The sequence below is a fragment of the Ruminococcus sp. genome (genome assembly GCF_024691275.1).
GTDB lineage: Bacteria > Bacillota > Clostridia > Oscillospirales > Ruminococcaceae > Ruminococcus.
The window spans coordinates 1-57671 of sequence record NZ_JAILNU010000075.1 but is presented as its reverse complement, the minus strand read 5'-3'; the positions used below and the strand labels follow the sequence as shown (position 1 = coordinate 57671).

Here is a 57671-nt window from a genome sequence, read left to right as displayed (position 1 = left end):
GGAGACCGCACTGATACATCTTGAGCTCAGGTCCAACGACGATAACAGAACGTCCCGAGTAGTCAACACGCTTACCGAGAAGGTTCTGACGGAAACGTCCCTGCTTACCTTTAAGCATATCGGAAAGAGATTTGAGGGCACGGTTGCTCGGACCTGTAACAGGTCTGCCGTGTCTGCCGTTATCTATGAGAGCGTCAACAGCTTCCTGAAGCATACGCTTCTCGTTTCTTACGATGATGTCAGGAGCGTCGAGCTCTAACATTCTCTTGAGACGGTTGTTTCTGTTGATAACTCTTCTGTAGAGGTCGTTAAGGTCTGAAGTTGCGTAACGTCCGCCGTCGAGCATTATCATAGGACGGATATCAGGCGGAATAACAGGTACTACGCTGAGTATCATCCACTCAGGCTTGTTGCCTGAAAGACGGAATGCCTCGATGATCTGGAGCCTCTTGAGGAGCTTGACCTTCTTCTGACCGCTTGGGAGACCAACAAGCTCAGCCTTGAGATCGTCAGCAACGAGTTCAAGGTTGTTCTTCCAGTCGATATCTTCCAGCTCTCTGAACTTCTGGCACTCCTCACACTCACACTCAGTCGGCTTGTTGAAGCACTCGATCTTCTTGCCGCCGAGAGATACCTTGCCCATTTCGACAAGTCTCTGCTTCTGAGCGTCATATCTTGCGGGATCGTACTCGTTAAGGAGCTTTCTTATAGCCTCAGCTCCCATCTCAGCCTTGAAGTCGTCGCCGTACTTTTCGAGGTATGAGAGGTACTCCTTCTCTGAGAGGAGCTGCTTCTTTATAAGCTCTGTGTTACCGGGATCGGTAACGATATATTTTGTGAAGTAAAGGACTTCCTCAAGTCTCTTCTGTGAAACTTCGAGGACCTGACCGATACGTGAAGGTGTACCCTTGAAGTACCAGATGTGAGAAACAGGAGCTGCGAGCTCGATGTGACCCATTCTCTCACGTCTTACTCTTGCTCTTGTGACCTCAACGCCGCAGCGGTCACAGACCTTGCCCTTGAAGCGTATCTTCTTGAATTTTCCGCAGTGGCACTCCCAGTCCTTTGTAGGTCCGAAGATCCTCTCACAGAAAAGACCGTCACGCTCAGGCTTCTGTGTTCTGTAATTTATAGTTTCAGGTCTTTCAACAGCGCCGTAAGACCAGCTTCTGATCTGCTCAGGCGAAGCAAGACCTATCTTTATTGATTCAAAAGTTGTAAATTCCATGCTACCTCCTGCAAATTTACATTATACCGCGCCGCACCGCGGTCATACCGACCGTCGGGTGCGAAGCGTATCTGAATTACTGATTATATATTAGTCCTCATCTGAAGGATCGTCGATATCGAGACTATTATAGAAGTCTCCGTCCTCCTCGTCATCGTCGAAGCTGAAGTCATCCTCCTCGCCGTCGTCGAAGCTGAACTCATCGTCCTTGTCAACGCCATCGAAGGAATCTCCGTCTTCTCCGTCCTCTTCGTCGAAGGAGAAGCCTGCGTCACCGATATCGCTGTCGGAGTAGCTTGTGCTGTCGGCAGTATCCTCATCAGCGAAGGATTCGCGTGAAGGCATCGGATCGTCGTCGTCGAAGTTCTGCTTGAGGTCGATCTCTTCCTGATTGATGTCGAGAACCTTGACATCGAGACAGAGTGACTGCATTTCCTTGATAAGTACCTTGAATGATTCAGGAATACCAGGTGTAGGAACGTTCTGACCCTTTACGATAGCCTCATAAGTGTTTACACGGCCGATAGTATCATCAGACTTGACAGTAAGGATCTCCTGAAGGGTGTAAGCTGCACCGTAAGCTTCAAGAGCCCAAACTTCCATCTCTCCGAAACGCTGACCGCCGAACTGAGCTTTACCGCCCAGAGGCTGCTGAGTAACGAGAGCGTAAGGACCAACGGAACGTGCGTGGATCTTATCATCAACGAGGTGGTGGAGCTTGAGGTAGTACATATAGCCCACAGTTACGCGGTTATCGAACTTTTCACCTGTACGTCCGTCGTAGAGAGTAAACTTACAATCCTCTGTGAATTCCAGAGCATTAGGATTAATTACCTTGTCCATAGCCTTGAGCTCGAACATATCGTCCTTGTGCTCCTGAGCGTGTTCATTAGCCATCTTGAAGCACTCACGGATATCGCCTTCGTGTGCGCCGTCGAATACAGGAGTCATGATATGCCAGCCAAGAGCCTTACAAGCCATACCGAGGTGTACTTCAAGTACCTGACCGATATTCATTCGTGAAGGAACGCCGAGAGGATTCAGCACAATATCGAGCGGAGTACCGTCAGGAAGGAACGGCATATCCTCCTCAGGGAGTATACGTGAAACGACACCCTTGTTACCGTGACGACCGGCCATCTTATCGCCGACAGTGATCTTACGCTTCTGAGCGATATAGCAGACAACGCGCATATTAACGCCTGCTGAGAGCTCGTCGCAGTTATCACGTGTGAACACCTTAACGTCAACAATGACACCTGATTCACCGTGAGGTACTTTAAGTGAATTATCACGTACTTCTCTTGCCTTCTCACCGAAGATAGCGCGGAGGAGTCTTTCCTCAGCGGTGAGCTCTGTTTCGCCCTTAGGAGTTACCTTACCAACGAGGATATCGCCTGAATTTACCTCAGAACCGATACGGATGATACCGTTTTCGTCGAGGTTTGCGAGAGCGTCATCGCCCACGTTCGGGATATCTCTTGTGATCTCTTCGGGTCCGAGCTTTGTATCACGGCACTCGATCTCGTATTCTTCTATATGAACAGATGTGAATACATCTTCTCTTACAAGGCGCTCGTTAAGGAGAACAGCGTCCTCGTAGTTGTAACCTTCCCAAGTCATGAAGCCGATGAGGGCATTCTTACCGAGGGATATCTCACCGTCAGCAGTTGCAGGGCCGTCAGCCAGTACCTGACCCTTCTTTACTTCCTCGCCTGCTGTAACGATAGGTCTCTGATTTACACAAGTGCCCTGGTTGGAGCGCTTGAACTTGATAAGCTCATACTTATGCTCAACGCCGTCTGTATCCACCATAGTGATCTTGTCAGCGTCAACATAAGTGATCTTGCCGTCGTAAGCAGATACAACGCATACGCCCGAGTCAACGGCAGCCTTGTATTCCATACCTGTACCAACGAAAGGACGCTCTGTCTTGAGGAGCGGAACTGCCTGACGCTGCATGTTTGAACCCATGAGGGCACGGTTAGCATCATCGTTTTCGAGGAACGGGATCATTGATGTAGCTACAGAAACGACCATCTTAGGAGATACGTCCATGTAGTCTACCTTTTCGCGTTCACATTCAAGGATCTGCTCGCGGTGACGTGCGTTTACACGAGGTCTTGCGAACTTGCCATCTTCTGTAAGAGGCTCGTTAGCCTGAGCAACAACGAAGTTATCCTCCATATCAGCAGTCATGTAAACTACGTCCTTGGTAACAACGCCTGTAGCCTTGTCGACCTTTCTGTAAGGAGCCTCGATGAAGCCGTACTCATTTATTCTTGCGAAAGTAGCCAGATAGGAGATAAGTCCGATGTTAGGACCTTCAGGAGTCTCGATAGGACACATTCTTCCGTAGTGGCTGTAGTGAACGTCACGAACCTCAAATCCGGCACGGTCTCTTGAAAGACCACCTGGTCCGAGGGCTGAAAGACGTCTCTTATGAGTAAGCTCGGCAAGAGGGTTGTTCTGATCCATGAACTGTGAAAGTGGTGAGGAGCAGAAGAACTCCTTCATAGCTGAAGAAATAGGTCTTATGTTAATAAGTGTCTGAGGAGTGAGGGTATTCACGTCCTGAGTCTGGAGGTTCATTCTCTCGCGGATACCGCGCTCCATACGTGTATAACCGATACGGAACTGGTTCTGGAGGAGCTCTCCGACACTTCTGATACGTCTGTTTCCGAGGTGGTCGATATCATCAACAGTACCGACACCCTCGCAGAGGTTGAGGAAGTAGCTGATAGAAGCCTTGATATCATCAAGAGTGATGTACTTAGGAGAAAGCTCGTCTGCCTTCTTCTTAACTGTCTCTTCGAGTTCATCAGCGTCAGCAGCGCTGTCCATGATCTCCTTGAGGACATTGAAGGATACCTTCTCGTTGATGCCGTACTTTTCAGCATCGAAATCGACATAGCCCTTGATATCTACCATGCCGTTACCGATGACCTTTACTACCTTCTCAACCATGCGGATAGAGGTCTCACCGCGGTCGTCAGTGTAGTATTCCTTTGCTTCAACAGTTACGAAAGCGCTGTATACGCCTGCCTGCTCGATCTCACAAGCCTTGTCGTAGGAGATAGTCTCACCTGCATCGGCGAGTATCTCACCTGTCATCTCATTTATTATAGGCTCAGCAAGGGTTCTGCCTGCAAGACGTGAAGCGATGCCGAGCTTCTTGTTGTACTTGTATCTACCGAAGCGGCAGAGGTCATATCTCTTAGCCTCGAAGAAGAGGTTGTTGAGGTGGCTGACTGCGCTCTCGACCGTAGGAGGTTCGCCCGGACGGAGCTTCTTGTATACGTCGATAAGAGCGTCCGAACGGTTCTTGGTCTGATCCTTCTGGAGGATAGTCTGCTTGAGGCGGTCATCGTCGCCGAAGATCTCGTAGATCTCCTCATCAGTACCCTCCTCGCCCAGAGCTCTTATAAAGGTAGTGAGCGGGATCTTTCTGTTTTTATCAATACGAACGTAAACAACGTCGTTGGAATCCTGTTCATACTCGAGCCATGCACCACGGTTAGGGATTATCTGCGAGCTGAAGAGATCCTTACCTGTTTTATCTTTAGTGAATGAGTAGTAAACACCCGGGGAACGAACGAGCTGAGAAACGATAACACGCTCAGCACCGTTGATAACGAAAGTACCGCTGTCTGTCATGAGCGGGAAGTCACCCATATATATCTCGCTCTCACTTACCGCACCTGTTTCCTTGTTTGCAAGTGTAGCGGTAGCTCTCATAGCGACCTGATAGGTAGCTCCTCTTGATTTACATTCTGCGAGAGAATATTTGGGAGTGTCATCAAAGCGATAGTCCTTGAAGTTGAGGACGAGATTGCCGTTATAATCAGTGATAGCGGTCATTTCGCGGAATACTTCACGAAGACCCTCCTCCTTGAACCACTTATACGAGTTCTTCTGCACCTCGATAAGGTTCGGCATCTCCAGAGGCTCGGTAATCTTACCGAAGCTCATTCTGACATTCTTTCCCAGCTGCTTAGGTGTAACATTCACCATAGGCGGAACCTCCTTGTATTTTTTTGCTGCCCTGCTGCCGCACACAGTGCAGACAGAGCAGTTCTTGTTTGTTGCTATCGTATCATGAATTTTTTTGCAGAAAACTATTGACAAGTCAGTGCAATGTATGCTATAATATCTTGCAAAATAGCGATACTATTCCATATTGATACATTATAACATTATAATACAGATTTTGTCCCATGTCAAGGGGCTCCGTGAAGATTTATAAAAAAGCGCCGAATTTAAAAACCATTCGGCGCTTTTTTTGTTCGATTTAGTAATATATGGTATAAATGGTTATTTATCCACTCTCTCGATCTTGTAGCCCTCAGCCGCAAGAATATCGTCAACGCCCTTCTCACCCGAAAAGCTTGTAACGTTCACGATAATGAACGGACTTTCGCCGCCGGCAAGAAAATCCCTGACCTTTGCGGCTATATTGTCGTTTTTCGCATAAAGAGTAGCCTCAAGATAAGCCTCGTAATCGTCATCAAGGTCTGACGAGCGATCCAGCCAGTAGTACTCCTCAGCAAGGGGCTCGACGTCGCCTCTTGCCCATTGGTTGTACTGCTCGGCAAGAGTTTTTGTGAATAAGCCTATATCCTCTGCACGTCTGATAGTATCGCTTATCATAAAATCAGACAGCTCATCGGTACCTGCGTCCATAGCCCTGAGCTGAGAATCCGCGTCTGCAAGGCTGACTACCTTTTTGTTCTCCATTTTTGCCATAGTGACAAATCTCGAATCAAGAGTCTCCATGAGAATATTCTTCACGTTTCCAACAGCCACGGCATTTACCTGTGAAGCCCAGAAGCTTGCGGAATAGCCGTCCATCATATTATTGTAGAAGAAATACTTTGACAGATATTCCTTCGCCTTGTTATAGGTCTCCTCGGAGATATGATCGGTTATGCTTGTGCCGTCGGTATAGACCATATGGCTGTAGAATTCCTGCATCTGCTCCATATCCTGTGACATATTGCTCATATCGTACTCAACAGCTATGGTATCGCTGTTTTTATAAGCGTCCATAACATAGTCGGGCAGCGGAAGGGTATAATCCGTCATAAAATACACCATACCCAGCACATAAAGCCCGTTTCCGCTATTTGTGTCTGTGATCCTCCACAGTGCAGGCTTTGATTCCTTCACTGTGATATATGAGTTTATATCGTTGGCCATTGTATTTGTATCAGCCGACTGAGTTCCCTTTTCCCCTTCTGCCGCGGTTGTTTCCTGTACGCTCGATTTAGGTCTTTCATCGACATGGAGCTCATTATCACAGGAAGCAGCGCTAAAAGCAAACAGTACCGCCATAAGAGCGGCAAAGAAACCCTTTTTCCTCATAAAATCCCTTTCTTTAGCCGAAGCTCTCGTCTATTATGTTATAGTGTGCATCAATGGCGCGGAAGCAGAATTCGATGTCGCCCGTGATTATTCCCTGTACTATTTTCTCATGGGCGTCCTGAAGTCTCATGCGCACATCGTGGTCGGCAGTAGTCAGGAAATCGTCTATCCAGCGCATATACACCTCGGATACAGCGTTCATGAAGGTTATCCAGAAGCCGTTTTCCGTAGCGTTTATAAGCGAATAGTGGAAGTCTCTGTCTGCCACAGTCTGCTCTTCAGTGCCCTCGGAATCCTTGAGCCTGTTGAGAGCGGCGACTATTTTAAGTTTGTTTTCCGAGCTGCAGCCCTTAGCGATAAGATAGCTGCACACGGTCTTTTCCATGCTTCTCCTGAAAGAACATATCTCTTCCTTTGAAGTTCTGTTCATCAGAAGCATGATGTCCATCGCCGAAGCGATAGAATCCGAGATATTATCAGTAAGATAATTTCCCGAGCCCTGTTTTCCATTGACAATACCGAGAATCTCAAGTCCCCTGAGCGCTTCGCGGACAGTATTTCGGCTTATGCCGAGCTTTTCCGATATACTGCGCTCTGTCGGAAGCTTGTCCCCTACCTGCAGCATTCCGCTTCTGATAAGGTCGAGTATATAATCAATAGTCTTGCGGTATTCACTGTTTCCCATAGCTTCCTCCTTAACATAAAAAATCAGTTGACTGCAAAGCCCGAAGTGAGCATTTTTCAAGTAAATATATTAAATATATGACCTGAACATTTATTGGCTGCACCGTTTTTTGAACACAAACGGTATATGCGGGTTTCTCAGCCGTAAGAAATTATAAAATAATATAAATAATTTATATACAGAAAAATTATAGCATATTTTTCACTTCAAGTCAACAGTAATAATGTGTAAAAATGTCGTTATAATATTCAAAATTTGCTGTTTTCTACAAAAGCCGCCGCTGTAAGCTTTAATTCCTACCGAATTCCGCCGCTCTAAGAAAGGGCGTTTCTGCGAGAAAAAGCGCAATATTTGATGATTTTAGTAACTTTTTGCTGTTTTTATCCAAAAAATATGAAAAAATCAGCATTTTTGCATTGAAATTTCCTGTGCAATGTGATATAATAATTGTAAATTGTAAATCAATGTACACAAAAAGGGGGGACACCATGAAGGAGCTGCTTGAAACTCTGTGTGATAAGTATCTGCTCAATCTGGGGCTGTTTACCGATTTCTGTCCGCTGGAAAGGGATATTCTTTACCCTGTATGTGCAAACGTTATTTGCACCGCGGATTCGGATTTTGACCTTTCAAAATTCAAAAACAGCATGGCTCTTATCAAGGATAACAACAAAATGCTGTCAAGCTTCCGCAGTACTATAAGACCGCTGATAGCGTCATGGCTGTCAATAAGCGACGATCCAAAGGGTGAAATGGAGCGCTGCCTTGAATGCTACGACCTGCTTAGGAAGTATTTTACCAATTCCGAGCACCTTGCATTAATGGCGGTGCTGCTCCAGAGGATAACGGACAAGAATACCGCCGAAAGCTATATAAAACGCGGCAGACAGATATACGACCGCATGAAAAAGGAGCACCGCATCCTCACCACAAAGGAGGACGTGGCTTTTGCGGTAATGCTTGCATTCTCCGAAAAGACCGACGATGAGCTCATAGAGGATATGGAGGCGAGCTATAAGCTTCTCAAGCACAGCGCCGACAAGAACAGTATCCAGACTGTGTCTCATGTTCTTTCTATGGCAGGCGGAAAGCCCGAGGACAAGTGCGCAAAGTTCATGGAGCTGTACGACAGTATGCTCAAAAAGGGACACAAGTATGGCAAGCACTATGAGCTTGCAATGCTTGCCGCACTGGCTATGACAAAGTTCGGAAGTGCCGAGATACTGGGCGATATAAGCGACGTTGAGGCTTTTCTCTCAGAGCATAATTCCATTGCGGACTTATCCGAATTCGGCAGGAGCGAGCCTGTAAGCCACGCATTCATGCTTCTGATCACCGCTTATGCCAGCGACGAAAATGTTGGCGACGAACAGGAAAGACGAGCTCTCCTTGCGGCAAGACAGACTGCACTGTATTCCGTTATGGTCTACAGCATGATGACGGTAGCGCCTGTGCTCTCAGAGTAGCTCGATTTCGTTTCTCGCAATGCAAATAACACTGTACTATTGGAGGTATCAAAGGTGAAGGCTGATAAATACATCATCGAAGCAAACAAGAAAACAGATATACGAAAACTCCCTACAAACAGCAAGGAGGATAACGTCGAAAAGGATGACATCATTGCTAAATATGAGGCAAACAAGCAGGAGCTCATTGCTCTCCAGGACAAGTTCTACGCCGATGGCAGAGAAGGACTTATCGTTGTGATACAAGCGCTTGACGCTTCCGGAAAGGACTCTGCGATCAAGTACGTTTTCAGCGGAATGAATCCTATGGGCGTAAAGGTACACTATTATAAAGCTCCTACCGCTGATGAACTGGCTCACGATTATCTCTGGCGCATACATCAGAATATCCCGCGCAGAGGCGAGATTGCCGTTTTCAACCGCAGTCACTATGAGGACTTAGTCACAGTTCAGGCTGAGGATATATGGAAGAATTATCATATGTCTGACCGTATTCTCGATGACGGCAAAAAGAAATTCTTCGAGAAGCGCTATAAGCAGGTCAATAATTTTGAGGAATATCTCCGGGAAAACAGCTTCCGCATGGTGAAGATATTCCTGCACGTCTCAAAGGAGGAGCAGACAGAACAGCTTCTTGAGCGTATACAGCTCCCCGAAAAGAACTGGAAATTCCGCGCAGACGATCTTAAAGTCCGCGATAAATACGATTCATATCTCAAATGCTTCAACGAGGTCATAAACATGACCTCCACCAAGCACTGCCCGTGGTATGTGCTTCCGGGAGACCAGAGGTGGTATACAAGGTATCTGATCACAGAGATACTTCTTAACGAGCTGAAAGCCTGCAAGCCCGAATATCCTGCACTTCCTCCCGAGGAAGCCGAAAAGCTCCCCGAGTGCAGAAAGGTGCTTGAAGAAGCTATGGCAGAGTATGAGAGCGGAAAGGCTGATAAATCAGAGAAAAAAGCAGACGAGCCCAAGAAAAAGGCGAAAAAGAAGTCAAAAAAGTAATATTCCAAATGTATAAAAAGAAGATCTCCCTATCAGAGGAGATCTTCTTTTTATATTTAGAGGGGTATAGTTGTCAGGTCTTTGATACTCCGAGAATAAAGCGAGTAAGAATGATAAGGTCGCCAACGTCGATCTTTCCGTTTCCATTCATATCTCCTGCCTCTGTATCATAGGGGCTGTTTTCAGGATTGAGGAGCACTTTTCGGCAAGCTATTACATCAAAGTTGTCAACAGCTCTGTCACCGTTAAAGTCACCCTTTATACTGCCCTCATTTGCTGCCAGATTAAACTTGCAGATATTGAGGCTGAAATTGCCGCTTGGGCTGTTGGTCTCAAAGAATACCTCACAGCTGTCAACAGGGGCTATAGGGAACCCTGCGCTGTCCCATGCCATGATATGCTTAGACCAGTCTATTCTGCCGTTCAGGTGACATTTCTTACCCATAGTATTACCTGCGTTCTGCTTTATGCTCAGGCAGCGGTAGATATCATATCCGCCGAGACCGCCCTCCCCTGCCTTATAGCGCAGATAGTACAGATCGTATCTGTCGCCGTTGATTATAGCGGAATTCTTCTTGATGACCGCATGATCCTTGAGGAAGGAATAGGGCTCAGCATTTGTGCCGTCCTTTCCGCTGGTATTCGTCTTGACCGAGCTTGCACCATAGCCTTCAAAAACATAGTATTCAAAATTAGACTGAGCAGACTTGCAGGCTGCGCACAGTGACCATTCCGTACCAGAAACCGATTTTGCATTCACATCTGCATCATAGTCCACTGAAAACTCGTCCATATTTATTTCGCCGTCAACTTCAAGCTTCTTTGAGAATGACTTGTACTCGCCCTCGCTCCAGCTGCTTGAAAAGCCGCCTGCTCCATTGGGATCTATAGTACTGTTTGCGTCTGTGGCATTACCCTTAGAGGAGAACGTGACCTTGCCGCCCTCATCGTTATCGCTGCCAAGTTGCAGATCGAAGTCATTCACCTTTGCACTGCCCTCGCCGCCCATAGTAAACAGGTCAAGGGATATTTCACTGATATTGCTTACTCTTTCAAGCGCAGAAGCCTGCTCCATGAATTTTTCAAGGTGCTTTCGGATATTGAGCCTTCCGCTTAGCTTAGGAGCACTGATATTATCCATAGCGCAGTCCTCGGCAACGCTCCAATAGGTATATCTTGCATGAGGAGGAGCCTCGGACAAGCCCAAAGCAGTATAGTTATGCATAGGGATAGAACGGTAAAGCGTGAATTTTCTGCCGTTATCCACAAGGGTGCCCAGCTCTATTACATTTTCATTATTCTGGAAATCCTTGTAATTGCTTGGGAAATAATAATTTTTTCTGCCGAGGATTATATTGAATTCGTCCTTCCAGTCGCTGCCCTCACCGATATCGAGCCAGCCGTGAACGCCTATGTCGATAACGCCGTTATCGCCGTACTTGACAGGTGTTACACTGATATCATAGTCTGCTATGATACATTCCTCGCTGCTATAGTTTACGGGAGCCTGGGCAAAGCTTCTTCCCTTGCGGAATGTGACACTGGAATAGCTGTCCCACTTTGCCTCAAAGCCGCCCTCGCCGAGGGGCTTCATTTCGTAATCGCCGCCGTTTGCAGCAGGCTCTGTGAAATAGAAACAGCCGTCCTCGGTGAAGGCTTCCCTTTCCCTTTCGGTAATTTCAATATCGCAGCTGTTGAGCTTTGCGCTGCCGCTTGACATCCACGCACGGACGTCCAGCATGGTACTGTAGATATTGCTCTTTTCCATGCCGAGCTTCTGCCACTCTTCCATGTGTCTGGTAAGGTCGATAGAGCTTTTAAGGTTTACCAGAGCACCGCTGCCGATATTGTTGTCGCGTCTGAAGCTGAAATACTTCTCAACGCTTGCGTCAAATGAAAAGCCGTTTGCATCGGCTTTTTTGTTGTACAGATCATAGGTCATGCCGTCCAGCTCATAGCTGCCTATGTTCTGTAATCCAAGGATACTTGCATAGTTTTCCGTGTCGAAATTGCACTGATAATCAATTACTGCATATTCAATGTTGTATCTTGCACTTTTTGGCACCAGCCAGCCGTATATCCCCACTCGGGAGCTGCCGTCGGTGACCTCCTCGCTGTCAGTGAGAGGACTAAACTCAAGGTCGTAATTTATTATAACGCTTTCGGGATCATTAGGCAATTCATTGCCGTATATGCCCTTGTCGAACTGGCACTCCCTGATACCTGACCATTCAGCGTAGAATCCGCCCTCATTATCGGGTTCAAAGGAGCACTCTCCGATATTGCTCATGTTATAAAACTCATAGTGATAGCCGTCAATATAGAATTGTTCATTTTGATCTGAAGCTGCATTAGAACTGAGATTAGACGTAAAGTTAAGCGATACAGCCATAACGCACATGGCTGCTGCGGTAATTCCCGCAATTAACTGCTTTGAGCCTTTAAAAATCATGGTTTTAAACTCCCCCTTTTCTGTATAATCAACTAAAAACATGAGCCGATCGGGGATTTATAACTAAATTATATAATAAATTCACAAAAAATACAAGCTAAAAATTGTGAATAAAAGTTTAATGTAAACCAAAAATTGCGATTTTATTCAAAAATTGTTATTATTTTATTCAAATAGTATTCAAAAATTGACATCTTTATATATTATGGTTATAATAGAATCACAATATTTGATATGTGCATTTTAAATTGGTATGACCAAAAGTCACACAAAAAACTCCGCAAGGACACACAAAGGATACACCTCAGAGCTATAATAAGCTCAGAACATTAAGGGAGCACGTGCTATGGATAAGATTCTTCTCGTTGAGGACGACCTCGATATATGTGAGGTCATTCGTAACTATTTTGAAAATAAGGGTACATCGATGACTGTTGTGAACAGCGGCGGCGAAGCATCTGACATCATCAGAAGCGGCTTAGACAGCTATGCATTGGTGCTCTTAGACATAATGCTGCCCGGGACCGACGGCTTTACCCTGTGCAGACAGCTGCGCACGAGAAGCGACATTCCCGTTATATTCATCACTGCCCGCGGCTGCGAGGAGGACATACTCAGCGGCTATGATCTTGGCTGTGACGACTATATCGTAAAGCCCTTTCTGCTCTCGGTGCTGTACAGCAAGTGTGAAGCCTTAGTGCGCCGTGCTGTCAGCTCCGACATAAAGCACACCCTCACCTGCGGTAAGATAAGCCTTGACACAAGGACTCTCCGCTGCTTTGCAGACGGTGCGGAGATCGAGCTTCCCCCGAAGGAGTTCGCTATCCTGCGCTATCTCTTAGAGCATGAGAACTGGGCTGTAACACGTGACACCCTCCTTGATAAAGTGTGGGGCTACGACTACTTCGGAAGCGACCGCGTGGTGGATAACCATATAAAGAAACTGAGAAAAGCCCTCGGCAGCGCAGGAAGCCAGATAAAAACGCTTGTGGGACGAGGGTATAAGCTGACAAAGGAGTGAGCAGAATGAAAGATAAATTATTCAGACACAAGCCAAAACGCACCACCTTTTTAAAATTATTTGCCAAAGCAATGATACTGCCGATATTTATCACGGCATTCGTAGGTTTCAACATATTCCCCCTCGGTCACAGCTATATACAGTCACGTACCGAAGCACAGAATAACACGGATTTCAACAATTTAGTCAACTGGGTAGAAAAGGGTGACACTCCCGAAAAGGCATGGAACAGACCTATTGAGTTCCCAATGTGTGTAAGCGCATCAAGAGTCATCTCCACAGACGGAATATTCTTCAACACAGGCGCAGGACAGTACGTCATGGGTACTACCTATGACGATCCCAAAAGCGCAAGCGCAAAATGGGTATTTGACAGCGACGGAAATATCATTATGTCAAACAGAGCTAAAATGTGGGTGATCCTCAGATACAGCGCCGAAGATGACGGAAGGCGCTACTGTAAATTCGATCCCGAGGAGTTTGATATTCCCGAGCTGAATGAGCTGTTTGCAGAATACTTCAAGGACACGAAAGAAAACAATATCAGCTATGAATTTCATCTGAAAAGCCTTTATCTCAACGAGGAGACCAACCAGATGATCCCCCATGAGTTCGAAATAATAAAGGATAAATACAGTGTTTTCATGCCAAATAGTATTTACGAAACAGAACACGATTCCATAGGAACTAAGAATATCGTCATAAACACCGATGAGGAGGGCTTTAAGCTCATAGAATTAGCTGACAGAAATTCACCTGACGATTATCCCAGTGCCAACTTTTTCTCAATATGGGGCGTTGATCCTGTAACCTTCGACGAAATAAGCCGTCAATACGACGAGGTCGTAAAAACCGAAAAATACACATCAGGAATGAAGGGAAATGGTGATAACACCAATGATTTCTACCACAAAGAAGACCTCGCTGAAAATAAATACGGCGCAAGCGGCTGTATCAGCATTACCCGTATCAACCTTATGAACAGACACGCTGTAAGAAAATACATTCTCATAACAGCCATAGTATTTATCATTTCCACACTTATCGCTCTGGTTCTCTCAATTATCAGAAACGCCAAAAACAAGGCTCAGTACGCCTTCGAGGACTACCAGAGAGCTCTCACCAACAACCTCGCCCACGACCTGAAAACTCCACTTGCGGTCATAGGCGGCTATGCGGAAAATCTCATGGAAATGCGAAAGGACTGCGGCGATGAGAAGGAGCTTAAATACCTCGCCTCAATAATGCAGAATGTCTCATACACCGATGACATGATCGCTAAAACGCTGAAGCTGAGCGAAACAGAACAGATAAAGAAACTGAACAGAAAGAAAGTCGATATAAAGTCTCTTGCCGAGAGGTCCGCAGAGAAATACCGTACCATCCTTGAGGAGAGGAGCATAAACCTTAAAATAGAGGGCGGAGCTGAAATTACTGCCGACGAGGATACTCTTATGGCTGCTGTCGAGAACCTCATCTCCAACGCTGTAAAATACACCCGTGACGGCGGAGAAATAAGAATAACCGCCGATAAAAAGCATTTTACCGTTGTCAATGATGCCGCTGAGAACGTTGATACAAATGACCTGCTCATGCCATTCGTCAAGGGCGACAAGGCAAGAAGCGACAAGACCAGCAGCGGTCTGGGGCTCGCAATAGCCTCCTCAGCTGCCGCACAGAACGGCTTTAAAGTCAAGATAAACTGCAAGGATAAGAGGTTTACTGCGGCTATTGAGTTCTGACCGTAAATTTGACAAATCAGCCGTATTGATATATAATATTCTCATAATATCCGAAAAACGGAGGAATACCATGAGATACGAAATTATCAATATATTTGAAGAGGATTACGGCTGTGAGGGTATCCCCGAGGGTGAGGAGCTCATGTGTACTGTGCTTATCCGTGACGAAAGCGGCTTTGAAAAGCATATCAGGCTTGCAGACAGCTTTCTCACAGAGAATCAGCTGAAAAAAGGCAGCACACTGCTGCTTGAGGAGGTCTGATATGTCAGAAAAAGCAAATAAGGCGGTCGAGAACCACAAGCGTTTCTACAGCTGCTCTGCCGCTGTGCTCTGTGCCTTTGCAGAGGAAGCAGGCATAAGCGAGCAGGAGGCAAAAGCCGTCGCTGCGCCCTTTGCAGGCGGCAGAATGGGCAAATGCGGAGCTGTTCTTGCAGCGGAATATGTGCTCTCAAAGCGCTTTCCCGACAAAGCCGACGAAAAATGCGCTGCTTTGGAAAAGGAATTCACAGCCTTGAACCGCTCGGTATTATGCCGCGAGCTTAAAGGTGCTCTCACAGGTTCTCCCCTGCGTTCGTGCAGAGGCTGCGTAACCGACGCCGCCGAGATACTCGAAAGAATGTGCTCGGAATATTAAAAAACTCCCCCGAAAACGGTGATAATCTGCCGTGATGCTTATATATTAAGTATTACGAACCCTTATCACTGTTTTCGGGGTTTTTATTCAACGAAAGTTATAATCCGACACAAAAATTAACTGATATTTGAATTTGAAAAGAAATATAACTGTTTCGCTCTGCATTTTGAATGATTCTTATTACAAATTCAACCAATGGTTTATATTTATCTATTTTTATTCGCTTGAACTCAACTGCAAGTGGTGATACAATAGATTGTAGAAAGCACAGAGAGGGAGGTGCAACATGGACAAAAAAAGCGTTTTCAGGATAAATCTCGTCAAACGCCGTAAGGAGCTTGGACTTACTCAGGAACAGCTTGCTTCGCGTATGAATGTTTCCCCTCAGGCTGTTTCCAAGTGGGAAAATTCCAGCTACCCCGACGGCGAGCTCCTTCCACAGCTTGCTAAGGAGCTTAATACCTCTCTTGATTCCCTGTTCGGCGTAAAGATAACAGACAGCCAGCGGGACATCGAACAGCTCGTTGACGACGAGCTGCGTACAACTCCCCCTGAAAAGCGCTCGGAAAAGTTCATGCGCATCATGTACTCCTCACTTTGTGCCTGCAATCCCAACACCGATACAGTAGGCAGGTTAAGGGAAAGCTACGAGCATGAGACCTACGCAGGTCTCAAAACTGACCGTGAGTTAGCACTGTCGCGTATCAGCGAGGACCTGCGTTACTTCTGCTTTTTAGAGATACCCGAAAACGGCGTGAATTCCTACTTTGGTGACACAACGAATATGATAAGGCTTTTCAATACCCTTGCCGACGATGACGCTATCAGCATTATCAGCTACTTAGGCGCAAGCGTCAGGAACAAGATGTTCTCGGTGGCAATGATATCGGAAAAGCTGGAAATACCGTCTGCAAAGGTCCAGCACATCATCGACAGGCTCGACCGCTTCGGACTTGTATGGCGAGTTTCCGCCGATATAAACGACCTTCCCGTAATACTCTACGGCTATACCCACCAGATACCGCTGACACTGATACTTGTCCTTGCAAAGACCATTACCAACTACCTGAAGTATATGGATCCAAATGTTGAGGAGTGGTCACAGGGAGCTTTCAGACGCGAGAACGGCGAACAGGACGAGGTAGTCCCACAGGTGCCGTGGTGGAGCGAAGGCGAACTATAATCCAAGTCATACTCCGCTGTCCTGCACTGCAGCGGATAAAATAAGGAGGAAAATACATGAAAAAAACAGCAGCGTTTCTTGCAGCCTGCGTTGTTACAGGCTGTACACTCACAGCGCCCATGAACGGCATACCTCAGACAGCCGTTAATGCAGCTGACGGCTATGACATGAAGATAACCGTTGACCTCAAGGGCGAAAGAAAGGAAATATCCCCTCTCATCTATGGCGTGAACCAGTATACAACTTCCCTCAAGGACGTAAAGACCAATTCAGTCCGTCAGGGCGGAAACCGTATGACAGCATACAACTGGGAGACCAACGCTTCCAACGCAGGCTCCGACTGGAAACACAGCTCTGATACCAACCTCTCTGAATCCGATGATCCTGCTGACTGCGTACAGGTCCTCTCAAAGGACGCAGCTAAGTACAATGTAGGCTATAAGCTGACGACACTCCAGCTTGCAGGCTATGTTTCCGCTGATAAGAACGGTCCTGTCAGTGAGGAGGAAAAAGCTCCCTCAGACCGCTGGAACAAGATAGTCCTCACAAAGGGCTCAGACTTCGCTGATACTCCTGACCTCACAGACGGCGTAGTCTACATGGACGAGTACGTAAACTACATCATCAAGAAGCTTGGCGACTCAAAGTCAGCAACAGGTATACAGGGCTACAGCCTCGACAACGAGCCTGTTCTCTGGAACGACACTCACAGCAGAATGCACCCCGAGCCTGTTACTATCGAGGAGCTCAGGACAAAGTCCATCGAAATGGCTAAAAATGTCAAAAAGCTCGATCCGAATGCCGAGGTATTCGGTCCTGCACTGTACGGATATACAGCCTTTGATCACCTTGATGACGACGATCAGCACGACGAATGGGAAAAGGTAAAGGCTGAAAACAACTATCACTGGTATCTTGACAGCTACCTTGACGATATGCACAAGGCTTCTGAGGAGGCAGGCACAAGACTCCTTGATGTTCTTGATATACACTACTATTCAGAATCAGCACGTAAGGGCGCAGAGGACAGAGTTCAGTCAGTTCGTACACTCTACGAAAAGGGCTTCTCCGAGAACAGCTGGATAGGTCAGTGGTGCATGGAGAATGTGCCGATACTTCCGACTATTCAGGCATCAATAGATAAATACTACCCGGGCACAAAGCTTGGTATCTCAGAGTACAACTTCGGCGGCGGAGATGATACATCAGGTACTATCGCACAGGTCGAGGCTCTGGGCTGCTATGCTGACCACGGCGTATACTTCGCTACACTATGGGGCGGCGAGCCTTTCATCGTATCAGGTATCAACCTTTACACAAACTATGACGGAAAGGGCGGCAGCTTCGGCGATACCCTTATCCCTGCAAAGACCGAGGACGTTTCAAAGTCAAGCACATATGCTGCTGTAAACGCTAAGGACGACTCAAAGGTCACTGTTATGGTCACCAACAAGAATATGACAGAAAAGGAAAACGCTGTCATCGACCTCAAAAACGCTGAAAAGGATTACAAGTCCGCAGCTGTTTACGCTATCTTCGGCGACGACGAGCAGATAAAGCTCATCGACATCATCAATGACGTAAAGGATAACAGCGTAAGCGTTGACCTCCCTGCCTTCTCAGCAGCTATGGTAGTCGTTTCCGACAAGGCTGACGCTTTCAGCGACCTCAAGACCTATGAGGAAACAAAGACCGACCTCGTTACAAAGGAATACACAGATATCGAGAAGCTGACCAACGACAAGGGCTTCGTAGTAGTTCCTATCGAGGACGCAAAGCATCTCTCAAAGATCGTTATCAACGGCGCTGTAACATCAAGCGCAGGTTCAAGCTGGGCTACAGCAGGCTGTGCAGTCTGCATGAACGCTGTTTCAAAGGACGGCGAGGGCTTCTGGACCTACAAGGACTACTCAATGCCTCTGGGCAATAAGGTCTCCGCTACCGTAAAGTTTGACGGCATACTCACAAAGACAACAGGCGAGGGCGCCGACAAGGTCTCGGAGGACCTCGAAGCAACTATTGCCGACGGCAAGATAGAGCTTCAGAAGTGGTGGGACGCTTCCGAAAAGAGCGAGGCTGCCGCTGAGGACAAGATAGAGGTCAAGTATTCAAGCATACAGGTAGTTTATGAGTACGCACAGGGCGAAGCTCCGTCAGTTACAACAACTACCACGACTACAGCTACGACTACAGCCAGTAACAGCACCACAACAACTGCTTCTGCGACAACTACTACAGTCGGCGGCGGAGATGTTTTATTCGGCGACGCAAACGCTGACGGCGGCGTAGACCTTTCAGACGCAGTAATGATAATGCAGGAGCTGGCTAATCCAAATAAATACGGCTTGAATGGTACCGATGAGCACCATATCACCGACAAGGGACTCAAGAATGCAGACTGCTGCAACGTTGGCGACGGCGTTACAAACAACGATGCGCTGGCAATACAGCTCTATCTGCTCAAGCTTATAGACAAGCTCCCTGCTGAGATAAAGGAATAATTTCCATTTACCTCTTTATCCCAAAACGACATCTTCTATTTCTAAAGTTTAACGGGCTTCCCTTTGCGGAAGTCCGTTCGCCTTTTCACAGTGAAATAAGGGCATCAGCTGCCGCCCTGCTTTGGAAGCATATAAAAAAGGACGTGATAGTTCACGTCCTTTCATCTATATATTCTGTGTGGTTCTTGCCGTTGTTCTTGCCCCTGTAAAGGAGTTTATCGGCTGCTGTTATTACGTTGTCTATTTTGTCGACCGGTATACCCTTGCTTACACCGAAGGTCATGGTAACTCCGAATTCAACATCGTCTATCTCAAAAACATGAGAACGAAGCATTTTATGTATCTGCTCTGTAAATGAAACGCCCTTTTCTATGCTTGCATTTGGTATTACAAAGAGGAACTCCTCACCGCCCCATCTTGCGGCATAACCGCCGTCAGGGATAAAGTTTATGAACTGATTCGATACATAAACGAGCACCTTATCGCCTACATCGTGTCCGTAGGTATCGTTTATCCTCTTGAAGTTGTCAATATCTCCGATACCGATCACGTACTGGCTTTGTGGAGAACAATCCCTTCTGATATTGCGTATATGCTCAGTCATGGCACGGCGGTTGAACAGATGAGTAAGCGGATCCTTTGAAGCCTGCTCCTTGAATTCCTCACGCTGGTCCACCAGCTGGAACTCCTTATACTCACGGATAAAGATATTTGATACGCCTGCTACCATCATCACGAAAACTCCGATGACTGCGTTTGTTATCTGTATCGCCTTTATTACGTCATTATCTTCGAATACATATTTTACATCGGCATTGTAATCCATGGTGACCTTATAATACAGGAACAGTCCCATAGATACCGCCGAGATAATGAACGGGATATATATCTTCTGCGTATACGTCAGGAACGTTGCGGGGATTATCAGAATAAAGAACATCGCAAAGTCGGGCTGCCACCCAAGAAAATGCGTGGCAAATGCGGCGTGAACGATAACTTCGATATCCGCAAGATACAGCAGTGCTGCACCGCCCTTTCCTAAACGTATGACAACAAAGAGCGTAAAATAAAAAAGAACACTGAATATATTGAATATAACAAGTTCTTTGACCTGAAGTATATAGAACATTATCAGGTACGCAATATGTGTACATAAACAGGCTATATTACTGAATGAATATATAAACTTTTCATTTGATTTGCCAAATATCTGCTTGTGGCTGGCAACGAATTCTCTGAGGAAATACGTGTCATTTCGGGAACCCATGTTTATTATCACTTCCCTTCAAGTTGTATTACCATTTATTATACACCAAATACTGCAATTTTTCAATATCTAAAATGTGAACAATATTTACAAATATACTAAAAAAAGCTTTGGGTATTTACTTATTCAGACATTTCGGCGGATTTTCCGCAATGTAGCTGTCGAGTATCTCTGCTGCCGTGCGTACGAATCTTATGCATGGACGTACCTTGTAATACTGCTCGGTGCGTTTTTCGGGCTCGGGAGCAGAGGTCACGCTCAGCTCCTTTAAGAGCTCACGACAGACTATAGTGCCGTGCTTTTCCCTGAAACAGTCAGCAAGCTCCTGTATGCGCTTGTAATGCTCAGTCTTTTCCTCGTGAGAATAATTCTCGCCAAGACCGTAGAGTATCCCCGCCACCATGAACATAGCCGAGCAGGTACCGCAGACCTCTCTCATTCTGCCCATTCCGCCGCCGAAAGAGGAGGAAAGGCGCAGTGCAAGCTCATAGTCCATGCCTGTAACGTCGGAAAAAGCGGCAAATACAGACTGAGCGCAGTTAAGTCCGCCTGCGAAAAGACCGCAGGCTTTATCAGCGTGGTCATATTTCATTATAATTAACACTTCCTAAAATAAATCAAAATTTAACGCCTTTGGCGTCCCGAAAAATTGGTATTGTAGGGGCGAACATTGTTCGCCCGTGTCAAAATTGATGTGTATGTTTGCGGGCGCACATTGTGCGCCCCTACAAATGTAAATTATGATTTATATTATACCGTATAATAAATAAAAAATCAAGCGGCAACGGAATGTTATTTTTTTAACACGAGAAACTGCGGAAATTAGTGTATTTTGCATTAAAAGCTCAAAAGAGACAAAGTTTTTTAAAAAAAGACTTGATTTTATACCGAAAAAGTCGTATTATTATATACAGGTATGTTCTGCACTCGCTATGATATTTTCGCACAATATCCGTGCAGAGCGCCCGTAAGGACAGTATTGCCGCGTTTTCGCGCAATAATGGGCTTCCTAAAAACCGAAAGGAGTATTTATAATGATTTATTCGCACGAAGTTGAAACAATGTGCCCAATCGCACAGGGCGTTGCTCACGGCGCTGCTCCCATTCCTGAGGAGGCAAAGTGGGTAAAGGCTAAGGAGATCAAGGATATTTCCGGATTTACACACGGTATCGGTTGGTGTGCACCTCAGCAGGGTACCTGCAAGCTCACACTCAACGTTAAGGAAGGCGTTATCCAGGAGGCTCTCGTTGAGACTATCGGCTGCTCTGGTATGACTCACTCTGCTGCTATGGCTGCTGAAATCCTCCCCGGCAGAACAATTCTTGAAGCTCTTAACACAGACCTCGTTTGTGACGCTATAAACACAGCTATGAGAGAGCTCTTCCTCCAGATCGTTTACGGTCGTTCACAGTCTGCTTTCTCAGAGGGCGGTCTCGTTATCGGTGCAGGTCTTGAGGATCTCGGTAAGGGACTCCGTTCACAGATCGGTACTACATACGGTACTCTCAAGAAGGGACCACGTTACCTCGAACTCACAGACGGCTATATCACAGGTCTCGCTCTTAACGAGGACGACGAGATCATCGGCTATAAGTTTATCAACTTTGGTAAGATGATGGACTTCATCAAGGCAGGCGACGACGCAAATACTGCTTTTGAGAAGGCTCAGGGACAGTACGGCAGAGTTGCTGACGCTGTTAAGATCGTTGATCCGAGAAAAGAATAAGGAGGACTTGTAAAATGGCTTTATTTGAATCATATGAGAGACGCGAGAAGCAGATCCTCGCTGTTCTTAAAGAATACGGCATCAGCTCTATCGAGGAGTGTGCTGAGGTTTGCAAGGCTAAGGGACTTGACATCTACAAAATGGTAGAGGGTATCCAGCCTATCTGTTTTGAAAACGCTAAGTGGGCTTACACTGTAGGCTGCGCTATCGCTATAAAGAAGGGCTGCAAGAGAGCTGCTGACGCTGCTGCTGCTATCGGTGAGGGCCTCCAGGCTTTCTGTATCCCAGGTTCAGTTGCTGACCAGCGTAAGGTTGGTCTCGGTCACGGTAACCTCGGCAAAATGCTCCTTGAGGAAGACACAGAGTGCTTCGCATTCCTCGCAGGCCACGAGTCATTCGCTGCTGCTGAGGGTGCTATCGGTATCGCTGAGAAGGCTAACAAGGTTCGTCAGAAGCCCCTCCGCGTTATCCTCAACGGTCTCGGCAAGGACGCTGCTCAGATCATCGCTCGTATCAACGGCTTTACATACATCGAGACTGAAATGGACTACGCTACAGGCGAAGTTAAGGAAGTATTCCGCAAGGCTTACTCAAACGGTCTCCGCGCTAAGGTAAACTGCTACGGCGCTAACGACGTAAGAGAAGGCGTTGCTATCATGTGGAAGGAGAACGTTGACGTTTCTATCACAGGTAACTCAACTAACCCGACTCGTTTCCAGCACCCTGTTGCAGGTACTTACAAGAAGGAGCGCGTTGACGCTGGCAAGAAGTACTTCTCAGTTGCTTCAGGCGGCGGTACAGGACGTACTCTCCACCCAGACAACATGGCAGCAGGTCCTGCTTCATACGGTATGACAGATACTCTCGGCCGTATGCACTCTGACGCTCAGTTCGCAGGTTCATCTTCTGTTCCTGCTCACGTTGAGATGATGGGACTCATCGGCATGGGCAACAACCCGATGGTTGGTGCTACTGTTGCTTGCGCAGTTGCTGTTGAAGAGGCTATGAAGTAATTTATTACTGGATATAATGAAAGAGGCAGTAAGTCAATCGACTTACTGCCATTTTTAGTTGTATTTAGGTCATTGTAACGTTTGTATATTTACCGCTATTTCTTGCTTCATCAGCGCATTTACTGCTCATATTCACAATTTTATGACTAAATTTAAAATTACCATCAGGATTATACCCGTCTACATATTGCAAATCATATTTATAGCATTGTTCAGTTTGTCCACACCAATAGCAATTAGTTTCACGAGGTCCAGTGTCACAAGCTACAGTAAAAAGCAAACTTATTATTCCGACCGTAAAAGATATTATCTTTCTAATTATTATTTTTTTGTTTGAATTATTATTCATATAATCACTCCTTTATTGTTGCATAGCAACATTTTCTTTGTAACTTTATTATATATAATAATCTCTAACAGGTCAACAAATACAATCACAACGTTACAATCTATTAATAATAAACGTATGAAAGCACAAAACAACCGTATTGTTTTTATTAATATTGCCTAACACATAATATTATTGTAAATAAATAATCTGTTAGATTATCGACCTAATAAATATAGTTATGTATAATTTATTATGTAGGAGGGTGATATAATGATAAAATTCGACTTGCTTGCAATCGGTCAGCGCATACAGAATCAACGTCTTTCATTAGGCTATACTCAACAATACATTTACGAAAAACTTGACATCTCACAAAATCATTACAGCCGTATTGAAAACGGTCACGCAGGCATGAGCTTTGAAATACTTCTTCAATTATCAGAGATACTTGAACTCTCCACCGATTATATCCTTATGGGCACTCCTGCTCCTACAGACAATATTGAACTTCTGAATAATTACAAACTGCTAAATCCTAAACAGAGAAAGTACATTGATGACCACATGAAGCTGTTTATAAACTCAAACCTAAAATAGAAGCTCTCCTCGCGGAGAGCTTCATTTAATTTCGCCTAAAAAAAGAACCGCTTTTTCAAGCGGTCCTTCTGTTTCAATCATCTTCTGATTCAATTAATTCTGCAAAACACGTGGGAGAGAGCACTTGAAAGCTCGAAGTACTGCTGATTGATCTCATAAGTATCAACGTACTCAGCTATCTCCTCTCTCAGATCGCGCGGCTGCTCGTCGTTGTCGATGAGAATGCTGTCAAGCGAATAGTTAAAGTCGTGATCCATTGTAAAGATGAGAACTCCGCAGTCGTTGCATTCTCTCTCCAGTACATGATTCACAAACTCCTTGCTTACAGGAAGGTACAGACAATCATAATCATCGTCATACATATAGTTGTTTCTTCCTGTCACTACGTCGTCGTAAACCTCGCCCATCATTGCAAATAATCTCATAAATAAGACCCCCTAATGTAAAATAAATTATGTACTTATAATACTCTCAAAACGGCGATTTGTAAATACCTTTTTGGGAAATGTCACATTTTGTTAATCATATTCGGTATTCTGCTACAATTTCATCTTAACCATTTGTATAATAGCTCTATCTATTACGCCATGTTCAACAAAGATTTGTGGACAAAAGTACGTACATAGGTGATTTGCAGAGGGTTTATTCTTATTTTGATTATACTATCTGGATAATATTTGTGTTTCATGCACTTCATCTCACGACACAAAAGCTTGATCCCCATATCAAAAAGCAGTCCATTCGGACCGCTTTTTGTGTTTTACTTAACTCTTTTCATAGTAGTTGAACCATTTTCATTTTTTATTGTAAGGGTATCCTCATCGACTGTGAACTCGATAGGTTTATTATCTCCTTCTGCGCCCTCGGGAACTACTACTTCAAAAGTATTGCCGTTTACCTTATATTGCAGGAACTTATTTATCCATATCTCGCTGTTCTCTCCGTCAATTTTTACAGTCATGGTCGTATCGCCTATCTCATTTTTATTGGAAAGCAAAACTATCCACAGCATACTCTTATGCAGCTCTCCGCCTGTTACCGTATATGTACCGTTATAGCCGTCACCTTTTATAACACGCTTCATCTCGAAGATGATTTTATCCTCAGTTTTCAGTGTAAGATAGTCTCCCTCAGCCGAAAGCGAACTATATGGATATACGGTATCCTGGTACTTAACGCCGTCATTGCGGAAAGAGAAGTTTTCTGACGAATCATAGAACATTGAAATATATCCGTCATCGGTAAATGCTATTCCCTCTCCTTCAGCGTCCTCATCAACAGGCAGCCAGCTGCCCACGATAGTAGGTTCCTTTTTGGGCGGAGGAGGCGGATTTTTAAGGTAATCCTCAAACTCCATAGTGCCGCTTGTCGACTTGTATGCGTAATAGGAAAGCACCTGTGATGCGTCAACTGCGTTTACAGAGCCGTTTTTGTCAACATCAGCAGCTTCTTTCTGCTCAGCTGTAAACTGAGGAGACTGATTTGTGGACACCCTTGCATATTCCGAGAGTATCTCAGAGGCGTCCACTGCGTTTATGGCAGAATCGCTGTTTATATCGCCGAGGCCTGACGCAAAAGCCGTGAATGCCGAACTTAAAAGCATGATATCAGCCATGACAAAACCTAATACTCTGCCAATTTTTCTGTTTTTCATTATCTACACCACCTGATCTGCAGCGCTTTGGCAAAATCAATATAAATTTGCACATATGCCACTATTTAATATTTATATTATACTATCGAATCATTAAAATGTCAATATCCAACTGTCAGATACTTCTGCCATATATTAAAGAAAAAATTTGAAATGCTATTTTTCGGCGTTGACAAGTCAGCAAAATCGTGATATAATCGGAGATAATGAAACATTATATGCTGACGGAGGCAGTGATGAAGAAGGATTCGGGCTATAATACCAGGCAGAAGGAAAACCTTCTGACGTATCTTATAAACAATAAAAATAAACATACAAACGTTCAGGAGATAAGCGCCTTTTTATCATCAGAAGGTACTCCTGTAGGAGTTGCCACTATTTACAGACAGCTTGACCGTCTCGTCGAGCAGGGGCTCGTGCGCAAGTACGCCTTTGACGGCAAGACCAGCGCCTGTTATCAGTATATTGAGGACGAGGAAAAGTGCCGCAGCCATTTCCACCTCAAGTGTCTGAGCTGCGGCAAGCTCATTCATCTCGACTGCGAGCACCTTGCAGAGCTTACTCAGCATATCGAGAAGGAGCACAGCTTCTCCATTGATTATTCGCAGACTGTCTTCTACGGACGCTGCTCGGATTGTAAGGACGAAGTCTGAGACTCGCTCTCTGAAACGGATGAGTCCTTTGGAATGTATATTTTTACGTCCTCGTCTGTTTTATGGGGCATGATATCACCTCCGAGAATATAATGCCCGAAAGAAAGGATTTTTATTCAGACGCATATTATGATGCGTCAAAGGTAAATAACGATGACCGATATCATTATTATAGGCGGCGGAGCAGCCGGCTGTTTTGCAGCGGTACAGGCGGCGCGCTTCGGCAAAAGGGTAGCGCTTTTTGAGAAAAACGAAAAGCTGGGCAGGAAGCTGCGTATAACAGGTAAGGGCCGCTGCAACGTGACCAACAACAGCACTGTTGAGGAACACATGAATAATATCCCTGTAAATCCTCGTTTTATGTACAGCTCCTTCTCGGCTTTCGACGCTGAGAGCACTATGAGCTTCTTTGAAGAGCTGGGAGTGCCTCTGAAGACTGAGCGCGGCAGCAGGGTATTCCCTGTAAGCGACTGCGCAAATGACATTGCCGACGCTATGGCAAAAGAGATAAAAAAGCTGGGCGTACAGGTGATAAACAAGCGCGTTACCAAAATTCTTACGGAAAACGGCGCTGTCTGCGGAGTCAAGGCAGGCAGCGAGGAGTTTTCTGCACCCTCTGTACTTATCGCCTGCGGCGGAAAATCCTACCCTGCTACAGGCTCAACAGGCGACGGCTATACCCTCGCAGAAGCACTGGGACATACTGTTACAGAGCTGAAGCCAAGCCTTGTACCTCTCACCTCTCCGGATAAATTCTGCGCAGAAATGATGGGATTGTCCCTGAGAAACGTCACATTGAAGCTCATGGACGGTGAAAAATGCATATACAGCGATATGGGCGAAATGCTGTTCACTCATTTCGGAGTTTCAGGACCTCTGGTCCTCAGCGCAAGCTCACATATCCGCAATATGCAGCCAAACCGCTACAGGCTTCTCATAGACCTGAAGCCTGCCCTCTCACCCGAACAGCTTGATGCACGTATACAGCGTGATTTCGCAGAAAACCTTAACCGTGATTTTCAGAACGGCATACGTAAGCTTCTGCCTGCAAAGCTGATACCCACAGCGGTAAAGCTGTCAGGGATAGCTCCCGAGCAGAAAATAAACAGCATAACTAAGGAACAGCGGCATAAGCTGGGTGAGCTGATAAAGGCTTTCCCTGTGAGAATATCGGGATTTCGTCCCATTGACGAGGCTATCATAACCAGCGGAGGGATCTCCACAAAAGAGATAAATCCCAAGACTATGGAATCAAAGCTGGTCAGCGGTCTGTATTTCGCAGGAGAAGTCATCGACATCGACGCCTATACAGGCGGATTCAACCTGCAAATAGCCTTTTCCACCGCGTATACAGCAGCAGTGAATATGTAAAGAGCTCTTTCGATTTGAAAGAGCTCTTTTTTTATTCACAGTATGACAGAAGCTCCTTTGTGAGCATATACCGCTCGTCATCGGTATCGCAGCCCAATACCACTGCGATATAAGTTCTTCTGTTTTTCTTGTATACAGTGATGAGATTGTTTCCAGCCAGATCGGTGGTCCCCGTTTTTACGCCGAGAACCCCCTCTGTATAATATGGACTCATAGGATCAAGCAGTGCGTTTGAGTTCTCCCATGAAAGTATCCTGCCAGAGCTTATCTCGACCTCTTTGCTGTGAACTCCCACGACCTCGCTTATTTCCGGCACTGAAAGGGCATACTCTGTCAGCAACATCAGATCAGCTGCCGTTACATACTGATCGGCATCGTCCCAGCCGTCAGGAGTTGTAAAGTGGCTGTTCTTCATGCCTAAAAACTCAGCAAAGTTATTCATCATGCCGCAGAAATACTCAACTGCTTCACTGTCGGTCATATCGGGGTTAAGACTGTGTGCACGGGCTGTAGAGACCGCTATGGTATATGCCGCATCATTGCCCGATGACATAAGCAGTCCCGCAACAAGGTCCTTTAACGTAACCTCGTCACCTACGACAAGTCCGCAGAGACTTGAGCCTCCGTGAACGAGAGCCTGCTCCGAGCCAACGGGGAATACAGCCTCGGCATTTACGTATTTCAGAGCTACAGCCGCCGTAAGCAGCTTTGTAAGGCTGGCAGGAGCGTATTTCTCATTGATCTTGTCCTCGTACAGAAACTTTTTGCCGCCCATAGAGTATAAAACTGCACTGTTACAGTATATATCATCAATATGAGCAATGGTAGTCACGGTCTCGGTGGTGGTCACAGCCTCAGTGGTGGTGACAGAAGTAGTTGCGGCCTCAGCAGTTTCAGCTTCAGTTGTAACGATCTCAGAGCTTTTGCTGCTTTGATCCGGCTTTTTTATCCTTAATGCAATGGCAATGAAAACTATGAGCATTAATGTGAAAACGGCCGTAAAAATGCCTATTGCAATAATAAGCCGTCCTTTTTTTATTTTATAAGCCATTACGCAGACAGCTCCTGCGCATTATTAAATATATATATTATCATTATTTTTCCTCTTTCTGCTCCCGTGGGAGTAATATCTGAAGCAGCGTGTCCGCATATATAATGACAGATTTTTGGAGTGCTATATTTCACTTTCCGAAAGATCTGCATATATTTAGCCGCCGAATGTGCGAAAAGAAGCTGTAATAATATCACGAACAAATCAAATATTCAAGCCTCAGCCTTTTTATTGTAACATATAACAGCCAATAAAGCAACACTACCATCAAAAAATTTTTGCCTGATGTCACATATCAGTCCGTTTTTTCGTTATATATAGTGAAAACTCAGCAATTTGCTGATCTATGTGAAAGGAACTAACAAAATGAAAAACAATATTATCCGCGCAGCAGCTCTTGCAGCGGCAGCCTGCCTGTCACTCAGCTCCTGTGCAGAAGCTAAAAAGTCCTCCGACACAGAGCAGCCAAAGCCAACTGCTGTATCCGCCGAGAATATTCCCGAGACCGCCGAGGAGCTCCTTGACGGCTCATATAAGACTATAAACTACAAGACCATATCCGAATTTGACGGTATCGGCAGATTTGTACAGCTGAATGATGGCAGCTACATCGGCACAGGCTACATCATGGCTGAAGAAAAGGAATACCTGTATTCATTCAGCAGCGATCTTTCCGAGATCAAAAAAGCAGAGCTAAAGCTCCCCGACGAGGTCAGCTCCGCAGATGACTTTACAGGCAGCTATTCCTTTGCTCCCGATGGTGACATCGCAGTACTGTACAGCATTTATGACGACGGCGGAGTCAAGCTGCCAAAGCTCAGCTACGACGAAAGCTTCGATTATGAGAGCTTCTATGCAAACCGCAAGACCTCTTACGGTGTATGCTTCTACAATAAGGACGGCTCAGCAAGGAGCTTTGCAATGCTCGATGATATTGAGGAATATGCGGAGGATACGGAAAGCTTCTACATCGGCTCATTTATGCAGATAAACGCAGACAGCGCTCTGCTCACTGTTTCTGACGGCATTATTCTGCTATGCAGAAGCGACGGCAGCCTCGAAAGGATCAGCTCACCTGTGGAAAACAGCTCAGGAACTATGGCATATATAGTCACAGCTCCCGACGGGAAGCCATTTCTCGCCTACAGCTACGCACCTAACGGCGATTACTCAAAATCAGTGTTCGAGGTCTTCCCATTTGAAGCCGAAAGGAAGTCCTTCGGTTCTCCCATACTCAGTGTGAACACAACCAATATAACAGGCTATAATGGAGTAATGAACGGCTTCGGAGACTATCCCCTGCTCTACTCCGACGACAGTGACCTGTACGGCATAAAGAGCGACGGCTCAAAGGAAAAGCTGCTGAACTGGTCTGACGCTGATACCCAGCCAATGCAGGTGGTAAGCGCAGGAAACGGCGAGTTCTACGGCTTCGGCGGCAGCTATAACGAGAACGGATGCATCATATATAAGCTGGTACGCCGTACCGAAGGAGAAGCCGCTGAAACTAAGGTGGTAACAGTTGGTATCATAAGCAACTATAATGACGATCAGATGTTCAGCAGCTTCAACAGAAGTCAGGATAAGTACAGAGTAAAGGCAGTAAACTACTATGATAAATATGTTGAGCAGAACGGCGGAAGTATCGACGAGGTCCACAACGCCAATGAAGCCCAGAAGCAGAACGATGAGATGAAAAAGCTCCTACAGCTCGACATTATGTCGGGTAATGCTCCCGATATGATAATCTCAGACAGGAATACCATTGCACTTTTAGGCAGCAAGGGCTTTTTCACAGACCTCTATGAGCTCATGGACGGCGACAGTGAGGTCAGCCGAAATACCGTAGCTCCCAACGTTCTCCGCGCTCTTGAAAGCAAGGACGGCAAGCTTTACAGCATATCACCCTCATTCGGTCTTGAAACTATAGGTATCAAGTCAAAATTCCTTGACCATGAAAACTGGACCATACAGGAAATGATGGATATCTACGACAATGCCGACGCTCCCCACAAATATGACGGCATAAACAAAAAGGAAATGCTGCGCATACTCCTTGAAGGACAGTCCGACCTTGTGGATATTGAAAACGGTCAGTGTCACTTTGATACTCCCGAGTTCATTGACCTGCTGAAATTCTGCGACCGCTTCGTTATGGAGGTGGATAAGCCCGATAAATTCAACGATACCTCAAATTTCGAGCAATACTATTATAACAAGGCGTTCTGGATAGCTAACGATGAGGACCTTGCCTCAGTCATACATTTTGAGAGCGATAATCAGATGAGCTGGGAAAAAGCTGAGGTCTTCGGCGGCGAAGACTTCATATTTGCCGGCTATCCCACAAGCAGCGGCAAGGGCGGAAAGCTCAATATATACGCTCATTTCGCTGTCAGCGCCAAAAGCAAGGTCAAAGAGGGCGCATGGGAGTTCATAAAGACCTACTTTGACATGAACAAACAGGGAAATCCGTACACCTATGGTTATCCATCACTCATAGCTGACCTTGAAAAGGAGCTCGACAAGGAAATGAAGCTCAGCACCTTCGGCGGCGCAGAGGAGGAAAGCAGGCAGACAAAGCTTGGTTTTACGCAGTATCCCCTCACTCAGAAGGAGCGCGACGATCTTGAGCGCTATATACTGAGCTGTGATACTCTCGCAAATGCTATGGATCACGATGCTCAGTCCATATGCAATGAGGAGGCTGACGCATTCTTTAACGGCGAAAGCTCCGCTGAAGAAGCCGCAAAAATGATGCAGAACCGAATATCCATAATTGTCAGCGAGAAAAACTGACAAAAAGGCGTAAAACTATGAAGCCCTTAGCCTTTAGCTCTTAGCCATTAGGAAGCGGCTTCGCCGCCCCTACAATGGGCTAACGGCTAAATTCTGGTTTATCTATACGATCGAATATAACACAATGCCCCTAAGCGATTTGTAACACTTAGGGGCAAAACTTTTATATAGATATATTTCTTATGCTGCTATCCTTTTCAAGCCTTTTTCATTATTCTAAGCCTTTAAAGGTTATCTTCTTGTACTTTTCAAGCCTCTGTGCCACTATCTTCGGCTTTTCGGGGTCCATGAAGAAGCCTCCCTGTGTATCAGCTATCTCATCACAGTGAACTCCGCGTCCTTCCTCTGTGGTACGGTCACGCTCAAGACCATTTGCGGCGATAACGAATTTCCACTTGCCGTCGGGAGTCTTTTCAAGGTCGCCGCCTGCTCCGCAGACTGCACACTCGATAGGATACTGAAGTCCGCGCCACTGCGGCTCGCCTAAGCAGAGGCAGTTGCTGTGGCAGTTAGGACACCAGCCGTAATCAGGCTCGCCCAGCCACTTGCGCTCAGCAGGCGGAGTATTCAGCGCCTTCATAACGTTTTCGCCTATCTCTCTTGCACGGGCAAGCTTTTCCTCATGGAGAAGCACCTGTGCAGGTGCAGGGACCATTGTTGCCATATACATATCAACTATCTTGAAGCTGCTTGTAACTGTAGTTATCTGCATACATTCAAGCGCCATTGACTGCCATGAACGTGTAGAGCCGCCTACTGCCATGAGAGCACCTACGCGGTCACGATGCTGGATAGCGCCGATCTTGGTGAGAAATGCTGTCTCGTATGCTAAATTTCTGTGCATGAATTTGAGGAACAGCGACGAGGGCATGAGCTCATATGTAGGAGCAGAAAAGATAACCGCGTCCTGATCGAGGAACACCTTCATTATCCTGTCCTTATCGTCTGCATTTTTCAGCGAACAGCCTGTATTCTTGCCCATAGACATACCCATAGTACAAGCTGTACAGCCATTACAGTCAAGGAGATTGAAATCTCTCAGGTTGATAAGCGACACCTCTGCGCCTTGCTCCTGACAGACAAGCAGTGCTTCCTTGAGCAATATCTCGCTGTTGCTGTCCTTTCTTCCTACTGTTACACCCATTACTTTAAATGCCATAATAGTACAACTCCTTTTTTAAATTAATGATACGAATCGCCAAGAAAAAACAGGTACTCCGACATTTGCAATACTGCAAATTACACAAAATAATACTTCTGCACAGCATAATTTTGCACCTTATATACATTATACTGTGTTTTTGAGATAAAATCAATATTAAATCCAAAGTAAATCTCACAATTATTTGCTTTAAATATTGTATATCTTGCAGCTTGAAATAATCTTAAAAAAATGGTATAATATTACTCGGTTATTTAAAAAGCCCGAAAGAAGCTCAGTCTTCTTTCGGGCTTTGTTATTCTATGGAGGTCACTTTAGTCGCCTTCTCTTTACGGAAAAATATGGTTACCGAGCATGAAATTACAGACTCGTAAATGTAACCTGCGTTCCGCCAGAGGGGGCTCCCCTTGTCAGGCTTTTACTTTATGGCTGCGAATGCACCGTCAAGAGCTGCGATAAGGTCATCAATGTGCTCTGTACCGATAGAAAGACGGATAGTATTCGGCTTGATACCCTGCTCAGCAAGCTCTGCCTCTGTGAGCTGTGAGTGTGTGGTCGAAGCAGGGTGGATAACGAGAGACTTAACGTCAGCAACATTTGCAAGGAGAGAGAATATATCAAGATTGTCGATAAATTTCTTTGCATCGTCCTCAGTACCCTTTACATCAAAGGTGAAGATGCTGCCGCCGCCGTTGGGGAAGTACTTCTTGTATATCTCATGGCTCTTTTCCGAGCTGAGTGACGGGTGATGAACTGCTTCTACCTGTGGGTGCTTTGCAAGATAGTCAACGATCTTCTTAGCATTCTCTGTGTGGCGCTCAACACGGAGTGAAAGTGTCTCAAGTCCCTGTAAGAAGATGAATGCGTGGAACGGAGAAACTGTAGCTCCTGTATCACGGAGAAGGATAGCACGGATATATGTAACGAATGCAGCTGCGCCTACTGCTGCTGTGAAGCTTACGCCGTGGTAGCTTGGATTAGGCTCTGAAACCCACGGATAGCGCTTTGACTTTGCCCAGTCGAAATTGCCGCTGTCAACGATAACACCGCCGATAGCTGTACCGTGTCCGCCGATGAACTTAGTTGCAGAGTGTACTACTATATCTGCACCGTACTCGATAGGACGAACAAGATAAGGAGTTGCAAATGTATTGTCAACTACGAGAGGGATACTGTGAGCGTGAGCTATCTTGGCGATCTTCTCAATGTCGATAGCGTTGGAATTAGGATTGCCCAGTGTCTCGATGTAGAGAGCCTTTGTGTTCTCGTCGATAAGTGATTCAAAGCTGCCCTCAACGTCAGGATCAGCAAACTTTGTTGTTATGCCGTAAAGGGGAAGCGTATGAGCAAAAAGATTGTATGTGCCGCCGTAGAGAGTCTTTGAAGCTACGATATTCTCCCCTGCCTTTGCAAGAGCCTGAATGGTGTATGTGATAGCAGCTGCGCCGGAAGCTGTTGCAAGACCTGCGATACCGCCCTCAAGAGCAGCTATTCTCTTTTCAAAAACGTCCTGTGTTGAGTTTGTAAGTCTGCCGTAGATATTGCCTGCATCCTTCAAGCCAAATCGGTCTGCGGCGTGCTGTGAATCATGGAAAACGTAAGATGTAGTCGCATAAATCGGTACTGCTCTTGCGTCTGTAGCAGGATCAGCCTGTTCCTGTCCGACATGAAGCTGAAGTGTCTCGAAATGTAATTTATTATTAGCCATTGTAATTTCCTCCTAAAAAATCCATACTTAAAATTTATATTAATAATGATCTGTTCGTGTAAAGCTTTTTATAAACATCGGCAGCCGCACATTCGGTCTGTCCCTCTTTCTACAGAACGGAGACGGTCAAGCATATTCATTTGTTTCATTTTACCTCTCCTTTCGTTTGGTATGTCTATATTATACATCGGATTAGTATATTTGTCCAATGCATAAATTTCATAGCCGGTTATAGAATTAATCTATAACTAAGACGTTGTGCCCTCGGTTTATTATATAATGTATACACAGCAGGTTTTGTTTCGTAAGGGTAACACAGCTTGCATTTCAAAAAGCCCTGTGTTATAATATACTAAGTCAATAGGAATACTTTAAATACACCGGAGGATAAATATGGAAAAACGTTTTATATACGCCGACAACGCCGCTACTACGGCTGTTTCGGAGGAAGTTCTGGAGGCTATGCTCCCCTATTTCCGCGAAGGCTATGGCAATGCTTCAAGCATATACAAGCTGGGACGCGACGCTCAGAAGGCAGTTGAGACTGCACGTGAAAAGGTAGCAAAAGCTCTCGGCGCTGAGCCCCGTGAGATATACTTCACAAGCTGCGGCTCTGAGGCTGACAACTGGGCTATCAAGGGTACTGCTGAGCTCATGGCAAAAAAAGGAAAAAAACACATCATAACTTCCGTCTTTGAGCACCATGCTGTGCTTCACACCACAGAATATCTTGAAAAGCACGGCTTTGAGGTAACTTATATACCTGTAAGCGACAAGGGACTTATTGATCCCGAGGATATAAGAAATGCGATCCATGAGGACACCGCTCTTGTTACTATAATGTATGCAAACAACGAGATAGGCACTATACAGCCCATAGAGGAAATAGCTGCCATATGCCACGAAAAGGGCGTTCTCTTCCACACCGACGCTGTTCAGGCTGTGGGACACGTTGAGATAGACGTCCACAAACAGGGCATTGATATGCTCTCCCTTTCGGGACACAAGATACACGCTCAGAAGGGTATCGGCGCTCTGTATATCCGCAAGGGACTTGTCCTCCCCAATCTTATCCACGGCGGCGGTCAGGAGCGCGGCAAGCGTGCAGGCACAGAAAATGTCCCTGCTATCGTAGGTCTGGGAGTTGCTATCGAAGCTGCAACACGCAATATCGCAGAAAAGGCAGCTGTGATAACTCCACGCAGAAACAGGCTCATCGACGGTATACTCAAGCTCCCCTACACACGTCTTAACGGCGACAGGGACAAGCGTCTTCCAGGAAATCTCAACATCTCTATCGAGGGTATCGAGGGCGAATCACTGCTGCTCATGCTGGATATGAACGGTATCTGCGCTTCATCTGGCTCAGCTTGTACATCAGGCTCACTCGATCCGTCACACGTTCTGCTCTCTCTTGGTCTGAAACACGCTGTGGCTCACGGCTCTATGCGTCTTTCAATTGAGGAGGACGTTACCGACGAGGATATCGGCTATATCCTTGAAGTTGTTCCAAAAATAGTTGATCGCCTGCGTTCAATGTCACCTGTATGGGAAAGAATGATGAAGGGCGAAGATTACGAATAATAAAGGAGAATAAATATGCTTTACAGTGAAAAGGTTCTGGATCATTTTTCAAATCCGCGCAATGTCGGCGAAATTGAGGACGCTGACGGCGTTGGCGAGATAGGCAACGCAAAATGCGGAGATATTATGAAAATGTACCTCAAAATAGACGAAAATACCATTACTGACGTCAAATTCAAGACTTTTGGCTGCGGTGCAGCAGTTGCTACATCTTCAATGGCTACAGAGCTCATCAAGGGCAAGTCTATCGACGATGCTCTTAAACTGACAAATCAGGCTGTTGTAGAGGCACTGGACGGACTTCCGGCAGTAAAGATACACTGCTCTGTGCTTGCTGAGCAGGCTGTCCGCGCAGCTCTTTCAGACTACTACACAAAGCAGGGTATTGATCCTGTTCCGATAGTAGGCGAAATAAAGGTACCCGAGGAAGAATAAGGATAGCGCTGTATCCGCATGATTTGAATACAAAAGCTTAGCCCCGAAGCGTTTTAAAGCGCCTCGGGGCATTTTTCGGTTATCTAAATCAAAATTTAATGATGTAGGGGCGCACAATGTGCGCCCGCAAACATACACATCAATTTTGACACGGGCGAACAATGTTCGCCCCTACAATACCAATTTTTCGGGACGCCAAAGGCGTTAAATTATGATTTATACCCGCACCGTTGCACTTTTATTTATTTTGTGTTAAAATAGAAAACGATGATTTTCAAAAATTATTTTGCCCTAAATGTAACATTTGAACAGCCGGCTACGATTGTTGTTTATGAAAGGTCGGCCTTACATTATAAATCGCAGGGAGGAATGAAAATGACAAGCAGAGAACTGACAGCACTGATGAAAAGCTCACCGGTCAACTGTCATAAAGCTCTCGTCAAAGAATATGGCAGATACGTTTATGCTATCGTTTATAATAAGCTAAGAGGCTGCGGCACCAGTGAAGATATAGAGGAATGTGTCAGTGACGTGTTTGCAGCACTTTTTATGCAGTGTGAATATGACTTATCATCTGAAAACGATCTGAAATACCTTATCGGAACTATCGCCAAAAGAAAGGCTATCGACTACTTCCGCAGCCTGTCTGCAAGAGGCAGCCATATTTCCGAGACTGATGAGGACGATATGAGGGAGCTTGTCTCGGACTTCAGCGTTGACGAACGCGTTGACCGCTCTGAACTCCGCCGCGTGCTCCTCGATAAGATAGATGAACTGGGCGAACCGGATTCTACTATACTTATCCAGAAATTCTATTACAACCGAAATTCCAAAGAAATAGCAGAAAGCGTTTCAATGACGGCTGCAGCAGTCAGACAGCGCTGTGCAAGAGCTATGGATAAGCTGCGCACTAAGCTTTTGGAAGTCGGAATGGGAAGATAAGGAGGGGGAGCTATTATGAAAGAGAAAAACATATTCGATGTTCTAGAAAATGCGGAGTATGATTCTATGGAAAGATTAATAGACAAATGCCCCGAGATCTCAGATGAACAGCTCGAAAAAATATTCGTGATGAGCGAAAAGAAGTTCAGAAAGCAAAGGGCAGAAAAAGAAAGAACAAAGAGAGATAATAGTATAAAAATGACTCATGGTGACGTAGTTGAAGGCGTTGAGCACAGCAAAAGACCTGCATGGCTCACTCCGCTGACAACAGCTGCATCGATACTCCTTATCGCTGGTATCGCTATCGGCAGTACAGCAATGCTCAAAAGACACACCAAGCCACACGGGGACGGCGGTATAACTCCTGCTGTTACAGTCACAACATCTACGGGAACAGGCACAAATATCGTTTCAACAGACGAAAATGGCTCAACTATCACAGGAACTGCCGTAACAACAACTACAACAACCGTAACAGCAAAAGCTTCTGACGGCAAAGACAACAATACAGAAGAAACTGCTGATACCGAATTCATCAAGCCTTTTGTGGGCACATGGAGATACGAGATGTCAAGCGTAAACAATCTTTCTATCCCGGAATCAGCTGATTATATGGGCACAGTTGAGATAACTGCTGATGCGGCATATACCATGACCGATAACAGCGGCAATGTCACACACGGTACTATCAGCAATGCCGTTGAAGAAATAGGCGGAACAAGGTTACAGTGTCTTGATTTCTCGTCAAATGAATACTCAGGAACCGCTTTCCTCACGACACGTGCCTATTATGTCGAATCAAGACCTTATGAGCTTCATTTCGGCAACAGCAATATTGCACGTCTTGTTCGTGAAGAACACGTTGAAACTATCGAAACAAACTGGAAATCTGCATACCGAAAAGAGCTTGTAAATCTAATAAATGCTGGAACAGTTTTTAATGATCCTATGTGGGACCTTCAGGATATAGACGGCGACGGCATACCAGAGCTTTTCATATCATCAGGTACTGAAAAAAGTGACTATGTACAAATATACTATTATGAAAATGGTAACGCAATAGGCATTAATAATACTGTACAGGTACTGCGATTTGGCGATTACGGTGTTACTCAAATCTCCAAAGAAGACCACTATATAGGTTATAGCTATGTTGATAACATTGGCGTCATCTATGATCTGACAAGGTTTGAAGAACATTATCCATACAATGATATGTTCATTCATTATCATCAGCTTGACGATCCCGACGATTCACCCTACGGTCTGAACGCCAGACCAATCAGTGAAGAGGAATTTAACAGCTGGGTCTCCAAATTCAATTCAAAGAACTGGATATCAGTCGGCAGACAGTATTATATCGGCGATTTCTCACCACTGTTGGATAACTGATATAACACAAAACGCTCCATATCTTGGAATAACGTTTGATTTGTTCTGTTCAGTAAATAAACACATTTCCCCTAAGTGTTTTTGATGCACTCAGGGGCAAAACTTCTGTATGGCAGCTCCAAAAAATGCTGATATATCCCGGATCACGGTTATTTTCTCTTATTTTCTGACAATTAATCAATAATTATTGTGCAGCCGTTCATATTTTTTTATTGAAATAATATTTATTATAGTGTATAATGTATTAAACCCGACTATACTCAGAACAGGGGGGGGATAATAATTGAAAAAAACAGGCAATATCTCAGCTTTGCTGAATAAAATGGGAAAAAACAGGAATACAGTGTTCCTTGTCATGTGCCTTATAGTACATATCGCCTATTTTTCCGTATTTTTTATCATGGGCGCTATCCCATTGTGCTTTATCAATGGACTGAGCTCTGTCTTCTACGTTCTTTTTCTTTTATTTTCAAAGGACAGAGAAAAATCCGAAAAGGCTACTGTCTGGGCATATTTTGAAATAATACTCTTTTCTACGCTCTGTGAGATATTTACAAGGAATACCTTCGGCTTCATTTATTATGTCATAGGCATGGTACCTGCCATCTTCTATCTTTGTCCCTCATACGGCAAAAAGCGGTTCATATTCCAGATATTTGGCGTATTATCTGCTTTAATGATACATCATACACAGATACTGATACCCCACAGCTTTTTTTCACAGGTATTTGAAGAGCTTTCTCCGTACTCAAGGATATTCAATTTTATAAATCTTATAATAACCCTGCTTACAGTGCTCTACACCTCGTTTTTCTATGAGCTTGAACTAAATATGATAAAAACCGAGCTTGATTACAGCTCAACTCACGATCCGCTTACAGGGCTCTATAACAGAAGATTTCTGTATGATGCTGTTATCAAGGGCGAAAAGGATCAGATAAGCATCGTGCTCTTTGATATTGATAATTTCAAGAAGATAAATGACCGCTTTGGCCACGATATAGGCGATGAAGTATTAAAAAAGCTTTCATCATGCATTCAGGAAGGATTGAATGGTGACAGCCTCTATCCTGTCAGGTGGGGCGGCGAGGAATTTATCCTTTATTACAAGGACATGGATATTGAGTCTGCTTATGAAAGAGCAAGGCTTTTGTGCAGGATCATTTCAGAAAAAATTATTCTTCCCAACAAGGAGCACGTTACCGTAACAGTAGGGCTTGCCTCAGGAAAGCGTGCTGAATTCGACAATGTTGTCAAGAAAGCAGACGAATACCTTTATATCGGCAAGAAATGCGGAAAAAACTGCATTGTATGGCCTAAAAATGAAAACGAATACACAAAAAATGCTCCGACAGTATCCTGAGCTGTCGGAGCTTTTCTTTTTCAGTGCTATATCGTTTCTCAGCTTAGCTTTTCACGTCAGTTCATCGCCTGTTCAAGAGCCTTTCGCGCGGCTTCGATAATGCCGTTCGAGCTGTATGTAGCGCCCGAGCAGGCGTCGATACCGTCTGCACTGACCTTTGCACCTATCTGTGGTATCACAGTGTTCATAGCGTCATTGAAATACTCGGGATCATCTTCGTCAGCCCATGCAGAAATTCCAGTTATAGCATCGTTTTCGATTGAAAGCTTTACGTGGACCTTGCCTGCGTAGCCTTCAGCTTCTGCTTCATATTCGCCGTTTTTGTACTTATATGCAGGCTGAGGCTCAGCGGCAGGAGCTTCTTCATGCTGCTCCTGTGCAGGCTCGTCGCTATGCTCCTGTTCCTCCTGTTTTTCCTCCTGTTTTTCCTCCTCAGCGGCTTTATTTTCGTCTGTTTTCTTTGTCGTTTCTGCCGATGTCGTTGTAGTTTTTGTATCGTTATCTGCTTTTTCCGTGGACTCTGTGCCGGTTTTACTGCTTTTTGCAGTAGTTACAGCGGAGCCCGCCGCAGAGGCAGTTTCGATCGCAAACGTGAAGGTCACAGCCTTATCCTCGGCTATCACAGAGGGCTTTGCCGTATTATTGCCGCTGTTGTGAGCTAAGGCTCCCAACAATGCTACAGGCAGAGCAAATGCACAGGCGCCGACAGTATTGGGTAAAAGCTTCTTTTCAGGCTTTTTATTGACAATGTAGTATTTTCTTATGCGCATTACTGCATAGCCTATAAAAACAGCGCTGTACACAAGGATACTGAAGAAATACCCTTCCCTTCCCTGCTTTGCCTTCGGCACAAAAAGCACAAGGATATGGATATAGATACAACCATAGAAAATATAGGCAAGGCGCTGTATCTTCTTCCATGTTCTTGCATTCATTTTCCTGCGTATCTTTTTAAATGACATAACTGTCAGAGGTACCATTATAAGCACCATTGCAAGACATACGATACTTGTGACAAAGAAGTCCGAGCCTGTCCTGCCGTTTATGAGATTCATTATGTACTGAACGCCGTATGTGATAATATGTGAGAATGTGAGTATTGCCGCAGTTATGGATAATTCGCCGCGTATGGGCATCAGCTTCTTAATGGGAGCTGAGCCGTTAGGCAATGCACCTGCCCACATCACGACTGCCCAGAACGCAGTACCGAGAGCTCCGCGGGAGAATATCCCGAGAACATAATCACGTACAAATCTGCTTGAAATATTTATGTCTGACTGAGTAATAACTACTGATGCCACCGTCAGGACAGCTGCCGAAATATAGAATGCCACAGGGCTTTTTTTAAGCGGCTTGTCAAGACAAAAAGCGATAATGAGCGCTATAAAAAGTGCGGTCAAGAATAACATAAAAAATACCTCTTTACAATATTTGACCTCCGCAGCATAAGCCGCAGAGGTCATATTTTAGAATGGAAATAACAATGATCAGTCTTTCTTCTTCCTGAATGCTAATGCCGATACTCCGGCAAGTGCAAGGAGAGTTACAGGAAGTGCTGCGCCGTTTACACCTGTTTTCGGGCTGTTGGACTTTGCAGCTGTTGTAGCTTTCTTTGTTGTAGTAGTTGCAGCCTTAGTGGTTGATGTGGTTCTTGAAGCTGTAGTTGTACCAGTCGTTGTCACAGCTGCCTGACCGCCGATCTCGAACTCATAGTTCTTCTCATAGCCTGTAGCTTCAACAGTGAGCTTGTACTTGCCTGAGCCGTCGAATACGTTTTCCTCTCCTGACTTTGCGTCAAGCTTTATTTCGCCTGTCTTTGAGTCGATGATAGTAGCTCCTCTTCTGCCTGCTGCATATCTCTTATCGCCGACTGTTACAGCAGAGATGTTTTTGAGATAGTTTGCAGCGTCTGTTAATGAAGCTCCGTCAGCAGCTACAAGCCTGCCGTCGGAATACTTAACAGGGATTGTGTCTGTTGTAAGTGTAAAGCTTCCTCTTACAGCTGAATACTTGCCGTTCTCGTCGGAAACTGTAAGTGTATAGTTACCGGGCTGAGCGTTGTTATAGCTTACAGTATTTCCAGAAACTGTGAAGCCGTCAGCCACTTCGCCCTTTGCCTTATAATCAGCAGGAAATGCTGAATTGTCAAATGTAACGGAGCCCTTTCCAGACTTGCCGTTATCCACCTTGATACTGTCTGCAAACTTTAAAGGAAGATAGCCGTTCTGTCCCGAAAGTGTGCTGTAACCGTTAAGTGTAATGAATGTTACCTCGGTGATAGTCTTGCCCTGTGATGACTTGTAATGCTCGGAGGAAAGTGTATTGCCGTGAGGCTCCTTTTCTTTTACACCTGTGCCCCATGAGATAGCACCGTTTCTCCAGATGTTTTCAAGGGCGCGCATACCGTAATCGGTACCCTCCTTAGTCTTTACGATAACGCCGTAGATGTCGCAGTTTGCAGGTATACCCTTGACGTTTAGCTGATAGTCGCCCCAGCTTGTAAGGCTCGATACGGTCATTTCACCGCTGAGTGTCTCAGCTCCGTTGCTGTCAACGAGCTTGCCGAATGCTGCCTTGCCATTCTCGACTGTAACAGGCTTGTAAGCCACAGGCTTCTCGGAAAGCTCAGTGAATCCCATTTTATCGCTGAGCTTGTCAAGATCGGACTTTTCTATCTCAACAGGATATGTAACGCCAAGAATTTTACCGCCGTTTTCTGTTTCGACATTGTAGGTACCTGCTGCAAGTCCGCCGTTCTGCCACTTGCCGTCATCTCCCATTTTTCCTGTAGCATTGCCCTTCCACTTTGAAGCAGTAGCGGAAGAAACTGCGTCAACAGGAACGCTGTTATTCAGCTCTGCTGCGTAAAAATCAGCATATGGGATATTCATAGTACCGTAGACTTTGTCTCCGTCAGCTGCCTTTGCTGTAAGCGGAGCTGCTGACAGAACACAGGCAGCAGCACATAAAACTGATGTAAATCTCTTCATTTCGGTTTCTCCTTATGCAAGCTTTGCTGCAAGCTCTTTAAGCTTTGCAAGGTCGTCATCGGAAGCGGCTTCGTTTACGATAAAACCCTCGTCGCTGATAAGCTCAGCGCCTGCTGCCTTTGTGCGGTCGTACCAGTTTCTCATCCATTCGCCGTCACCCCAGCCGTATGAGCCGAAGAGAAGCACCTTCTTGCCGCTTAATGAGCCCTCGATCGAAGTAAAGAACGGCTCAAATGTGTCCTCCTCAAGGACCTCTGCACCCATTGCAGGGCAGCCAAAGGCAAATGCGTCATAATCTGCTGCATTGCCGCTGAACTCTGATACCTCAAAAAGCTCTGCGTTTGCACCCTCGGCAGCCGCCTTAGCCATAGCCTCGGTGTTGCCCGTGCCGCTCCAATAAATTACTGCTGTTTTCATATATTTCCTCCTACTGCCTGAAACAAGTTCAGACCTGATTTTAATCTATCGAACAGGATCTCCCTGCAGCGATCATAAGTTTTGAATGTCTGCCGTGCTTTTTCTGCATTTTCATAGACCTTCCAGTAGCCGCACAGCACACAGTTTCTGCCCCTGTTTCTAATAAAGCCGCGAATATCTTCAACGGGATAGCCGAGAAACGCTCCTATCTCATGGGGAAAGCTTCCGCAGCCAAAGCGAAGTGAAAGCCTGTGAAGTTTTTTTCCGATACTCATATCCGATGTGTAGCCATACTCTGAGAGCAAGTCATGAACCTGCGGCATACTGAGCCAGGCAGAAAGCATTTTTTCATTGTAGATATAGACAAGTATACGTTCCCTGAATTTGCAAAGCCTGACCGTACAAAGCCCGCTGTCTGATAGTTTATCCGCAAATTCACGAAAATATTCCGTCATTGCCTGCTCACTTCTGTCAAAGGATATAAGATTAGCACATTTCACTCCCAGTAGTGTGGGAGCGCTGTGAAATGCAATATCATTCTCAATGCTCCTGCGTTCAAGCTCGGACATATTTTCGCCCCTTAATATCAGTGAGCAGCTGTTTCAGCGCACTTACGCTGGAGCTGTGTACGTGCTCGACAGGTACACCGTTTTTCTCTGAGTTCTTTTTAACGGCGCCAAGCATTTTATGTGAACAGGTACCGGTAAAAACTACCATAAGATCAGGAGTGCCAAGCTTGTTCTCGAAGTCCGCAGGCATTTGTGTAAAGACCTTGGACTTGTGATTGAAAGATTTGCAGATATCCTGATAGCGTGTTGCCATGCGGTCATTGCCGCCAACGATTACGATGCTCATAAATTCCTCCTTACTGTTAGTAAAAGCTATTATAATGTTTAAGTTAAAGAGCTGCTTAACATCAGCTCTTATCTTGAATTTATGTTATATTTGTTAGTATCACATAACATAATTATAATACCATTCAAACTTACAGTTGTCAAGGAATAAAATACCGATTTGTAAGTGTTTGACATAACAAACAAATGTATAAGAATAATTTTGTAAGCATACACAAAAATCACGCATGATAACCGAGGTTTCGCGGCAAAAAAAGCTTCTTGCGTTAGACTGCGGAAACACCTTTAAACGCTGATATTCCCCAAATAAACGCCCTCAGCTTGCTGAGGGCGTTATTCTGTTATTTATGGCATTTTCCGTGCATTGCACAGTGCTCACAGCCACAGCCGCAGCTGCCTGTTCCCTTGCCGCTTTTCCTGTCACGTATCATCTTAGCAATTATAAGTGCAACAATGGCTATCAGTATAAGAGTTACAATGATAGTTCCAAGATTTTCTGTGAACCATGCGAGCATATTACCACTCCTTTATGCTTTTACCTTAACATTGCCCTTGAGCTTTGAAGCCTCGCGGTACTTCTTAACAAAGAGCATATAACACATGAACGCGAAAATTGCTGCTGCTGCGATAACACCGATAATGTTTGCGTCACCTGTGAAAAGTCCGCCGAACTGTGTTATCATAAGTGCGACAGCGTAAGCAAATCCGCACTGATAAATGATAGCGAATGCAGTCCACTTAGCGTTGTTCATCTCACGCTTGATAGCTCCGATAGCCGCAAAGCAGGGAGCGCAGAGCAGGTTGAAAACGAGGAAAGAGAATCCTGTTACGCCTGTGAAAACTGCGCCGATATTCTGCCAAACAGTACCGTCGCCGCCGCCGTAAAGTACGCCCATAGTTCCGACGATGTTTTCCTTTGCCACAAGGCCTGTGATAGAGGCGACTGCTGCCTGCCAGTTGCCCCAGCCCAGAGGTGAGAATATCCATGCGATAATTCCGCCAAAGCCAGCAAGAAGTGAGCTGTCAAGCTGATCCTCGTCCAGCATAGTAAAGCTGCCGTCAACTGTTCCGAAACGTGACAGGAACCATACTACAATAGTTGAGATAAGGATTATAGAACCAGCCTTCTTTATGAAGGACCAGCCGCGCTCCCACATTGAGCGGAGAACGTTGCCAATTGTAGGCATATGGTATGCAGGGAGCTCCATAACGAACGGTGCAGGCTCGCCTGAGAACATCGCTGTCTTTTTCAGCATGATGCCTGATACGATGATAGCTGCCATACCGATGAAATATGCTGATACGGAAATAAGAGGTGAACCATTGAATATAGCTCCTGCTATCATTGCGATGAATGGCACCTTAGCACCGCACGGAATAAATGTAGTGGTCATTATAGTCATACGTCTGTCGCGCTCATTCTCGATAGTTCTCGAAGCCATGATACCGGGAACACCGCAGCCTACACCGACAAGCATAGGAATGAAGGATTTACCCGAAAGTCCGAACTTGCGGAACACACGATCCAGTACAAATGCTATTCTTGCCATATATCCGCAGGCTTCAAGGAAAGCAAGCAGGAAGAACAGAACCAACATCTGCGGAACGAAGCCGAGAACTGCGCCGACACCTGCTACGATACCGTCAAGGATAAGTCCCTTGAGCCAGTCAGCTGCGCCTATCTTATCGAGACCGCTTTCAATCATGGAAGGGATACTCGGAACAAACACACCATAGTCCGCTGGATCAGGCTCCTCGCCTATTCTCTCGACAGTGGCAAGTGCTTCGTTATAGTCCTCGATAGTTGCAGTTTCGTCTGTTGTTTCCAGAGTTTCCTCATCTTCAACGGAATATGTGAACTCGCTCTCGGGAACGCTTCCGTTTTCCTCAACATAAGCGTCGTATCCGTCGATTATCTGCTGTGCGCCTGCATATTCATCGGCAATTTCGGAATACTTTGATGAGCCTATGCCGAACAGATGAAAACCGTCGCCAAACAGGTTATCGTTAGTCCAGTCGGTAGCCCATGCACCGGGACCTTTCATGGCAATGAGGTAAACAAGTGTCATAATAACCGCAAATATCGGAAGTCCCAGCCAGCGGTTAGTAACTATCTTGTCTATCTTATCGGAAGCGGTAAGACTTCCTGCATTTTTCTTCCTGTAGCAAGCCTTTATCACGTCGGCTATGTAGATATACCGCTCATTGGTGATGATACTCTCGGCGTCGTCATCAAGCTCCTTTTCAGCAGCTGCTATATCTTCTTCGATATGCTTCTTTATACTGTCTGAGATATTGAGCTTTTCAAGGACCTTTTCGTCACGCTCAAAAACCTTTATAGCGTACCATCGCTGCTGCTCCTCGGGCATATCATGGAGAACAGCCTCCTCAATATGAGCGATAGCGTGCTCAACAGGTCCGCTGAAGGTGTGCTGAGGGATAGTTTTGCCGTTCTTTGCAGCAGCTATGGCAGCCTCAGCAGCCTCATCAACTCCCTTGCCTTTCAGCGCGGATATTTCAACGATCTTGCAGCCGAGCTGCTTTGAAAGCTCGTCGATCTTTATCTTGTCTCCGTTTTTATTCACGACATCTATCATGTTAATTGCGCAGACAACAGGTATGCCAAGCTCTACAAGCTGAGTTGTGAGGTAAAGATTTCTTTCGAGATTAGTGCCGTCAATGATATTGAGTATAGCATCAGGTCTTGTTTCGATAAGGTAGTTTCTTGCAACCACTTCTTCAAGAGTATAAGGTGACAATGAGTATATACCGGGGAGGTCGGTAACGATAACATCGCTGTGTTTTTTCAGCTTTCCCTCCTTCTTTTCAACTGTAACACCCGGCCAGTTTCCCACAAACTGATTTGCACCGGTGAGTGCATTGAACAGTGTGGTCTTACCTGCATTCGGGTTTCCTGCAAGTGCTATTCGCAGTTCCATTTATATCATCCTTTCAAGTTATTTGTAACTAACATTATATCAAAAAATCAAGGACAGTACGTCCTGTTTAAGAATTATTCGACTTCGATCAGCTCGGCATCCGCTTTTCTCAGCGAGAGCTCATAACCGCGGACCTTTATCTCAATAGGATCACCGAGGGGTGCCACCTTGCGCACAAACACCTCTGTGCCCTTCGTAAGCCCCATATCCATGATACGGCGTTTTATCGCACCCTCACCGTGAAGCTTCTTCACCTTTGCTGTTGAGCCGACAGATATTTCTCTAAGTGTTTTCATATTCTCACTCCTATCAGACCATTATTCTGCGAGCCATATCAGCACCAATAGCGATACGTGACTCCTTGACCTTAACAATGACATTTTCACCGAGGACGTTTATTAATGTAACATTTCCTCCTACAGTGAATCCGAGGTTTTCAAGGTGCTGACGTATAGCAGGTGTCCCTCCCAGCTTCTTGATAACCAGCTCTTTTTCAGGCTCTGCCAAACTAAGCGGCATCATTCTTCATCCTTCCATTCCGTTTATTTTTATGTGTAATTTAGTAGTATAATTTATTTCTTGATTTAGTTAGCGATTTATAACATTTAAATAATATCACCTTAGAACCGATTTGTCAACGATTTAAAAAGCTGTTAAATAAAGTTTGTAGACTATAACAATTTATAAGCACTATCTAACATTTATTTTGTTGTTAAATAAGGAATAATCTGCACGTCTTGCTGTACTGATATGTATGTAAGCCTTGACCAACAATACCGTTATTACAGGAAGTTCCTCAGCAGCTAAGAATATCAAAATCCTATATTTGTTCGGCAATTTCACTCTATTAATGCTCCATGAACCTCAACAATTGTTAGTATTTACAAATATATTTATTTCCAATTGACAAGGGGAAACAACGATGCTAAAATATATTTGTTAGATGTATCTAACTATGCTGAATCATTATAGCAGGCTCCTTTCGGTCATACAAAATAAGTGCGAATATTTTTGTATGTTTGAGCCTGCTGACGTCAATAATGTGAGTATTCACATTAAATATATATAACAGGAGAAAACTATGGACTATTTAGAAATCGAAAAAGTTGTTGGTCGTGAGATACTCGACTCACGAGGAAATCCTACCGTCGAAGCTGAGATAACTCTTGCAGACGGCACATCGGCAAGAGGTACAGCTCCAAGCGGCGCATCAACCGGCGAATTTGAAGCACTTGAGCTCCGCGACGGCGGCGAGCGCTACCTCGGAAAGGGCGTAACAAAGGCTGTTACCAACATCAACACTGTCATTGCCGAAACTATCACAGGTATGGACGCTTCTGACATCTATGCTGTTGATGCGGCTATGATAAAGGCTGACGGCACAAAGGACAAATCCAACCTCGGTGCAAACGCTATACTCGCAGTTTCTATCGCCTGTGCCAGAGCAGCTGCGGCTTCACTGGATATTCCGCTCTATCGCTTCCTCGGCGGTATTCAGGGCACAAAGCTCCCTGTACCTATGATGAATATCCTCAACGGCGGTGCTCACGCTGACAGCGCCGTTGATACTCAGGAATTTATGATAATGCCAGTTGGTGCTCCTTCATTCAGTGAGGCTCTCCGCTGGTGTGCAGAGGTATTCCACACATTGAAAAAGCTCATCAAGGATATTGGTGACGTTACCGCTGTCGGCGACGAGGGTGGCTTTGCTCCAAATAAGCTCACATCTGACGAGGAGGCTATCGAGAAGATACTTGAAGCTGTCAAGGCAGCAGGCTTTGAGCCGGGCAAGGATTTTATGATAGCTATGGACGCCGCTTCCTCAGAGTGGAAGAGTGAAAAGGGCAAAGGCTTCTATAAGCAGCCAAAAAGCGGTAAGGAGTTCACTTCTGACGAGCTTATCGCACACTGGGAAGCACTCGTTGACAAGTACCCCATTATCTCAATTGAGGACGGTCTTGACGAGGAAGACTGGGAAGGCTGGCAGAAGATGACAGCCAAGATCGGTCACAAGGTACAGCTTGTAGGCGACGACCTTTTTGTAACAAACACCGAACGCCTTGCAAAGGGTATCTCCCTCGGCGCAGGCAACTCGATCCTCATAAAGCTCAATCAGATAGGCTCTGTCTCTGAGACACTTGAAGCTATCAAAATGGCTCACAAGGCAGGCTACACTGCAATTTCATCACACCGTTCTGGTGAGACAGCCGATACAACTATCGCTGATCTTGCCGTTGCACTCAATACCTGCCAGATAAAGACAGGCGCACCTTCACGTTCAGAACGTGTTGCAAAATATAATCAGCTTCTTCGTATTGAGGAGCAGCTTGGTGCTTCAGCCTGCTATCCTGGTATGGGAGCATTCAACGTAAAGAAATAAATCATAAATGAAATCTTCTTAAACCTTCCTATTCATAACAAAACTCGCCTAAGGCTTATCCTCGGGCGAGTTTAGTTTTTATACGCTGTTCTATGCTATATGCTTCTCTATGTAATCAACGACCTCGCCGCGGTCTATGTCAAGGGCGTAGGCAAACTCCTCAAAAAGCATATTCTCAGCTAAATTAAGATAATTCTCATCAGCTGACCGCAGCTTCTTTCCCACGGCATTGAGCTCCTTTCTGCGAAGATACAGCGTCTTTATCAGCATGATCAGCTCATGATGATCTGCCTCCTTCAATATCCTGCTGTACTCCTCCTTGCGCTTTATATCATTGTCTATCCAGATAAGCTCATCTGAATTCATATGAGAAATAAGCTCGTCCGCCTCTGTCTTTGAGCACACCGAATGAAGCTTGCTGAGAGCGGCTTTGTTTTCTGTCGGAACATAAAAAGCATTTTTATCTGAATTTACAGGTCTCAGGATAAAGTATTCCTGTTCCTCCCCTGTAAAATTCCGCTTTTCTACCGCAATAATCTTACATATACCAAATGTTCCGTACATTACAACATCATCAACGTTATACATAAGTATCACCTCAAAAAAAATAGAACGCATAACAAACAACTGGACTTACGCAGAAATTGCTACACGTTCTTTAGGGCATCTCTAAAAAACCACTTTTGAGAAAAAACAGCTATGCACGGCATATTCTGTGTCAAACTCCCTCGGAGCGCGTCAGCACGCCTTCGGGAGCTTCCCTTGCCACTGCCGCACCTATCTGGTTTTTTCTTTGACCAAATAGGTTTTTAGAAATGCCCTTTATATTATTTTATCACATCGTGCAAAAAGATTCAAAGGCATTTTTGCACAAATTTCACAGCCATAGATCATCAATTTCTTGATTATTGGCTTTATCCAAGAGCTACATCAAGGCTCATCATAAGCGTAAATCCCACCGAAAACATTATAACACCGATATTCGAGTGTTCACCCTCTGACATTTCGGGAATGAGCTCCTCCACAACGACATAAATCATTGCACCTGCGGCAAAGCTAAGCAGATACGGCATTATTGGAAGCAAACGACTTGCAAAGAGTATGGTCAGAAGCGCTCCCAGCGGCTCTACAGCTCCTGAAATAACACCGTCAGCAAAGGCTTTTGCCTTGCTTTTTCCCTCTCCGTGAAGCGGCATGGAAATAATAGCTCCTTCGGGGAAATTCTGTATCGCAATGCCGAGAGCCAGTGCCAGTGCGCCGCCGGCGGTCATATCAGCAGAGCCTGTCAAAAAACCTGCATATACTATTCCCACAGCCATTCCCTCAGGGATATTATGCAGAGTCACCGCAAGAACCATCATCGTTGTCTTGGCAAGTCTCGTTTTGGGACCTTCAGCTTTTTCCGAATTCATATGAAGATGAGGGATAAGACTGTCAAGCATAAGCAGAAACAGGACACCGCACCAAAAGCCTGCCACCGCAGGCAGAAATGCAAGCTTTCCCTTATCATCAGCCATATCCATTGCAGGAATGATAAGGCTCCATATTGAAGCAGCTGTCATTACCCCTGCTGCAAATCCCGTCAATACACGCTGAACTCCTCTGCTCAGGTCGTGCTTCATAAAAAATACACAGCCCGAGCCGGCAGCTGTGCCGATAAATGGCAGCAGCAAACCACTTATAATTTCTTTCTGCATAATGCACCGCCTTTCTGATATTATTTTATTAATGTACAAACTAAATTTTGAGTACACCAAAAGATACTGCGTAAGCTAAGCTTTGTTAGGCTTTTCTAACCCAAAAACTATTATAACATATTATTCCAGGAATAGCAAGCTGCGCGGAATAAAATTTCCTGCTCTACAATATTTTTACGCGAAAAAGGCTGCGGCGGCTCGCCGTTTATAACATATTATTTCAGAAATAGCAGGCTGCGCGGAATAAATTTTTCTGCTCTGCAATACTTTTATGCGAAAAAAGCTGCCTCATACAGAACAAAGGATACATTTACAAACCTTTTAATCCAGGCTCGTAAACCATAATCCCGTTAAGACAAGGCAGCTATGAATTATTTTATTATTTTTTATTTGAAACAGGCTCATAGATCACTCTGCACAGCGGATAAGCATTCCTGAGTTTTAATATGATAGTGTTACAGTGATATTCCCCTTGCCAAACAGCTCGGAAAGTTGCTCCCCTGTAATATTGTCAATATGTCCCAGCTTTGTATAGCTCCATGTATTCGAGTTGTAGAATATCGTCATCTGATTGCCCTGATAAAGCATAATATCGCCTGCTTCGGTCACAATACGCTCATCGCTTTTAGTAAGTGCCCACGGCAGCTTACCGACCTTTTCAAATCCGCCGTACTCATTCAGCGTAACTGTTACAGGCTCAGCTTTCAGCTTCTCCGCAAGCTCCTTTGCAGCGGCGCTGTCAGCAAGCGAGGCAGTAAGCTCTGTTCCGTTTACAGATATTTTCAGCTTCATATCTTCTTTTCCTTCATTAAGCGGAAGTGTGTCATACCACGCTTTCACATAGTTCTTTGCGGCGCTTGCAGGAAAACGTCTGCCTTCAAGCTGTTTTCCGATAGGAACAAGCTCTGCAATATTCTTTTCACTTGCAGCGATACCGCTGCTGCCTGATGTGCAGAACGGGATAACTGTCTTGTCAGAAAAATCATAGCTTTCAAGGAAGGTATCTATGATTCTGGGCTCTTGTCCCCACCATATCGGGTAGCCTAAGAATATGGTATCATATCCGTCAATAGATGGCAGCAAGACTGCTATCCCGGGACGTACTGTCTTGTCATTCTGCTCCTTGTTTGCACGGCAGCTGTCGTCCTGATACTTTATATCATCGTCTGTATAAGGCACACTTGCCTCTATAACATAGCTGTCCGCATTGGTCAGCTCTATAAGGTACTGTGCGATCTTTTCGGTATTTCCTGTGCGCGAGAAATATACTACAAGTGTATCTTTATCAGACTTAGAAGCCGTATCCTCCAGTATCCTGCGTCTCATAAGACACAGGTCGAATGTGTCCCAACGGTCGTCGCCGTTCATATCATAGGGCTTTCCTGCCAGCTCCTCTTTCGCAGGCTTTGCAAGAATGAAATCCTGTAAATTGCGAACGTCTTGTGCAGTGTATTTATATGAGGAAGACGTTTCCGTCCCCTCAGCCGCCAGAGTCTCTGCTTTACTTGTCTCATTGAGTGAAACAGCAGATAACTCAGTGGAAACAGTATTGTTTTCTGAAGCAGCAATGCAGGAAGAAAAGCTCATAACCGCAACGCTTGTCAGTAGTAAAAACAGATTTTTCATAGTTCGCCTCCATATAATAAGTACAGGTTTATGGATTTATATTCCCTACAGTGAAGAGTATAAGTCCCGATTATTTATTGTCCTTTACCCACTCTCTTATTTCAGACTCATTATCGTTTACAGATCCGCCCCTGACAGAAAGTCCCTCAATAATGTTTGCATCAGGTTCGAGTTCTTTTATCTTATTTATGGTATTTGAAAAACCGCTGCCTTCATGTGTAACGAATACCACTATTTTTTTACCCGAAAAATCATATCTGTCAAAGAAAGAATACACAGGCATCGGAAGATCTCCCCACCAGTTAGGGAAAGTAAGCCATACAGTATCATATGAGCTGAGGTCGTCAGGCATATCTGTAAGTTCAGGTCTTTCACCTTTATTCTGTTCAACATGAGCATCTTCTACTGTGGCATCATAATCAACAGGATATTTGTCTGATGTGATTATCTCAAAAGTTTCACATTCTGCTTCATCAGCTATCCATTCAGCTATAAGCTGGGCATTTCCTTTAAGCTCACCGTCTTTCAGATTGAGACTTGCACTTGATACTGCGTCCGCATTCTGTGGAAAATCAGTATTTCCGACACGGCTGAAATACACGGAAACTGAACTGCTTTTAGTTGCCGTCACCTTCTCGGTGGCTTCAATGTTTTCACTGTTATCGCCAATATCTGCATAATTGCTTTCTGTTATTTCTGTAGTACTGCTGCTGTTTGTATTTGAAGAACTGTTATCAGCAGTACTGCTATTATTTTCTTCCGCATCAGCACCCTTTGCAAAAGTTCAGTGTCTTATCCTTCAGTGTAATGAATTCGACGTTATGACCTGCGTCCTCTGCGCCCTTTGCAGCCTGTCTTGCAAGTGCTTCGGAATTGCTCCCGCTGCGGAGACTTGATGATATTACAATTACTCTTTTAGCCATTTTCCTTCTCCTTATTTCAGATATTCGCGATAGAACTCTTCTATCTTATCAAATGGGATATAATTTTTATCTCCGCCGTCATACAGGTCCGTATGAACTGCATCAGGAATTATCATAAGCTCTTTGTTATCGGCATATTTGCTATCCTTTGTCATAGCAGCATAAGCGTCCTTGCTGAAATAGCATGAGTGTGCTTTTTCACCGTGGATAAGCAGAACAGCACTTCTTATCTCGCTGCTGTAGGTATTGATAGGCTGATTCATAAACGACATACAGCCTATAACATTCCAGCCGCCGTTCGAGTTAAGCGAGCGCTCATGATATCCTCGATCTGTCTTATAGTAATCGTGGTAGTCTTTAACGAAGAAAGGAGCATCATCAGGAACAGGATCTGCTACACCTCCGCCCAAAGTATATTCACCGTTTGCATAGTCAGTTGTACGCTGTGCGTTGAGAGACTTCTTTGAAGCATAACGAGCTTCCTCATTATCCCCTTCGTCAAAATATCCGTTGGCGTTTACACGTGCCATATCGTACATTGTAGCTGTAACGGTTGCTTTGATACGGGTATCAATAGCTGCTGCGTTGATCGCCATGCCGCCCCAACCGCAGATACCGCATATTCCCAGCTTATCAGCATCAACATTATCCTGAACGGAAAGAAAATCTACAGCTGCCTGAAAATCTTCGGTATTTATATCAGGAGAAGCCATATATCTTGGCTGACCACCGCTCTCACCTGTGAATGATGGATCAAAAGCTATGGTCAGAAATCCACGCTCGGCAAGAGTCTGTGCATACAAGCCGCTGCATTGTTCCTTTACTGCACCAAACGGTCCGCTGACAGCAATTGCAGGCAGTTTTCCCTCTGCATTCTTAGGAATATACATATCAGCTGCAAGAGTGATACCATAGCGGTTGTGGAATGTGACCTTTTTGTGGTCTACTTTGTCAGACTTTGGAAAAGTCTTGTCCCATTCCTGTGTAAGTGCCAGATCTTCAGTGTAATTCATAGTATTTCCTCCTGTTTCTGCCATATCAGTACTTAGCATTTCCGTTGAAGATGCTTCCTGCTGTGAAATATTTGGTGTTTCAAGATCGCTCTTAGCTGTATTGCTTGGTGCATTGCCGCAGCCTGTGAGTAAAGCAGTACAGAGACATATCATAATTCTTGTCAGACGGATCTTTCTTTGTTTCATATTAATACTCCTCTTATGTAGTGTGATTAGTGATTAGTAAAGCTTTACTGATATGATCATGATATTTTTATCGTGTTGGTGAAGCAGACGGATCTTTCAGCTCAGTCTGTCAGATAATGCTGAAACGCTCATCTTTCTCTGATAAATTTAAAGATTCAATTGTCACATCAATATCTGCCGCGGATTCACCTTTCTGTGCTTTTATTCTATCACAAATCCTAAGAAATAGCAAATACTTTATAAGCAAATCAAGATATGCTTCCAAAGCATATCTTGATCGACATATCGGCTGGATACCCCACTGAGATCCGCCGCATCTTCATTGACTTTTCCGGTGATACTGTGTATAATTAATGTGTACTCAATATCCGCTTTTTGGCGGGTATTGAGTTAAAATTATTTAATACGGAGGTAATCAAAATGAGAAAGAATTTAGGCGTACAGCCTGCACTGTTCCCGATGCCGGTGACAATTATTGCAGCATACGGAGCTGACGGCAATATCTGTGCAATGAACGCTGCATGGGCACAGATCTGCGATATGGATAAGATCGCACTCTTCATCGACGCTGACCACAAAACTACAAAGAACATCATGGAAACAAAGGCGTTCACAGTAAGCATTGCAGATGTTCCGAATATGGAAACTGCCGATTTCTTCGGTATCGCAACAGGTAACAAGATGACCGATAAATTTGCGAGAAGCGGCTGTCACGCTGTAAAGAGCGAGTTTGTCAATGCTCCGATCATTACAGAATATCCCGTAACACTTGAATGCGAGCTGTTGGAGGAGGTCAATACCGAGAATATGCACGCTATCGTCGGCAAGATAGTAAATGTAAGTGCTGAGGAAAACGTTGTCGGTGACAAGGATAAAATACTGCCCGAAAAGGTAAATGCTCTGATCTTCGATCAGTACAGAAGCGGTTACTTTGCTGTCGGCGAAAAAGTAGGTCAGGCATGGAATGCAGGCAAGGGACTTATGAATAAATAATGTGCCATCAATAACCGTCCTAAGACGTTTATTGCCCTGATCTTCTGTCAGCCTTGCTGCACGGCAGAGATGCATCTTTTTCCCACAATCAGCACAATAACAGCTGATTTTTATAACAGACTGTTTCAAAAATACCTGACAAACTGTAACGCAATCACCATAATTATATAAGAGGTTATACAATTCAGACTTTCATGGCAGATGCAAATGCTTTGAAAGCCTTACTCCCTAAGGAGTATACACTTAAATAAATATCAACATCAGCACTGACATCAGAGGAAAATGCTGTAGTGATCAATTACAGCATTAAACAGCAGGAAAGAGGATCTTAAAATGAAAAGAATGAACATTATCACAACACTTATTATCACAGCTGCTCTTACAAGCTGCGGAAAAGTCAATGAGGGTACTGCATCTGTGAGCAAACCGACTGTTACGACTGTTGCCGAAGCAGTTACGACTACTGCTGCCGAGTCACAGACTACAACAGAAGCCGCTTCAGAAAACAGTGCCGATAACCGCAAAGAGGAATAAAGCACTGTCGCCGACGGCAATTCCACAAAAATCGGCGTAGATCGCGCCACAGCTGTCAGCAATGTAAAGGAGCTGGCAGGTTCGGGTGCAAATATCGTCAGCGTTACAGAGGGAACAAGTCCCGAAGGATTTAGATGCTGGGTAGTTGTTGTTGAACCTGTAACCACCGAAAACGTTCCCAAGACTGTAACTTACTATTCAGGCTACCAGTTCTGCTATCCTGATAAAAGCAGCGATACAGACGGTGATCAGAATCCGATGATGAATTACATCGGCAATTATTCTAACGGCAGGGCTATCATGAATGTCTCCTGCATCGGTACGGATCAGGCTTCGATAAAGATCACATGGAGCGGCAATGCTGCCGATTCTTCCATATGGACAATGAGCGGTAATGTCACCACTACTCCCGAGACAGTTACAGTGACATACAACAATTGCATAAAGAGATCCGTCAGCTATGCAGAGGACGGAACGATAACCAGTGATACAACAGAGTACACGGACGGCAGCGGTACGATAGACTTCATGGCTGATGATTATAATGCTTATTGGCATGATTCACAGGAAAACATTTCAGGCGAAGTTCCCTTCTCTTTCTATAATGAGTAAAAAGTATCATAGAAAAAGCGCCGAATGGGAACTGGAGTCTATCCTAAAATTTGTGTAAACCTCCAAAGTAGTGTATAATAGAAGAGACACTACTTCGGAGGTTTTAATTATGAGCAGAAGGCGAAGAAACGAAACAGAAGAGCAGCGTGCAAGAAGAGAGCTGATAAGCGATT

At 45.1% G+C, this 57671-nt stretch carries 51 protein-coding genes (1 of these 51 running past the window's edge); 23 read left to right on the top strand and 28 right to left on the bottom strand.

From position 1 onward, the window contains the following. The 4 genes from rpoC to K6G33_RS08920 form a co-directional block, all read right to left on the bottom strand. A protein-coding gene (gene rpoC / locus K6G33_RS08935; RefSeq protein WP_296778511.1) for a DNA-directed RNA polymerase subunit beta' crosses the window boundary here: on the bottom strand, nucleotides 1-1228 show its 5' end (the start). It extends 2495 nt beyond the left edge of the window; only the first 1228 of its 3723 coding nucleotides appear in the window; it begins with the start codon at nucleotides 1226-1228; its stop codon lies off the left edge, out of view. Between the two features lie 90 nt (nucleotides 1229-1318). Beyond that, on the bottom strand, nucleotides 1319-5242 hold the full coding sequence (gene rpoB / locus K6G33_RS08930; RefSeq protein ID WP_296778508.1) for a DNA-directed RNA polymerase subunit beta: 3924 nt from the start codon (nucleotides 5240-5242) through the stop codon (nucleotides 1319-1321). Between the two features lie 300 nt (nucleotides 5243-5542). Continuing rightward, a complete protein-coding gene (locus K6G33_RS08925; RefSeq protein WP_296778505.1) occupies nucleotides 5543-6592 on the bottom strand; it encodes a TraB/GumN family protein in 1050 nt (349 codons plus the stop codon). Nucleotides 6593-6605: 13 nt separating this feature from the next. Next, complete coding sequence (locus tag K6G33_RS08920; RefSeq protein WP_296778503.1) at nucleotides 6606-7277, bottom strand: GntR family transcriptional regulator; 672 nt, start codon at nucleotides 7275-7277, stop codon at nucleotides 6606-6608. 488 nt (nucleotides 7278-7765) lie between these two features. Between K6G33_RS08920 and K6G33_RS08915 the strand changes: the two genes are divergently transcribed. After that, on the top strand, nucleotides 7766-8743 hold the full coding sequence (locus K6G33_RS08915; protein WP_296778500.1) for a DUF4003 family protein: 978 nt from the start codon (nucleotides 7766-7768) through the stop codon (nucleotides 8741-8743). A gap of 54 nt (nucleotides 8744-8797) precedes the next feature. Further along, complete coding sequence (locus K6G33_RS08910) at nucleotides 8798-9754, top strand: PPK2 family polyphosphate kinase (RefSeq protein WP_296778499.1); 957 nt, start codon at nucleotides 8798-8800, stop codon at nucleotides 9752-9754. Nucleotides 9755-9827: 73 nt separating this feature from the next. Here the strand turns inward: K6G33_RS08910 and K6G33_RS08905 are convergent, their stop codons facing one another. Then, complete coding sequence (locus tag K6G33_RS08905) at nucleotides 9828-12206, bottom strand: glycoside hydrolase family 11 protein (protein WP_296778496.1); 2379 nt, start codon at nucleotides 12204-12206, stop codon at nucleotides 9828-9830. Between the two features lie 346 nt (nucleotides 12207-12552). Here K6G33_RS08905 and K6G33_RS08900 point away from each other — a divergent pair, with 346 nt between their 5' ends. The 6 genes from K6G33_RS08900 to K6G33_RS08875 all read left to right on the top strand — a co-directional run bounded on the left by K6G33_RS08900 (nucleotide 12553) and on the right by K6G33_RS08875 (nucleotide 19288). Beyond that, nucleotides 12553-13227: a response regulator transcription factor gene (locus K6G33_RS08900; protein ID WP_296778494.1), complete on the top strand. Its 675-nt coding sequence runs from the start codon at nucleotides 12553-12555 to the stop codon at nucleotides 13225-13227. A 5-nt stretch (nucleotides 13228-13232) separates the two neighbouring features. Continuing rightward, nucleotides 13233-14969 carry a cell wall metabolism sensor histidine kinase WalK gene (locus K6G33_RS08895; protein ID WP_296778491.1) on the top strand — a complete coding sequence of 579 codons (1737 nt, stop codon included), beginning with the start codon at nucleotides 13233-13235 and terminating at the stop codon, nucleotides 14967-14969. Between the two features lie 70 nt (nucleotides 14970-15039). Next, nucleotides 15040-15231, top strand: a complete 192-nt coding sequence (locus tag K6G33_RS08890; RefSeq protein ID WP_296778489.1) for a hypothetical protein — start codon at nucleotides 15040-15042, stop codon at nucleotides 15229-15231. 1 nt (nucleotide 15232) lies between these two features. Continuing rightward, nucleotides 15233-15604, top strand: coding sequence for a C-GCAxxG-C-C family protein (locus tag K6G33_RS08885; protein WP_296778487.1), 372 nt, complete (start codon nucleotides 15233-15235; stop codon nucleotides 15602-15604). A 286-nt stretch (nucleotides 15605-15890) separates the two neighbouring features. After that, nucleotides 15891-16787 carry a helix-turn-helix domain-containing protein gene (locus K6G33_RS08880; protein WP_296778485.1) on the top strand — a complete coding sequence of 299 codons (897 nt, stop codon included), beginning with the start codon at nucleotides 15891-15893 and terminating at the stop codon, nucleotides 16785-16787. Nucleotides 16788-16843: 56 nt separating this feature from the next. Beyond that, nucleotides 16844-19288: a glycoside hydrolase family 44 protein gene (locus K6G33_RS08875; RefSeq protein ID WP_296778482.1), complete on the top strand. Its 2445-nt coding sequence runs from the start codon at nucleotides 16844-16846 to the stop codon at nucleotides 19286-19288. A gap of 151 nt (nucleotides 19289-19439) precedes the next feature. Here K6G33_RS08875 and K6G33_RS08870 read toward each other — a convergent pair whose 3' ends face one another. Further along, nucleotides 19440-20417 (bottom strand): GGDEF domain-containing protein, encoded by a 978-nt coding sequence (locus tag K6G33_RS08870; RefSeq protein ID WP_296778480.1) that lies wholly within the window; start codon nucleotides 20415-20417, stop codon nucleotides 19440-19442. Between the two features lie 256 nt (nucleotides 20418-20673). Next, on the bottom strand, nucleotides 20674-21147 hold the full coding sequence (locus tag K6G33_RS08865; protein WP_296778479.1) for a C-GCAxxG-C-C family protein: 474 nt from the start codon (nucleotides 21145-21147) through the stop codon (nucleotides 20674-20676). A gap of 442 nt (nucleotides 21148-21589) precedes the next feature. On the opposite strand from K6G33_RS08865, the gene K6G33_RS08860 reads away from it, so the two are divergent. Both K6G33_RS08860 and K6G33_RS08855 read left to right on the top strand, forming a co-directional pair. Then, the gene (locus K6G33_RS08860) at nucleotides 21590-22282 is read left to right on the top strand and encodes an iron-sulfur cluster assembly scaffold protein (RefSeq protein ID WP_028519850.1); all 693 of its coding nucleotides are present in this window, start codon (nucleotides 21590-21592) and stop codon (nucleotides 22280-22282) included. Nucleotides 22283-22296: 14 nt separating this feature from the next. After that, a complete protein-coding gene (locus tag K6G33_RS08855; RefSeq protein WP_296778477.1) occupies nucleotides 22297-23295 on the top strand; it encodes a GGGtGRT protein in 999 nt (332 codons plus the stop codon). Nucleotides 23296-23359: 64 nt separating this feature from the next. Here the strand turns inward: K6G33_RS08855 and K6G33_RS08850 are convergent, their stop codons facing one another. Further along, on the bottom strand, nucleotides 23360-23644 hold the full coding sequence (locus K6G33_RS08850) for a hypothetical protein (RefSeq protein ID WP_296778476.1): 285 nt from the start codon (nucleotides 23642-23644) through the stop codon (nucleotides 23360-23362). 252 nt (nucleotides 23645-23896) lie between these two features. Between K6G33_RS08850 and K6G33_RS08845 the strand changes: the two genes are divergently transcribed. Further along, complete coding sequence (locus K6G33_RS08845) at nucleotides 23897-24223, top strand: helix-turn-helix domain-containing protein (protein ID WP_296778475.1); 327 nt, start codon at nucleotides 23897-23899, stop codon at nucleotides 24221-24223. Nucleotides 24224-24312: 89 nt separating this feature from the next. On the opposite strand, the gene K6G33_RS08840 is transcribed toward K6G33_RS08845, so the two are convergent. Together K6G33_RS08840 and K6G33_RS08835 are read right to left on the bottom strand one after the other, a co-directional pair. Then, nucleotides 24313-24648 (bottom strand): hypothetical protein, encoded by a 336-nt coding sequence (locus tag K6G33_RS08840; RefSeq protein WP_296778474.1) that lies wholly within the window; start codon nucleotides 24646-24648, stop codon nucleotides 24313-24315. 335 nt (nucleotides 24649-24983) lie between these two features. Continuing rightward, a complete protein-coding gene (locus tag K6G33_RS08835; RefSeq protein ID WP_296778472.1) occupies nucleotides 24984-25877 on the bottom strand; it encodes a dockerin type I domain-containing protein in 894 nt (297 codons plus the stop codon). Nucleotides 25878-26113: 236 nt separating this feature from the next. On the opposite strand from K6G33_RS08835, the gene K6G33_RS08830 reads away from it, so the two are divergent. Further along, nucleotides 26114-26530, top strand: coding sequence for a Fur family transcriptional regulator (locus tag K6G33_RS08830; RefSeq protein WP_296778470.1), 417 nt, complete (start codon nucleotides 26114-26116; stop codon nucleotides 26528-26530). 153 nt (nucleotides 26531-26683) lie between these two features. Further along, entirely contained in the window at nucleotides 26684-27901 is a 1218-nt protein-coding gene (locus K6G33_RS08825) for an NAD(P)/FAD-dependent oxidoreductase (RefSeq protein ID WP_296778468.1), read from the top strand. 31 nt (nucleotides 27902-27932) lie between these two features. Here K6G33_RS08825 and K6G33_RS08820 read toward each other — a convergent pair whose 3' ends face one another. Beyond that, nucleotides 27933-28952, bottom strand: coding sequence for a hypothetical protein (locus K6G33_RS08820; RefSeq protein WP_296778466.1), 1020 nt, complete (start codon nucleotides 28950-28952; stop codon nucleotides 27933-27935). A 366-nt stretch (nucleotides 28953-29318) separates the two neighbouring features. On the opposite strand from K6G33_RS08820, the gene K6G33_RS08815 reads away from it, so the two are divergent. Next, nucleotides 29319-31748 (top strand): extracellular solute-binding protein, encoded by a 2430-nt coding sequence (locus tag K6G33_RS08815; protein ID WP_296778465.1) that lies wholly within the window; start codon nucleotides 29319-29321, stop codon nucleotides 31746-31748. 211 nt (nucleotides 31749-31959) lie between these two features. Here the strand turns inward: K6G33_RS08815 and K6G33_RS08810 are convergent, their stop codons facing one another. Continuing rightward, complete coding sequence (locus K6G33_RS08810; RefSeq protein ID WP_296778461.1) at nucleotides 31960-32907, bottom strand: flavodoxin family protein; 948 nt, start codon at nucleotides 32905-32907, stop codon at nucleotides 31960-31962. A 421-nt stretch (nucleotides 32908-33328) separates the two neighbouring features. After that, entirely contained in the window at nucleotides 33329-34618 is a 1290-nt protein-coding gene (locus tag K6G33_RS08805; RefSeq protein WP_296778459.1) for an O-acetylhomoserine aminocarboxypropyltransferase/cysteine synthase family protein, read from the bottom strand. A gap of 393 nt (nucleotides 34619-35011) precedes the next feature. Here K6G33_RS08805 and nifS point away from each other — a divergent pair, with 393 nt between their 5' ends. The 5 genes from nifS (at nucleotide 35012) to K6G33_RS08780 (ending at nucleotide 40334) form a co-directional block, all read left to right on the top strand. Next, nucleotides 35012-36202 carry a cysteine desulfurase NifS gene (nifS, locus tag K6G33_RS08800; protein ID WP_296778456.1) on the top strand — a complete coding sequence of 397 codons (1191 nt, stop codon included), beginning with the start codon at nucleotides 35012-35014 and terminating at the stop codon, nucleotides 36200-36202. Nucleotides 36203-36217: 15 nt separating this feature from the next. Further along, entirely contained in the window at nucleotides 36218-36637 is a 420-nt protein-coding gene (gene nifU / locus K6G33_RS08795) for a Fe-S cluster assembly scaffold protein NifU (protein ID WP_296778453.1), read from the top strand. Nucleotides 36638-37012: 375 nt separating this feature from the next. Continuing rightward, complete coding sequence (locus K6G33_RS08790) at nucleotides 37013-37579, top strand: sigma-70 family RNA polymerase sigma factor (RefSeq protein WP_296778451.1); 567 nt, start codon at nucleotides 37013-37015, stop codon at nucleotides 37577-37579. Nucleotides 37580-37594: 15 nt separating this feature from the next. After that, the gene (locus tag K6G33_RS08785) at nucleotides 37595-38971 is read left to right on the top strand and encodes a hypothetical protein (protein WP_296778449.1); all 1377 of its coding nucleotides are present in this window, start codon (nucleotides 37595-37597) and stop codon (nucleotides 38969-38971) included. Nucleotides 38972-39254: 283 nt separating this feature from the next. Further along, nucleotides 39255-40334, top strand: a complete 1080-nt coding sequence (locus K6G33_RS08780; protein ID WP_296778447.1) for a GGDEF domain-containing protein — start codon at nucleotides 39255-39257, stop codon at nucleotides 40332-40334. 56 nt (nucleotides 40335-40390) lie between these two features. Here the strand turns inward: K6G33_RS08780 and K6G33_RS08775 are convergent, their stop codons facing one another. From K6G33_RS08775 to K6G33_RS08735, 9 genes are all read right to left on the bottom strand, one after another. Continuing rightward, nucleotides 40391-41743 (bottom strand): FMN-binding protein, encoded by a 1353-nt coding sequence (locus tag K6G33_RS08775; protein ID WP_296778444.1) that lies wholly within the window; start codon nucleotides 41741-41743, stop codon nucleotides 40391-40393. 78 nt (nucleotides 41744-41821) lie between these two features. Beyond that, on the bottom strand, nucleotides 41822-43324 hold the full coding sequence (locus K6G33_RS08770) for a hemoblobin-interacting domain-containing protein (protein ID WP_296778441.1): 1503 nt from the start codon (nucleotides 43322-43324) through the stop codon (nucleotides 41822-41824). Between the two features lie 12 nt (nucleotides 43325-43336). Next, nucleotides 43337-43741, bottom strand: a complete 405-nt coding sequence (locus tag K6G33_RS08765; protein ID WP_296778438.1) for a flavodoxin — start codon at nucleotides 43739-43741, stop codon at nucleotides 43337-43339. Continuing rightward, on the bottom strand, nucleotides 43738-44310 hold the full coding sequence (locus K6G33_RS08760; protein WP_296778435.1) for a DUF3793 family protein: 573 nt from the start codon (nucleotides 44308-44310) through the stop codon (nucleotides 43738-43740). Before K6G33_RS08760 ends, K6G33_RS08765 begins: the two co-directional genes overlap by 4 nt. Further along, entirely contained in the window at nucleotides 44297-44596 is a 300-nt protein-coding gene (locus K6G33_RS08755; RefSeq protein ID WP_296778433.1) for a DUF2325 domain-containing protein, read from the bottom strand. The genes K6G33_RS08760 and K6G33_RS08755 overlap by 14 nt, the downstream gene beginning before the upstream one ends. A 340-nt stretch (nucleotides 44597-44936) precedes the next feature. Further along, nucleotides 44937-45110: a FeoB-associated Cys-rich membrane protein gene (locus K6G33_RS08750; protein ID WP_296778431.1), complete on the bottom strand. Its 174-nt coding sequence runs from the start codon at nucleotides 45108-45110 to the stop codon at nucleotides 44937-44939. A 12-nt stretch (nucleotides 45111-45122) separates the two neighbouring features. Then, nucleotides 45123-47534, bottom strand: a complete 2412-nt coding sequence (locus K6G33_RS08745) for a ferrous iron transporter B (RefSeq protein ID WP_296778428.1) — start codon at nucleotides 47532-47534, stop codon at nucleotides 45123-45125. Nucleotides 47535-47608: 74 nt separating this feature from the next. After that, on the bottom strand, nucleotides 47609-47830 hold the full coding sequence (locus K6G33_RS08740; RefSeq protein ID WP_296778425.1) for a ferrous iron transport protein A: 222 nt from the start codon (nucleotides 47828-47830) through the stop codon (nucleotides 47609-47611). A 13-nt stretch (nucleotides 47831-47843) separates the two neighbouring features. Then, nucleotides 47844-48056 carry a FeoA family protein gene (locus tag K6G33_RS08735; protein WP_296778423.1) on the bottom strand — a complete coding sequence of 71 codons (213 nt, stop codon included), beginning with the start codon at nucleotides 48054-48056 and terminating at the stop codon, nucleotides 47844-47846. A 559-nt stretch (nucleotides 48057-48615) separates the two neighbouring features. Between K6G33_RS08735 and eno the strand changes: the two genes are divergently transcribed. Then, nucleotides 48616-49914, top strand: a complete 1299-nt coding sequence (eno, locus tag K6G33_RS08730; protein WP_296778419.1) for a phosphopyruvate hydratase — start codon at nucleotides 48616-48618, stop codon at nucleotides 49912-49914. A gap of 90 nt (nucleotides 49915-50004) precedes the next feature. Here the strand turns inward: eno and K6G33_RS08725 are convergent, their stop codons facing one another. The 6 genes from K6G33_RS08725 to K6G33_RS08700 form a co-directional block, all read right to left on the bottom strand. Next, nucleotides 50005-50502, bottom strand: coding sequence for a CarD family transcriptional regulator (locus K6G33_RS08725; RefSeq protein ID WP_296778416.1), 498 nt, complete (start codon nucleotides 50500-50502; stop codon nucleotides 50005-50007). 326 nt (nucleotides 50503-50828) lie between these two features. Then, on the bottom strand, nucleotides 50829-51611 hold the full coding sequence (locus tag K6G33_RS08720) for a ZIP family metal transporter (protein WP_296778414.1): 783 nt from the start codon (nucleotides 51609-51611) through the stop codon (nucleotides 50829-50831). Between the two features lie 441 nt (nucleotides 51612-52052). After that, nucleotides 52053-53237, bottom strand: coding sequence for a flavodoxin (locus K6G33_RS08715; protein WP_296778411.1), 1185 nt, complete (start codon nucleotides 53235-53237; stop codon nucleotides 52053-52055). Between the two features lie 70 nt (nucleotides 53238-53307). Beyond that, nucleotides 53308-53868, bottom strand: coding sequence for a flavodoxin (locus tag K6G33_RS08710; protein WP_296778408.1), 561 nt, complete (start codon nucleotides 53866-53868; stop codon nucleotides 53308-53310). A gap of 133 nt (nucleotides 53869-54001) precedes the next feature. Beyond that, a complete protein-coding gene (locus tag K6G33_RS08705; RefSeq protein ID WP_296778406.1) occupies nucleotides 54002-54160 on the bottom strand; it encodes an NAD(P)H-dependent oxidoreductase in 159 nt (52 codons plus the stop codon). A gap of 11 nt (nucleotides 54161-54171) precedes the next feature. Then, entirely contained in the window at nucleotides 54172-55173 is a 1002-nt protein-coding gene (locus tag K6G33_RS08700) for an alpha/beta hydrolase (RefSeq protein ID WP_296778596.1), read from the bottom strand. 606 nt (nucleotides 55174-55779) lie between these two features. On the opposite strand from K6G33_RS08700, the gene K6G33_RS08695 reads away from it, so the two are divergent. The 3 genes from K6G33_RS08695 to K6G33_RS08685 all read left to right on the top strand — a co-directional run bounded on the left by K6G33_RS08695 (nucleotide 55780) and on the right by K6G33_RS08685 (nucleotide 57498). Next, nucleotides 55780-56352, top strand: coding sequence for a flavin reductase (locus tag K6G33_RS08695; protein ID WP_296778403.1), 573 nt, complete (start codon nucleotides 55780-55782; stop codon nucleotides 56350-56352). A gap of 333 nt (nucleotides 56353-56685) precedes the next feature. After that, nucleotides 56686-56886: a hypothetical protein gene (locus tag K6G33_RS08690; protein ID WP_296778402.1), complete on the top strand. Its 201-nt coding sequence runs from the start codon at nucleotides 56686-56688 to the stop codon at nucleotides 56884-56886. A 258-nt stretch (nucleotides 56887-57144) separates the two neighbouring features. After that, nucleotides 57145-57498 carry a hypothetical protein gene (locus K6G33_RS08685; RefSeq protein WP_296778399.1) on the top strand — a complete coding sequence of 118 codons (354 nt, stop codon included), beginning with the start codon at nucleotides 57145-57147 and terminating at the stop codon, nucleotides 57496-57498. Nucleotides 57499-57671: the final 173 nt, after the last annotated feature.

What these genes read in the sequence shown, in the direction of transcription:
- K6G33_RS08895 (WP_296778491.1), top strand. Translation starts at nt 13,233, where the DNA reads ATGAAAGATAAATTATTCAGACACAAGCCAAAACGCACCACCTTTTTA.
- K6G33_RS08850 (WP_296778476.1), bottom strand. Translation starts at nt 23,644, where the DNA reads ATGAATAATAATTCAAACAAAAAAATAATAATTAGAAAGATAATATCT.
- K6G33_RS08890 (WP_296778489.1), top strand. Translation starts at nt 15,040, where the DNA reads ATGAGATACGAAATTATCAATATATTTGAAGAGGATTACGGCTGTGAG.
- K6G33_RS08920 (WP_296778503.1), bottom strand. Translation starts at nt 7,277, where the DNA reads ATGGGAAACAGTGAATACCGCAAGACTATTGATTATATACTCGACCTT.
- K6G33_RS08870 (WP_296778480.1), bottom strand. Translation starts at nt 20,417, where the DNA reads ATGTTCTATATACTTCAGGTCAAAGAACTTGTTATATTCAATATATTC.
- K6G33_RS08785 (WP_296778449.1), top strand. Translation starts at nt 37,595, where the DNA reads ATGAAAGAGAAAAACATATTCGATGTTCTAGAAAATGCGGAGTATGAT.
- K6G33_RS08705 (WP_296778406.1), bottom strand. Translation starts at nt 54,160, where the DNA reads ATGGCTAAAAGAGTAATTGTAATATCATCAAGTCTCCGCAGCGGGAGC.
- K6G33_RS08810 (WP_296778461.1), bottom strand. Translation starts at nt 32,907, where the DNA reads ATGGCATTTAAAGTAATGGGTGTAACAGTAGGAAGAAAGGACAGCAAC.
- K6G33_RS08815 (WP_296778465.1), top strand. Translation starts at nt 29,319, where the DNA reads ATGAAAAACAATATTATCCGCGCAGCAGCTCTTGCAGCGGCAGCCTGC.
- K6G33_RS08755 (WP_296778433.1), bottom strand. Translation starts at nt 44,596, where the DNA reads ATGAGCATCGTAATCGTTGGCGGCAATGACCGCATGGCAACACGCTAT.
- K6G33_RS08745 (WP_296778428.1), bottom strand. Translation starts at nt 47,534, where the DNA reads ATGGAACTGCGAATAGCACTTGCAGGAAACCCGAATGCAGGTAAGACC.
- K6G33_RS08790 (WP_296778451.1), top strand. Translation starts at nt 37,013, where the DNA reads ATGACAAGCAGAGAACTGACAGCACTGATGAAAAGCTCACCGGTCAAC.
- K6G33_RS08750 (WP_296778431.1), bottom strand. Translation starts at nt 45,110, where the DNA reads ATGCTCGCATGGTTCACAGAAAATCTTGGAACTATCATTGTAACTCTT.
- nifS (WP_296778456.1), top strand. Translation starts at nt 35,012, where the DNA reads ATGGAAAAACGTTTTATATACGCCGACAACGCCGCTACTACGGCTGTT.
- K6G33_RS08855 (WP_296778477.1), top strand. Translation starts at nt 22,297, where the DNA reads ATGGCTTTATTTGAATCATATGAGAGACGCGAGAAGCAGATCCTCGCT.
- K6G33_RS08690 (WP_296778402.1), top strand. Translation starts at nt 56,686, where the DNA reads ATGAAAAGAATGAACATTATCACAACACTTATTATCACAGCTGCTCTT.
- K6G33_RS08835 (WP_296778472.1), bottom strand. Translation starts at nt 25,877, where the DNA reads ATGAAAAACAGAAAAATTGGCAGAGTATTAGGTTTTGTCATGGCTGAT.
- K6G33_RS08725 (WP_296778416.1), bottom strand. Translation starts at nt 50,502, where the DNA reads ATGTATAACGTTGATGATGTTGTAATGTACGGAACATTTGGTATATGT.
- K6G33_RS08735 (WP_296778423.1), bottom strand. Translation starts at nt 48,056, where the DNA reads ATGATGCCGCTTAGTTTGGCAGAGCCTGAAAAAGAGCTGGTTATCAAG.
- K6G33_RS08915 (WP_296778500.1), top strand. Translation starts at nt 7,766, where the DNA reads ATGAAGGAGCTGCTTGAAACTCTGTGTGATAAGTATCTGCTCAATCTG.
- K6G33_RS08900 (WP_296778494.1), top strand. Translation starts at nt 12,553, where the DNA reads ATGGATAAGATTCTTCTCGTTGAGGACGACCTCGATATATGTGAGGTC.
- K6G33_RS08865 (WP_296778479.1), bottom strand. Translation starts at nt 21,147, where the DNA reads ATGAAATATGACCACGCTGATAAAGCCTGCGGTCTTTTCGCAGGCGGA.
- K6G33_RS08830 (WP_296778470.1), top strand. Translation starts at nt 26,114, where the DNA reads ATGAAGAAGGATTCGGGCTATAATACCAGGCAGAAGGAAAACCTTCTG.
- K6G33_RS08925 (WP_296778505.1), bottom strand. Translation starts at nt 6,592, where the DNA reads ATGAGGAAAAAGGGTTTCTTTGCCGCTCTTATGGCGGTACTGTTTGCT.
- K6G33_RS08720 (WP_296778414.1), bottom strand. Translation starts at nt 51,611, where the DNA reads ATGCAGAAAGAAATTATAAGTGGTTTGCTGCTGCCATTTATCGGCACA.
- K6G33_RS08775 (WP_296778444.1), bottom strand. Translation starts at nt 41,743, where the DNA reads ATGTTATTCTTGACCGCACTTTTTATAGCGCTCATTATCGCTTTTTGT.
- K6G33_RS08700 (WP_296778596.1), bottom strand. Translation starts at nt 55,173, where the DNA reads ATGAATTACACTGAAGATCTGGCACTTACACAGGAATGGGACAAGACT.
- rpoB (WP_296778508.1), bottom strand. Translation starts at nt 5,242, where the DNA reads ATGGTGAATGTTACACCTAAGCAGCTGGGAAAGAATGTCAGAATGAGC.
- K6G33_RS08885 (WP_296778487.1), top strand. Translation starts at nt 15,233, where the DNA reads ATGTCAGAAAAAGCAAATAAGGCGGTCGAGAACCACAAGCGTTTCTAC.
- K6G33_RS08760 (WP_296778435.1), bottom strand. Translation starts at nt 44,310, where the DNA reads ATGTCCGAGCTTGAACGCAGGAGCATTGAGAATGATATTGCATTTCAC.
- K6G33_RS08770 (WP_296778441.1), bottom strand. Translation starts at nt 43,324, where the DNA reads ATGAAGAGATTTACATCAGTTTTATGTGCTGCTGCCTGTGTTCTGTCA.
- K6G33_RS08845 (WP_296778475.1), top strand. Translation starts at nt 23,897, where the DNA reads ATGATAAAATTCGACTTGCTTGCAATCGGTCAGCGCATACAGAATCAA.
- eno (WP_296778419.1), top strand. Translation starts at nt 48,616, where the DNA reads ATGGACTATTTAGAAATCGAAAAAGTTGTTGGTCGTGAGATACTCGAC.
- nifU (WP_296778453.1), top strand. Translation starts at nt 36,218, where the DNA reads ATGCTTTACAGTGAAAAGGTTCTGGATCATTTTTCAAATCCGCGCAAT.
- K6G33_RS08740 (WP_296778425.1), bottom strand. Translation starts at nt 47,830, where the DNA reads ATGAAAACACTTAGAGAAATATCTGTCGGCTCAACAGCAAAGGTGAAG.
- K6G33_RS08820 (WP_296778466.1), bottom strand. Translation starts at nt 28,952, where the DNA reads ATGGCTTATAAAATAAAAAAAGGACGGCTTATTATTGCAATAGGCATT.
- K6G33_RS08805 (WP_296778459.1), bottom strand. Translation starts at nt 34,618, where the DNA reads ATGGCTAATAATAAATTACATTTCGAGACACTTCAGCTTCATGTCGGA.
- K6G33_RS08905 (WP_296778496.1), bottom strand. Translation starts at nt 12,206, where the DNA reads ATGATTTTTAAAGGCTCAAAGCAGTTAATTGCGGGAATTACCGCAGCA.
- K6G33_RS08715 (WP_296778411.1), bottom strand. Translation starts at nt 53,237, where the DNA reads ATGAAAAATCTGTTTTTACTACTGACAAGCGTTGCGGTTATGAGCTTT.
- K6G33_RS08875 (WP_296778482.1), top strand. Translation starts at nt 16,844, where the DNA reads ATGAAAAAAACAGCAGCGTTTCTTGCAGCCTGCGTTGTTACAGGCTGT.
- K6G33_RS08825 (WP_296778468.1), top strand. Translation starts at nt 26,684, where the DNA reads ATGACCGATATCATTATTATAGGCGGCGGAGCAGCCGGCTGTTTTGCA.
- K6G33_RS08685 (WP_296778399.1), top strand. Translation starts at nt 57,145, where the DNA reads ATGATGAATTACATCGGCAATTATTCTAACGGCAGGGCTATCATGAAT.
- K6G33_RS08840 (WP_296778474.1), bottom strand. Translation starts at nt 24,648, where the DNA reads ATGAGATTATTTGCAATGATGGGCGAGGTTTACGACGACGTAGTGACA.
- K6G33_RS08765 (WP_296778438.1), bottom strand. Translation starts at nt 43,741, where the DNA reads ATGAAAACAGCAGTAATTTATTGGAGCGGCACGGGCAACACCGAGGCT.
- K6G33_RS08880 (WP_296778485.1), top strand. Translation starts at nt 15,891, where the DNA reads ATGGACAAAAAAAGCGTTTTCAGGATAAATCTCGTCAAACGCCGTAAG.
- K6G33_RS08860 (WP_028519850.1), top strand. Translation starts at nt 21,590, where the DNA reads ATGATTTATTCGCACGAAGTTGAAACAATGTGCCCAATCGCACAGGGC.
- K6G33_RS08695 (WP_296778403.1), top strand. Translation starts at nt 55,780, where the DNA reads ATGAGAAAGAATTTAGGCGTACAGCCTGCACTGTTCCCGATGCCGGTG.